Source organism: Streptomyces sp. NPDC036815 (genome assembly GCF_055609205.1).
This window is the reverse complement of sequence record NZ_JBVJPW010000027.1, coordinates 1-54,792: the sequence shown is the minus strand read 5'-3', so window position 1 is coordinate 54,792 and position 54,792 is coordinate 1. Positions and strand designations below refer to the sequence as shown.

Annotated in this window: 60 protein-coding genes and 5 pseudogenes (1 of these 65 only partly in view); 34 read left to right on the top strand and 31 right to left on the bottom strand. The window is 68.1% G+C overall.

The features are described from left to right. The 3 genes in view from ACZ69I_RS35125 to ACZ69I_RS35115 are tightly spaced (at most 56 nt apart) and all read right to left on the bottom strand, a layout consistent with a single transcriptional unit that may run on beyond the window. Positions 1–86: the 5' portion of an oxygenase MpaB family protein gene (locus tag ACZ69I_RS35125; protein ID WP_470836560.1), read on the bottom strand. It extends 1,072 nt beyond the left edge of the window; the window shows 86 of its 1,158 coding nt (coding positions 1–86); its start codon is at positions 84–86; its stop codon lies off the left edge, out of view. Between the two features lie 56 nt (positions 87–142). Then, positions 143–1,198 (bottom strand): polyprenyl synthetase family protein, encoded by a 1,056-nt coding sequence (locus ACZ69I_RS35120; RefSeq protein ID WP_467682463.1) that lies wholly within the window; start codon positions 1,196–1,198, stop codon positions 143–145. Further along, positions 1,188–1,472, bottom strand: a complete 285-nt coding sequence (locus ACZ69I_RS35115; RefSeq protein ID WP_467682464.1) for a polyprenyl synthetase — start codon at positions 1,470–1,472, stop codon at positions 1,188–1,190. Before ACZ69I_RS35115 ends, ACZ69I_RS35120 begins: the two co-directional genes overlap by 11 nt. A 410-nt stretch (positions 1,473–1,882) precedes the next feature. Between ACZ69I_RS35115 and ACZ69I_RS35110 the strand changes: the two genes are divergently transcribed. The 7 genes from ACZ69I_RS35110 (at position 1,883) to ACZ69I_RS35080 (ending at position 7,579) form a co-directional block, all read left to right on the top strand. Continuing rightward, the gene (locus ACZ69I_RS35110; RefSeq protein ID WP_467682465.1) at positions 1,883–2,650 is read left to right on the top strand and encodes a hypothetical protein; all 768 of its coding nucleotides are present in this window, start codon (positions 1,883–1,885) and stop codon (positions 2,648–2,650) included. Positions 2,651–2,683: 33 nt separating this feature from the next. Then, positions 2,684–3,184, top strand: coding sequence for a hypothetical protein (locus ACZ69I_RS35105; protein WP_467682466.1), 501 nt, complete (start codon positions 2,684–2,686; stop codon positions 3,182–3,184). Continuing rightward, positions 3,181–3,909: a hypothetical protein gene (locus ACZ69I_RS35100; RefSeq protein WP_467682467.1), complete on the top strand. Its 729-nt coding sequence runs from the start codon at positions 3,181–3,183 to the stop codon at positions 3,907–3,909. Before ACZ69I_RS35105 ends, ACZ69I_RS35100 begins: the two co-directional genes overlap by 4 nt. Next, positions 3,906–5,024 carry a C40 family peptidase gene (locus tag ACZ69I_RS35095; RefSeq protein WP_467682468.1) on the top strand — a complete coding sequence of 373 codons (1,119 nt, stop codon included), beginning with the start codon at positions 3,906–3,908 and terminating at the stop codon, positions 5,022–5,024. The genes ACZ69I_RS35100 and ACZ69I_RS35095 overlap by 4 nt, the downstream gene beginning before the upstream one ends. A gap of 246 nt (positions 5,025–5,270) precedes the next feature. Further along, positions 5,271–6,080, top strand: a complete 810-nt coding sequence (locus ACZ69I_RS35090; RefSeq protein ID WP_470836559.1) for an ABC transporter ATP-binding protein — start codon at positions 5,271–5,273, stop codon at positions 6,078–6,080. Continuing rightward, complete coding sequence (locus ACZ69I_RS35085; protein WP_470836557.1) at positions 6,077–6,838, top strand: ABC transporter permease; 762 nt, start codon at positions 6,077–6,079, stop codon at positions 6,836–6,838. The genes ACZ69I_RS35090 and ACZ69I_RS35085 overlap by 4 nt, the downstream gene beginning before the upstream one ends. A gap of 15 nt (positions 6,839–6,853) precedes the next feature. Beyond that, positions 6,854–7,579, top strand: coding sequence for a MerR family transcriptional regulator (locus tag ACZ69I_RS35080; RefSeq protein WP_467682470.1), 726 nt, complete (start codon positions 6,854–6,856; stop codon positions 7,577–7,579). Positions 7,580–8,087: 508 nt separating this feature from the next. Here ACZ69I_RS35080 and ACZ69I_RS35075 read toward each other — a convergent pair. Continuing rightward, positions 8,088–8,495 carry an ATP-dependent DNA ligase gene (locus ACZ69I_RS35075; protein ID WP_470836590.1) on the bottom strand — a complete coding sequence of 136 codons (408 nt, stop codon included), beginning with the start codon at positions 8,493–8,495 and terminating at the stop codon, positions 8,088–8,090. Between the two features lie 182 nt (positions 8,496–8,677). On the opposite strand from ACZ69I_RS35075, the gene ACZ69I_RS35070 reads away from it, so the two are divergent. Next, positions 8,678–9,724 carry a pentapeptide repeat-containing protein gene (locus tag ACZ69I_RS35070; RefSeq protein WP_467682471.1) on the top strand — a complete coding sequence of 349 codons (1,047 nt, stop codon included), beginning with the start codon at positions 8,678–8,680 and terminating at the stop codon, positions 9,722–9,724. Positions 9,725–9,812: 88 nt separating this feature from the next. On the opposite strand, the gene ACZ69I_RS35065 is transcribed toward ACZ69I_RS35070, so the two are convergent. Further along, complete coding sequence (locus ACZ69I_RS35065; RefSeq protein WP_470836592.1) at positions 9,813–10,319, bottom strand: hypothetical protein; 507 nt, start codon at positions 10,317–10,319, stop codon at positions 9,813–9,815. Here ACZ69I_RS35065 and ACZ69I_RS35060 point away from each other — a divergent pair. Both ACZ69I_RS35060 and ACZ69I_RS35055 read left to right on the top strand, forming a co-directional pair. After that, positions 10,288–10,518 (top strand): annotated as a pseudogene (locus ACZ69I_RS35060) (transposase); the annotation flags it as partial. The gene ACZ69I_RS35065 and the pseudogene ACZ69I_RS35060 overlap by 32 nt on opposite strands. After that, positions 10,431–11,075 (top strand): IS5 family transposase, encoded by a 645-nt coding sequence (locus ACZ69I_RS35055; protein WP_470836588.1) that lies wholly within the window; start codon positions 10,431–10,433, stop codon positions 11,073–11,075. The pseudogene ACZ69I_RS35060 and the gene ACZ69I_RS35055, both read left to right, overlap by 88 nt. A gap of 27 nt (positions 11,076–11,102) precedes the next feature. Here ACZ69I_RS35055 and ACZ69I_RS35050 read toward each other — a convergent pair whose 3' ends face one another. The 3 genes from ACZ69I_RS35050 to ACZ69I_RS35040 form a co-directional block, all read right to left on the bottom strand. Further along, positions 11,103–11,822, bottom strand: a complete 720-nt coding sequence (locus ACZ69I_RS35050; RefSeq protein ID WP_467682473.1) for a DUF4386 domain-containing protein — start codon at positions 11,820–11,822, stop codon at positions 11,103–11,105. Further along, positions 11,819–12,454, bottom strand: coding sequence for a DUF4386 domain-containing protein (locus ACZ69I_RS35045; RefSeq protein WP_467682474.1), 636 nt, complete (start codon positions 12,452–12,454; stop codon positions 11,819–11,821). Before ACZ69I_RS35045 ends, ACZ69I_RS35050 begins: the two co-directional genes overlap by 4 nt. Before the next feature lie 176 nt (positions 12,455–12,630). Continuing rightward, positions 12,631–13,101 carry a transposase gene (locus ACZ69I_RS35040; protein WP_470836555.1) on the bottom strand — a complete coding sequence of 157 codons (471 nt, stop codon included), beginning with the start codon at positions 13,099–13,101 and terminating at the stop codon, positions 12,631–12,633. Positions 13,102–14,178: 1,077 nt separating this feature from the next. On the opposite strand from ACZ69I_RS35040, the gene ACZ69I_RS35035 reads away from it, so the two are divergent. Next, positions 14,179–14,352, top strand: coding sequence for a hypothetical protein (locus ACZ69I_RS35035; RefSeq protein WP_467682476.1), 174 nt, complete (start codon positions 14,179–14,181; stop codon positions 14,350–14,352). Between the two features lie 18 nt (positions 14,353–14,370). Here the strand turns inward: ACZ69I_RS35035 and ACZ69I_RS35030 are convergent, their stop codons facing one another. The 6 genes from ACZ69I_RS35030 to ACZ69I_RS35005 all read right to left on the bottom strand — a co-directional run bounded on the left by ACZ69I_RS35030 (position 14,371) and on the right by ACZ69I_RS35005 (position 18,339). Beyond that, a complete protein-coding gene (locus ACZ69I_RS35030) occupies positions 14,371–14,898 on the bottom strand; it encodes a P-loop NTPase family protein (protein WP_467682477.1) in 528 nt (175 codons plus the stop codon). Next, positions 14,895–16,133: a hypothetical protein gene (locus ACZ69I_RS35025; RefSeq protein WP_467682478.1), complete on the bottom strand. Its 1,239-nt coding sequence runs from the start codon at positions 16,131–16,133 to the stop codon at positions 14,895–14,897. Before ACZ69I_RS35025 ends, ACZ69I_RS35030 begins: the two co-directional genes overlap by 4 nt. A 177-nt stretch (positions 16,134–16,310) precedes the next feature. Beyond that, positions 16,311–16,667, bottom strand: a complete 357-nt coding sequence (locus ACZ69I_RS35020; RefSeq protein ID WP_467682479.1) for a hypothetical protein — start codon at positions 16,665–16,667, stop codon at positions 16,311–16,313. A gap of 149 nt (positions 16,668–16,816) precedes the next feature. Further along, a complete protein-coding gene (locus ACZ69I_RS35015) occupies positions 16,817–17,194 on the bottom strand; it encodes an ATP-binding protein (protein ID WP_467682480.1) in 378 nt (125 codons plus the stop codon). A 238-nt stretch (positions 17,195–17,432) separates the two neighbouring features. Further along, positions 17,433–17,801 (bottom strand): hypothetical protein, encoded by a 369-nt coding sequence (locus tag ACZ69I_RS35010; protein WP_467682481.1) that lies wholly within the window; start codon positions 17,799–17,801, stop codon positions 17,433–17,435. 61 nt (positions 17,802–17,862) lie between these two features. Further along, positions 17,863–18,339 (bottom strand): ATP-binding protein, encoded by a 477-nt coding sequence (locus ACZ69I_RS35005; RefSeq protein ID WP_467682482.1) that lies wholly within the window; start codon positions 18,337–18,339, stop codon positions 17,863–17,865. A gap of 200 nt (positions 18,340–18,539) precedes the next feature. Between ACZ69I_RS35005 and ACZ69I_RS35000 the strand changes: the two genes are divergently transcribed. Together ACZ69I_RS35000 and ACZ69I_RS34995 are read left to right on the top strand one after the other, a co-directional pair. Further along, on the top strand, positions 18,540–19,412 hold the full coding sequence (locus ACZ69I_RS35000) for a helix-turn-helix domain-containing protein (RefSeq protein ID WP_470836552.1): 873 nt from the start codon (positions 18,540–18,542) through the stop codon (positions 19,410–19,412). 4 nt (positions 19,413–19,416) lie between these two features. Next, positions 19,417–19,632 (top strand): DUF397 domain-containing protein, encoded by a 216-nt coding sequence (locus ACZ69I_RS34995; RefSeq protein WP_467682484.1) that lies wholly within the window; start codon positions 19,417–19,419, stop codon positions 19,630–19,632. 248 nt (positions 19,633–19,880) lie between these two features. On the opposite strand, the gene ACZ69I_RS34990 is transcribed toward ACZ69I_RS34995, so the two are convergent. Then, positions 19,881–20,126, bottom strand: a complete 246-nt coding sequence (locus ACZ69I_RS34990; protein WP_467682485.1) for a hypothetical protein — start codon at positions 20,124–20,126, stop codon at positions 19,881–19,883. A 140-nt stretch (positions 20,127–20,266) separates the two neighbouring features. On the opposite strand from ACZ69I_RS34990, the gene ACZ69I_RS34985 reads away from it, so the two are divergent. Beyond that, positions 20,267–20,926 carry an SAVMC3_10250 family protein gene (locus tag ACZ69I_RS34985; RefSeq protein ID WP_467682486.1) on the top strand — a complete coding sequence of 220 codons (660 nt, stop codon included), beginning with the start codon at positions 20,267–20,269 and terminating at the stop codon, positions 20,924–20,926. A gap of 162 nt (positions 20,927–21,088) precedes the next feature. Further along, positions 21,089–21,814, top strand: coding sequence for a class I SAM-dependent methyltransferase (locus ACZ69I_RS34980; RefSeq protein ID WP_467682487.1), 726 nt, complete (start codon positions 21,089–21,091; stop codon positions 21,812–21,814). Between the two features lie 404 nt (positions 21,815–22,218). Here ACZ69I_RS34980 and ACZ69I_RS34975 read toward each other — a convergent pair whose 3' ends face one another. Both ACZ69I_RS34975 and ACZ69I_RS34970 read right to left on the bottom strand, forming a co-directional pair. Further along, positions 22,219–23,091, bottom strand: a complete 873-nt coding sequence (locus ACZ69I_RS34975; RefSeq protein ID WP_467682488.1) for an RNA polymerase sigma-70 factor — start codon at positions 23,089–23,091, stop codon at positions 22,219–22,221. Positions 23,092–23,101: 10 nt separating this feature from the next. Continuing rightward, the gene (locus tag ACZ69I_RS34970; RefSeq protein ID WP_467682489.1) at positions 23,102–23,662 is read right to left on the bottom strand and encodes a carboxymuconolactone decarboxylase family protein; all 561 of its coding nucleotides are present in this window, start codon (positions 23,660–23,662) and stop codon (positions 23,102–23,104) included. Positions 23,663–24,313: 651 nt separating this feature from the next. Here ACZ69I_RS34970 and ACZ69I_RS34965 point away from each other — a divergent pair. From ACZ69I_RS34965 to ACZ69I_RS34955, 3 genes are all read left to right on the top strand, one after another. After that, on the top strand, positions 24,314–24,463 hold the full coding sequence (locus tag ACZ69I_RS34965; protein WP_467682490.1) for a hypothetical protein: 150 nt from the start codon (positions 24,314–24,316) through the stop codon (positions 24,461–24,463). A gap of 648 nt (positions 24,464–25,111) precedes the next feature. Next, positions 25,112–25,501 carry a hypothetical protein gene (locus ACZ69I_RS34960; protein WP_470836548.1) on the top strand — a complete coding sequence of 130 codons (390 nt, stop codon included), beginning with the start codon at positions 25,112–25,114 and terminating at the stop codon, positions 25,499–25,501. A gap of 93 nt (positions 25,502–25,594) precedes the next feature. Then, positions 25,595–25,786, top strand: a complete 192-nt coding sequence (locus ACZ69I_RS34955; RefSeq protein ID WP_470836546.1) for a WD40 repeat domain-containing protein — start codon at positions 25,595–25,597, stop codon at positions 25,784–25,786. Positions 25,787–26,046: 260 nt separating this feature from the next. Here ACZ69I_RS34955 and ACZ69I_RS34950 read toward each other — a convergent pair whose 3' ends face one another. The 3 genes from ACZ69I_RS34950 to ACZ69I_RS34940 form a co-directional block, all read right to left on the bottom strand. Further along, positions 26,047–26,565, bottom strand: a complete 519-nt coding sequence (locus ACZ69I_RS34950) for a hypothetical protein (RefSeq protein ID WP_467682578.1) — start codon at positions 26,563–26,565, stop codon at positions 26,047–26,049. A gap of 1,008 nt (positions 26,566–27,573) precedes the next feature. After that, positions 27,574–27,882, bottom strand: a complete 309-nt coding sequence (locus ACZ69I_RS34945; protein ID WP_467682577.1) for a hypothetical protein — start codon at positions 27,880–27,882, stop codon at positions 27,574–27,576. Beyond that, positions 27,879–28,076, bottom strand: coding sequence for a toxin-antitoxin system HicB family antitoxin (locus tag ACZ69I_RS34940; RefSeq protein ID WP_467682576.1), 198 nt, complete (start codon positions 28,074–28,076; stop codon positions 27,879–27,881). Before ACZ69I_RS34940 ends, ACZ69I_RS34945 begins: the two co-directional genes overlap by 4 nt. Before the next feature lie 301 nt (positions 28,077–28,377). On the opposite strand from ACZ69I_RS34940, the gene ACZ69I_RS34935 reads away from it, so the two are divergent. From ACZ69I_RS34935 to ACZ69I_RS34925, 3 genes are all read left to right on the top strand, one after another. Then, entirely contained in the window at positions 28,378–28,653 is a 276-nt protein-coding gene (locus ACZ69I_RS34935; protein ID WP_467682575.1) for a hypothetical protein, read from the top strand. A gap of 127 nt (positions 28,654–28,780) precedes the next feature. Then, positions 28,781–29,482 carry a restriction endonuclease gene (locus tag ACZ69I_RS34930; protein ID WP_470836545.1) on the top strand — a complete coding sequence of 234 codons (702 nt, stop codon included), beginning with the start codon at positions 28,781–28,783 and terminating at the stop codon, positions 29,480–29,482. A 25-nt stretch (positions 29,483–29,507) separates the two neighbouring features. Further along, positions 29,508–29,774 carry a hypothetical protein gene (locus ACZ69I_RS34925; protein WP_467682573.1) on the top strand — a complete coding sequence of 89 codons (267 nt, stop codon included), beginning with the start codon at positions 29,508–29,510 and terminating at the stop codon, positions 29,772–29,774. Between the two features lie 24 nt (positions 29,775–29,798). Here ACZ69I_RS34925 and ACZ69I_RS34920 read toward each other — a convergent pair whose 3' ends face one another. From ACZ69I_RS34920 to ACZ69I_RS34895, 6 genes and pseudogenes are all read right to left on the bottom strand, one after another. Beyond that, positions 29,799–30,020 (bottom strand): hypothetical protein, encoded by a 222-nt coding sequence (locus ACZ69I_RS34920; protein ID WP_467682572.1) that lies wholly within the window; start codon positions 30,018–30,020, stop codon positions 29,799–29,801. Positions 30,021–30,270: 250 nt separating this feature from the next. After that, entirely contained in the window at positions 30,271–30,435 is a 165-nt protein-coding gene (locus ACZ69I_RS34915) for a hypothetical protein (RefSeq protein ID WP_467682571.1), read from the bottom strand. A gap of 246 nt (positions 30,436–30,681) precedes the next feature. Further along, positions 30,682–30,825 (bottom strand): annotated as a pseudogene (locus ACZ69I_RS34910) (NF041680 family putative transposase); the annotation flags it as partial. Then, positions 30,801–30,941, bottom strand: a pseudogene (locus ACZ69I_RS34905) (hypothetical protein); the annotation flags it as partial. The pseudogenes ACZ69I_RS34905 and ACZ69I_RS34910, both read right to left, overlap by 25 nt. A gap of 68 nt (positions 30,942–31,009) precedes the next feature. Beyond that, positions 31,010–32,599 (bottom strand): trypsin-like serine protease, encoded by a 1,590-nt coding sequence (locus tag ACZ69I_RS34900; RefSeq protein ID WP_467682570.1) that lies wholly within the window; start codon positions 32,597–32,599, stop codon positions 31,010–31,012. A 95-nt stretch (positions 32,600–32,694) separates the two neighbouring features. Further along, positions 32,695–33,207 carry a hypothetical protein gene (locus ACZ69I_RS34895; protein WP_467682569.1) on the bottom strand — a complete coding sequence of 171 codons (513 nt, stop codon included), beginning with the start codon at positions 33,205–33,207 and terminating at the stop codon, positions 32,695–32,697. 503 nt (positions 33,208–33,710) lie between these two features. Between ACZ69I_RS34895 and ACZ69I_RS34890 the strand changes: the two genes are divergently transcribed. Together ACZ69I_RS34890 and ACZ69I_RS34885 are read left to right on the top strand one after the other, a co-directional pair. Continuing rightward, positions 33,711–37,061, top strand: a complete 3,351-nt coding sequence (locus ACZ69I_RS34890; RefSeq protein ID WP_467682568.1) for an ALF repeat-containing protein — start codon at positions 33,711–33,713, stop codon at positions 37,059–37,061. 322 nt (positions 37,062–37,383) lie between these two features. After that, the gene (locus tag ACZ69I_RS34885) at positions 37,384–37,881 is read left to right on the top strand and encodes a hypothetical protein (RefSeq protein WP_467682567.1); all 498 of its coding nucleotides are present in this window, start codon (positions 37,384–37,386) and stop codon (positions 37,879–37,881) included. A 187-nt stretch (positions 37,882–38,068) separates the two neighbouring features. Here ACZ69I_RS34885 and ACZ69I_RS34880 read toward each other — a convergent pair whose 3' ends face one another. Continuing rightward, complete coding sequence (locus ACZ69I_RS34880; RefSeq protein WP_467682566.1) at positions 38,069–38,509, bottom strand: hypothetical protein; 441 nt, start codon at positions 38,507–38,509, stop codon at positions 38,069–38,071. Between the two features lie 1,875 nt (positions 38,510–40,384). On the opposite strand from ACZ69I_RS34880, the gene ACZ69I_RS34875 reads away from it, so the two are divergent. From ACZ69I_RS34875 to ACZ69I_RS34855, 5 genes are all read left to right on the top strand, one after another. Beyond that, a complete protein-coding gene (locus tag ACZ69I_RS34875) occupies positions 40,385–41,116 on the top strand; it encodes a hypothetical protein (protein ID WP_467682564.1) in 732 nt (243 codons plus the stop codon). 30 nt (positions 41,117–41,146) lie between these two features. After that, positions 41,147–42,229 (top strand): hypothetical protein, encoded by a 1,083-nt coding sequence (locus ACZ69I_RS34870; protein ID WP_470836543.1) that lies wholly within the window; start codon positions 41,147–41,149, stop codon positions 42,227–42,229. A gap of 263 nt (positions 42,230–42,492) precedes the next feature. After that, positions 42,493–42,969, top strand: coding sequence for a hypothetical protein (locus ACZ69I_RS34865; protein ID WP_467682562.1), 477 nt, complete (start codon positions 42,493–42,495; stop codon positions 42,967–42,969). Positions 42,970–43,061: 92 nt separating this feature from the next. Then, positions 43,062–43,376: a hypothetical protein gene (locus ACZ69I_RS34860; RefSeq protein WP_467682561.1), complete on the top strand. Its 315-nt coding sequence runs from the start codon at positions 43,062–43,064 to the stop codon at positions 43,374–43,376. A gap of 295 nt (positions 43,377–43,671) precedes the next feature. Beyond that, the gene (locus tag ACZ69I_RS34855) at positions 43,672–44,118 is read left to right on the top strand and encodes a hypothetical protein (protein WP_467682560.1); all 447 of its coding nucleotides are present in this window, start codon (positions 43,672–43,674) and stop codon (positions 44,116–44,118) included. 9 nt (positions 44,119–44,127) lie between these two features. On the opposite strand, the gene ACZ69I_RS34850 is transcribed toward ACZ69I_RS34855, so the two are convergent. Together ACZ69I_RS34850 and ACZ69I_RS34845 are read right to left on the bottom strand one after the other, a co-directional pair. Further along, positions 44,128–44,439 (bottom strand): hypothetical protein, encoded by a 312-nt coding sequence (locus ACZ69I_RS34850; protein WP_467682559.1) that lies wholly within the window; start codon positions 44,437–44,439, stop codon positions 44,128–44,130. Positions 44,440–45,117: 678 nt separating this feature from the next. Further along, entirely contained in the window at positions 45,118–46,260 is a 1,143-nt protein-coding gene (locus tag ACZ69I_RS34845; protein ID WP_467682558.1) for an FAD-dependent monooxygenase, read from the bottom strand. Between the two features lie 173 nt (positions 46,261–46,433). Here ACZ69I_RS34845 and ACZ69I_RS34840 point away from each other — a divergent pair, with 173 nt between their 5' ends. Then, positions 46,434–46,769: an ArsR/SmtB family transcription factor gene (locus tag ACZ69I_RS34840; RefSeq protein ID WP_361389005.1), complete on the top strand. Its 336-nt coding sequence runs from the start codon at positions 46,434–46,436 to the stop codon at positions 46,767–46,769. Between the two features lie 309 nt (positions 46,770–47,078). Continuing rightward, a pseudogene (locus ACZ69I_RS34835) lies at positions 47,079–47,557 on the top strand (transposase family protein); the annotation flags it as partial. 515 nt (positions 47,558–48,072) lie between these two features. On the opposite strand, the gene ACZ69I_RS34830 reads toward ACZ69I_RS34835, so the two are convergent. Continuing rightward, the gene (locus tag ACZ69I_RS34830) at positions 48,073–48,588 is read right to left on the bottom strand and encodes an Lrp/AsnC family transcriptional regulator (RefSeq protein ID WP_467682557.1); all 516 of its coding nucleotides are present in this window, start codon (positions 48,586–48,588) and stop codon (positions 48,073–48,075) included. Between the two features lie 105 nt (positions 48,589–48,693). Here ACZ69I_RS34830 and ACZ69I_RS34825 point away from each other — a divergent pair, with 105 nt between their 5' ends. The 4 genes from ACZ69I_RS34825 (at position 48,694) to ACZ69I_RS34810 (ending at position 54,102) form a co-directional block, all read left to right on the top strand. Beyond that, positions 48,694–49,665, top strand: coding sequence for a threonine ammonia-lyase (locus tag ACZ69I_RS34825; protein WP_467682556.1), 972 nt, complete (start codon positions 48,694–48,696; stop codon positions 49,663–49,665). 49 nt (positions 49,666–49,714) lie between these two features. After that, positions 49,715–50,677 carry an alpha/beta hydrolase gene (locus ACZ69I_RS34820; protein ID WP_467682555.1) on the top strand — a complete coding sequence of 321 codons (963 nt, stop codon included), beginning with the start codon at positions 49,715–49,717 and terminating at the stop codon, positions 50,675–50,677. A gap of 439 nt (positions 50,678–51,116) precedes the next feature. After that, the gene (locus tag ACZ69I_RS34815; protein WP_467682554.1) at positions 51,117–51,527 is read left to right on the top strand and encodes a hypothetical protein; all 411 of its coding nucleotides are present in this window, start codon (positions 51,117–51,119) and stop codon (positions 51,525–51,527) included. An 808-nt stretch (positions 51,528–52,335) separates the two neighbouring features. Continuing rightward, a complete protein-coding gene (locus ACZ69I_RS34810; RefSeq protein WP_467682553.1) occupies positions 52,336–54,102 on the top strand; it encodes a hypothetical protein in 1,767 nt (588 codons plus the stop codon). 362 nt (positions 54,103–54,464) lie between these two features. Here the strand turns inward: ACZ69I_RS34810 and ACZ69I_RS34805 are convergent. Next, positions 54,465–54,674 (bottom strand): annotated as a pseudogene (locus ACZ69I_RS34805) (transposase); the annotation flags it as partial. Positions 54,675–54,792 lie beyond the last annotated feature (118 nt).

Below are 54,792 nucleotides of genomic sequence, written 5' to 3'. Positions count from 1 at the left end.
CGTTCGAAGAGCGCGGCGACGGTGGCGTCGGCGAGCTCGTCACCGGCCTGTCGCAGGGTGTTCATCGATGCCTCGGTGCAGGTCATGGCAGGTTCCTCGGCTTCCGTGGAGCGGCGGGGTCAGGGGAGACGGGGCGGCCGTCTCAGGAGAGGCGGAGCGCCGCCGAACCGGCCAACGCGGTGAGGGCTGCGGTGGCGTGCGACGGCACGTCCCACTCGTGCAGGGCGTCGAGCGCTTCCGCGACGCGTGCGCTGATCATGTCTTCGATGCGGGCGGGCGCCCCGAGCCCGAGCATGAGCTCGCGCACCGCCCGCAGCCCCTCACCGCTCCGGTCGCGTCGGCCGAGGAGAGCACGGAGCCGCTCCCGCTCGTCGTCACCGGCCAGGCGCCAGGTCTCCGCCAGCAGGGCCGTCGGCCGGTGGCCGTGCACGTCGTCGGCGTTGGCCTTGCCCGTCACGTCCGGGTCACCGAACAGACCGAGCAGATCGTCCCGCAGCTGGAACGCCTCCCCCAGCGGCAGCCCGTACGCGCGATACCCCTCGCGCAGCCGCGCCCCCGCCCCGGCCAGGGTCCCGCCGATGAGCAGGGGCTGCTCGACGGTGTACTTCGCCGTCTTGTAGCGGATCACCTTCAGCGACGCCGTGGTGTCCGGTTCGGCGCCGGTACGGAGGATCTCCAGGCACTCGCCCGCGATCAGCTCACGGGCCATCACCGACCACAGCGGGCGGGCCCGGGCCAGATACGCGGCGGGCAGACCGCTGGTGGCGAAGAGCTGTCCGGCCAGCGCCATCAGCAGGTCTCCCACCAGCATCGCCAGTGACCTGGCCGCGGCGTCGGCGCGCGGGCGTCCGCGTACGGCGGCGCGCAGCGCCCTGTGGGCGGTGGGCCGCCCGTGCCGCAGCGGACTGTCGTCGATGAGGTCGTCGTGCACGACCGCGGCAGCGTGGACGAGCTCCATGGAGGCCGCGGCCCGTACGAGCGCGTCGCTGTCCGGCTGCCCCACCGCGCGCCAGCCCCAGTAGCAGAACGCCGACCGCAGCCGTTTCCCGTCCGCGACCGCCGCCTCCAACTGCCCGGCCACCGGGCCCAGGAGCGGGTCGACCTCCGCAAGCCGGTCCGCCTCTTCGGCGACGAAGCGGTGCAGTACGTCGTCGACGCGGGTCTTCAGCGCGTCCGGCCCCCACCGGTCACTCGTCATCGGCGGCCTGTCGGGCGAGGGCGCGCCGGGCGAGGATCTCCAGATGGGCCGGGGGCGCGGCCGCGTACCGGTCCAGCGCCAGCCGCCCGCGCGCCAGGAGGTCGCGCTCGGCATCCGCCGCCAGCTCGGCGGCGTCGGAGCGGTGCAGTGCTCCCCGCACCGCACCCAGGGCCGAACCCACCGTGCTCACCGCCAGATCGGCCAGTCCGGCCACCAGCAGTACGGCTCGCCCGTCCAGGCCCGGATCCCGCTGTTCCTCAGGTTCTTGTGGCATGCCATGTCCCCCACCCTGTGCGCGCTCACGCGACGCCGTTCACCGCCGACCCTTTGAGCATCGCGTCCATCCCCGCCCAGGAGCGGAAGAACTCACGATCGGGCGATCACATCGCTCGGCCGTACGGATCACGGTTCCGCGAGCGGACCCGGTCGAGGACCACGCGCCGAGGCCCACCAGCACGGCAGCCCCGGCCGCGTAGACCGGCAGCCATAGGGGTGTGGTCGCGGCCAGGCAGTCGAGGTCGGCGGCGTGGCTGCGGGCGTGCTGCGCATGGACCAGAGCGACCTCGCCGCGCCCCGCCAGGTTCCCGAGTTCGGCCTCCGCCCGGATGCTGTCGTACGTGCCGAGCGCGGGGCACCTGCCCCTCGGCCCGCTGGGACCTCAAGAACCAGGCGTTTCTCGTCGAGATGCTGTTCCTGGGCACCAAGTGGCTGGTGTCCTTTGCCTGTTTCCTCATCGCCTGGTCGTTGTCGTTCAAGCTCGCCGGGCTTCTCCTCAAACCGGCACTGATCGTCTCCGACGCCCTGTACGCGATCGTGATGGTGCAGGTCGGCGTGCCAGGGGTGACCTATGCCGGGTTCATCGCCGGATGGCACCTGATGTTCGGTCAGCGGGCCCGCGGCTGGGGTGAGGCCGGTGCCGCGCTGGTCATCTCCGCGCTCGCGGTGACCACGCTGGCCGCCCCGCCGCCGCAGATGCTGCTGTCCGAACAGGACGGGGTGGTGGCCACCACCCGTGCCCTGGCCGTCGAGGTGGCCGCCCTGGTCCTGGACAACCAGGATTTGAAGAACGACAAGCCGACCACGCTGGCCAACTCCGGCAAGGGCGGCGGTGGCTGGGAATCGAAGGAATCGCACCAGCTGTCCCGGCCCCTCACCGACGCGCTCGCCGACGCCTTCGTCGTGCGGCCGACGATGCTCCTCTCCTACGGGCAGACTTTCGAGGGCGCATGCGCCAAGAAGTTCCAGGAGTCGCGGATCGAGCAGGCCGTCGTCGACCAGTACGTCGATGAGCTGCTGGATCTGCCCGAGGACAAGGTGCGGGAGAAGGTCCCCTGGGTCGGCGGCGTCATGGGCGACATGATGGAGAGCTTCACCACCCTGCCCGACGAGGTCGTTAAGGAGAAGCTGCAGGCCAAGGGCCCGGTCGCGAAGTTCGAGAAAGCCTGCGTGTAGGGCGAGGCCACCGCGTCGCTGAAGAAGGCGTCGATGGACAAGGTCGGCGGCGCGTTCTTCATGCTCCTGGCCGCATTCCTCACCTGCCTGTTCATCACCGTCCTGGACGGCAGCTTCCTGTACGCGCAGTTCTGCATCGCCAAGGAAGCGATGATCGCCAAGGTCGCCCTCGTGGTCGGGGTGGTGCCCGGGCCGGGACGCTCCTGGCTGGGCTCCCGCGTCACGTCCATCCTGCGCTCACTGGCGCTGATGGTCGTCGCCGTCGTGGCCCTGGCCGTGCTGATCGTCGTCATCACCGCGATCATCAACGCCCCCGAGAAGGACCTGCCCGGCGGCGTCACCGTCCGCTTCATCGTCATCGACATCATCTGCATCAGCGCGTTCATCTACCGCAAGCGCCTGGTGCGAGCCACCGAGAACGCCACCGTGCGCGCGCTCCCGCCTCCAGCATCTTCGGCGCCAGCCAGAGCGCAGAGCCCCTCCAGCAGGCACCGCAGCGCGGTGTCGGGCGCAAGCTGCTGGTCGGCTCGATGATGCTCGGCGCGCTGGCCGCCAGCGGCGGCGCGGCCGGGGCCGCCTTTGGCCAGGCGCGGGGCTCCACCGCGCTGGCCGCCCGGCTGACGCGCGGTACCGGACGGCTGATCGGCGGGTCCGCCAAGGCCACCGGCGCCGTGGCGCGGGGCGCGGCCCGCGGCGGTGTCGCAGCGACCAAGGCAGGGCTCAAGTCCACGCTCGGCCTGCCGGTCTACGGGCCCCGGGCGGCGCGCCGCACCGCTGCGGCTGCGGCTGCGGTTCCCGGCCAGGTCTCCGGCGGCGTCCAGCATTTGGGCCAGCGCCTGGCGCAGGTGCAGCAGCAGTACGTGCCGCCCGTGCAGAACTTCGGCGCCGAGTACTGGCACAACCTGCGCTCCGTGGGCCGCATCGCCACCGGCCGTCGGCCGCTGGGCCGCTACGCCCCGCCCCGCACTCCTGCACCTGCCGGCGGTGGTGCGGGTCCGGGCAGGCGTCGGCCTGCCCCGCCCGCTCGTCCGGCGCGACCGCCGCGTCCCGTGCCGGTGGCGGTCCGGCCAGCCGCCCCCACCCCGGCTCCGGCTCCGGCGGCGCCACAGCGGCGTCCCGCGCCGCCGCGTATCGTGCAGCCCCCGCTCAGTCCTGCCCGGGCCGCGCTCCAGCGGCGCCTGCACCGCATCCAGCAGGGCTCCCTGCGGCCTCGTCCGGCCACGCCGCCCGCGCCGCCCCGGCCTCGGAGGCATCCGTGACCGGGGCGAAAGAGGCCATCCTCGCCTCGGGCCTGCTGCTCAGCCCGTTCGCGTTCCTGCTCGGCCTGTGCATCTTGTTCGTCGCCGCGGTCGCTGGCGGCGCCGCCGAGCACGAGGACGAGACCGGCGGGGCCCCGGGCCCGGGGCAAGGTGTCCCGACCAGGGTGGCCGGGGTGAACCCGGTGATGCTCGCCGCCTACGGCATCGCAGCCGAGCGCATCCGCACGTTGCGCCCCAAGTGCCGAGGGATGCGCTGGCCGGTGATCGCCGGGATCGGGAAGGTCGAATCCAACCACGCGGGCGGCAGGCAGATCGCGCCCGACGGAAACATCACCCCGCGCATCCTGGGCCCGCGCCTGGACGGCAGCGGCGTCGGAGGCAACACCACCCCTTTCCGCGACACCGACGGCGGCCGCTGGGACGGCGATGCCGACTCCGAACGCGCCGTGGGACCCATGCAGTTCCTTCCCTCCACCTGGAAGGGCGCCTCCGGCCAGGACAGCAACAACGACGGCATCAAGGATCCGCACAACGCCTTCGACGCCGCGCTCGGCACCGCCGCATACCTCTGCGGGTTCGGCAGCAACGACCTCAGCAACGACGCCCAGCTGCGTCGGGCGATCCTGCGCTACAACCACTCTGCCACTTACGCCGACGACGTCACCGGCTTCATTCGCCAGTACGACCAGCTCGCCCCCGCCACCGGCGACAACCAGGCGGTCGGCGGACGCGTCGGCGACGTCGTCCAGAGCGCGCACGCCCAGCAGGGCACCCCCTACGTGTGGGGCGGCGGCAATCCCCGCGACGGCTTCGACTGCTCGGGCCTGCTCATCTACGCCTTCTACAAGGGGGCGCACATCACCCTGCCGCGCACCTCCCAGGCAATGCGCGGCCTGCCCGGATCCGTCTCACGCTCCGGCCTGAAGCCCGGCGACATCGGCGTCATCAACAACGACGGCAACTGGGGCCATGTCGGCCTCTACGTCGGCGGCGGCAATATGGACACGCACCGCGCCCCGGCAAGACCGTCGAAACCGTGCCCCTCACCAAGGGGTATTGGACCCATTTCGGCTGGGCCGTCCGCCGCGTCCTGTGAACTTGTAGGGCCACTTTAGAACTGTCGGATTCTCAGCGATCTGTCGTCAACTTGTCGTCTGCGACAGATCGCTGAGAATCGCTCCGTAGAGTGACTCTCGGCCACTCACAGCATGAGGTGCCGCCATCTTGAAGCGGCAGGCCAGGAACCCGCCGGGATGCTGTAGTCGAACTGGCTTGACCTTGACGCTGGGTCAACCCTCCATCCTTCCGGCAGGAGCTTCCTCACAGCCGACTGGAGAGCTCCGCGAAGGAGGCAGATGACCATGGTGACCCAATCAATCGCCGGTCCGGCGATTCGCGTGCAGGGTCTGGAGAAGTCGTACGGGAAGCTCGAAGTGCTGCGCGGCGTGGACTTCGACGTGGCGCGGGGCAGCATCTTCGCCCTGCTCGGCTCCAACGGGGCGGGTAAGACCACGACCGTGAGGATCCTCGCCACGCTCCTGAAGCCCGAGGCGGGGACAGCCACCGTCCATGGCTTCGACGTCGCCATGCAACCGGCGAATGTGCGGGAGTCCATCAGCCTCACCGGACAGTTCGCGGCCGTCGACGAGATCCTCAGCGGTCGGGAGAACCTCGTACTCGTCGCCAGGCTGCGCCACCTCAAGGACCCGGGCGCCATCGCGGATGACCTGCTGAAGCGTTTCTCCCTGACCGACGCCGGCACTCGGAAGGTGTCCACGTATTCGGGTGGGATGCGCCGTCGGTTGGACATCGCGATGAGCCTCATCGGGAGTCCGTCGGTGATCTTCCTGGACGAGCCGACGGCCGGCCTCGATCCCGAGGCGCGCATTGAGGTGTGGGACGCGATCAAGGAGCTCGCCGACCATGGAACGACCGTGCTGCTCACCACGCAGTATCTGGACGAGGCCGAGCAGCTGGCCGACCGGATCGCGATCCTCCACCAGGGACGGATCATCGTGAACGGCACCCTCGCCGAGCTCAAACAGCTCTTCCCGCCGGCCAAGGTCGAGTACGTCGAGAAGCAACCGACGCTGGAGGAGATCTTCCTCGCCGTCACCGGCGGCGGCGACAAGAGCGACGCCACCGGCACGACAACTGGGGGACAACGATGACCGCATACTTCTTCAGCGACACCGCCGCCCTCACGGGGCGGACCCTGCGCCACGTCACACGCAGTATGGACACCATCATCACGACCGCCATCACACCGGTCGCCATGATGCTGATGTTCGTCTACGTGTTCGGCGGCGCCATTGATACCGGGTCGGTTTCGTACGTGAACTACATGCTGCCCGGCATCCTTCTCATGACCATCGCATCGGGCATCTCCTACACGGCATACCGGCTGTTCACCGATGTGAAGAGCGGGATCTTCGAGCGATTTCAGTCCATGCCGATCGCGCGGTCGGGTGTGCTGTGGGCCCATGTCGTCACCTCGCTGGTTGCCAACCTGATCGCGCTCGTGCTCGTCGTGGGCGTCGCTCTGCTCATGGGCTTCCGATCGGGGACAGGAGTGTCGGCTTGGCTCGCTGTCGCCGGCATCCTGCTCTTGTTCACCCTGGCGCTGACCTGGCTCGCTGTGATCCCCGGGCTCTCCGCGTCGTCGGTCGAGGGAGCGGGCGCGTTCGCCTACCCGCTCATCTTCCTCCCCTTCGTCAGCTCGGCGTTCGTGCCCACAAAGACGATGCCCGGCCCGGTGCGCTGGTTCGCCGAGAACCAGCCGGTGACGTCGATCGTCAACACGATCCGCAGCCTGTTCGCCCAGCGGCCGGTCGGCGACGACATCTGGACCGCGCTCGCGTGGTGTGTGGGCATCCTCGTCGTGGCGTACGTCTTCGCGATGGCCGCCTATCGCCGGAAGATCGCCTGAGGCAGTCTGAGACCTATGCTCACCATCAGCCAGCTTGCGGCCTACGCCGGGGTGACGGTGCGGGCGGTACGCCATTACCACAAGGTTGGGCTGCTGCCCGAGCCCGAGCGCGACCGGTCCGGGTACCGGAACTACGATGCCGCCGCGGTCGTGCGACTGATCCGGATCCGCACCGTGGCTGATGCAGGCGTGCCGCTGGCCCGGGTGCAGGAACTCCTCGACGCCGGCCCGGAGGAGTTCGCCGGCGGCGTCCAAGAGATCGACAAGGATCTGCGCGCCGAGATCCGGCGGCTGCAGAACACCCGCAGCCGACTCGCCCGGCTCGCCGCCGGAGAACACCTGGCGCTTCCGCAGAGCGTCGTGGGCTACCTCGACCGGCTGCGCGGTCTCGGCGTCGGGGAGCGGTACATCGAGCTGGAGCGGGATGCCTGGATCATGATCGCCGCGCAGGTTCCCGACCTGATCGACTCCGTGATTGCCAAGAAGCACGAGGAGCTGGACGACCCCGACATGGTGAGGCTCTACAACTTCTTCACCGGGGAGCCCGACTGGCTGGCCGGCGATCCACGGATCATCGAGGTCGCCGACATCCTGGAGCGCCTGATGATTCGCGCCGTGGAGGCTGGCGAGGTGGGTGCCGACGGCTTCGACGACCAGTTCGTCGCCCTGATGGACTCAACCCTGCTTGAGTCCGCACCGGGCGCCGAACTGGTGCTGGCGATTCTGAAGGAGCGTGGCTGAAGTGGCTGGACCCGCATCGAGCGAGTGCCCACCGGCAGGCTCAACACCGCCAGGGACCGGACACGGTAATGAGAAACCCGCGTGGACAGATCAATGAGAAGTGAGGACGAACGCCCAGCTCACGAGTGCCCGACCCGACAAGAGCGCTGAGAACCTGATATGTAGACCGTTTTGTCAAGTGGGCAGGGGCCGTTGGACTCGCTTGCGCGGGCCTGGGGGTGGTGCTGTGGGACCGGCGGGAGGCCGGTGTGCGTGTCGTGCGTCGACGCGCGGTCAGCCTGATATCCGCGGGTTGGTTACCGCATGACCGGATGTTCGTCGGGGACGGAGCCGCCGGTCTACAACCGAGCGTGGCCCACCAGGGGCTGCTCCTAGGGTCCTCGGGCATCGTCCCTCGCGCTGGCACGTCCGGCCTCGCGCTGGCACGTCCGGCCTCCCGCCGGCCGTTCTGTGGACCCCGCAGGGTCAGTCCGGCATTATCGCCAGGCTCCAGCACCAGCCCGCCAGTTCACGGGCCACCGCCACGCAGGCGACGTTCGTGTTCTTCTTGCGGGCCAGGAAGTTCTCCCCGCGTCGGAGAAGGCGGCAGCAGTGCACCCAGGCGTTCCATCCGTCCCTGCAGGGCGCGCAGGCGCAAGTCCTGGCCCGCCGTCGCCAACAGATCGAAGACCATGAAGACCACGGACGCCCAGCCCCGTCGGTCGCGGCCGCGCCGGGAGGCGAGGGCGGCGAATTCCATCCGTCCCTCCATCACCGCGCAGAGCTCACCGTCCAGCACCGTGCCCACTGGGCAGTGGCGCAGCGCCTCCAAGATTTCTGGAAAGTACGGCGCCAAGTCGGTGCTCTGCCGGGAGAGGAGCACCGGGCGGTGCTCCTCGAGGACGGCACCGATGGCCCGCCATCCGTCGTTCTCCAGACTTCGGCATGTCTCATGAGACAGCGCTGCTGGTCTGGCTTGCGGCTGGGGAGCCGGAGGCGGGCTTGCCGACGTGTGGTGAGGAGCCGGGCAGACTGGACTGCAACCGCTGACTTCCCAGCCTGGTCTTCAGCTTCATGACAGCCAACCGGAAGCCCCGGTCTGCCCAGAATGATCGGGAGTTGCGGCTGTGGAGGGTCGGCTGGGCGCTGGGCCTTGCCTTCGCCGCTGCGGTCCTGGTCACGGGCGGCATCTTCTACGGTCTGGTGGTGCTGCTCGACTTCGAGGAGATCGACAGCACAGCGAAGCTCGACGCTAAGACGCTCTTCGACCTGGTGAAGCTCTCCTTCGGGGTGGTCGCCGGGGCAGGCGCGCTCGTCGCCCTGGTCGTCTCCTACCGGCGCCAGCGCGTCGACGAAGCCGGCGCCCACCGCGAAGCCACCCGCCTCCACACCGAACGCTTCTCCCAGGCCGTCGACAAACTCGGCTCCGACTCCCCAGCCGTCCGCCTCGGCGGCGTCCACGCCCTCGCAGGCCTCGCCGACGACGCCCCCGACGACAGCCTGCGCCAGACCTGCATCGACGTCCTATGCGCCTACCTCCGTCTGCCCTTCCCCCTCGACCCGGGTGACCCTCCCGGCGGCACCTCCTCCGAAGAACAGCGCGAGGCCCACCAGGGGAAGAACGACCGGTATCGCGCACTACGCGAGGTCCGGCATACGATCCTGCGACTTATCGGAGACCACTACCGCGTTCCCCAGGGCGCTCACCGTTCGTGGCAAGGCTGCTCGCTTGATCTCACCGAGGTCGCCATCGACGGCGATCTGGACTTCGGCGGCGCGACGTTCTCCAGCAGCCACGTGTACTTCGAGAACGCGACGTTCTCCGGCAGCCACGTGTCCTTTTACCAGGTGACATTCTCCGGAGGTGTGGTGTCCTTCGACAACGCGACGTTCTCCGGCGGCAAGGTGTCCTTCAGTGGTACGACGTTCTCCGGCAGCGTGGTGCCTTTCGACAACGCGACGTTCTCCGGCGGCAAGGTGTACTTCCGCGGCGCGACGTTCTCCGGCGGCAAGGCGTACTTCCGCAGTGCGGAATTCTCTGGCAGTCATGTGTACTTCGACAATGCGACGTTCTCCGGCGGAGTGGCGTCCTTCGACGGTGCGACGATCTCCGGCGGCCTCGTGTCATTCAATGGCGCGTCGGGGGCGGTTCCTTCTATCCAATGACCCAGGGAGGCGTAATCGGTCCGCCGCTGCAGAGGGGAAGAAGCAGGCCCCCTCCGCGCGGGTGGAGCTGAGTGCTGGCCCGGCTGGTTCAGTCCTCGTCGTTTCGGATGATGCCGCCTGGCACGTGCGGGTCGAATCGGCCGACGCGCATGGCCTCGATGCACTGCAGGACATGGGCGAAGGACACCAGCCCGTACGTGATGTATCGCGTAGGCGCGTCCCCGGAGGAGACACTTTCACGCTCGATGGGAACGCCGCCCATTATTGCCCGGTACGTGTCAGGCACCTCGTGCTCGGGGTGAGCCGCTATCCACGCCTTCTCGACGTCCGACGCGAACTCATGGGCGCACGTGCAGGTGTACTGGTTCCATCCCTCGACGGGCTGGGTCGGGTCGAACGCGGCGATCGTGCGTACCTGCTCAATGCAGCGCTCGTAGATGCGGGACAGCTCGGCGTCCAGACGTTGGCTCATCAGCTTTCTCCCCTTCTCGCGCCGGACCGGTCCGGCGACCGGTGAACCCTGCCCCGAAGCCGCGGGGAACAGTCGCGTCGCCTCATACGAGATCCAGTGGCCCGAGGGGGCGGAATCGGTCATCTACTCCCCCTCTGGCCGGTTCGATGGCCCGAGGGGGTCGCCGGGGCCGAAGTCGGTGGCCGACCGCTTGTGCTTGCAGGGCATCCTGTACGTCCTGCACCAGGATGTCGCCTGTCAACTCCTGCCTCTGGAGCTGGGATTCGGATCCGGACAGACCTGCTGGCGGCGCCTGGACCGCTGGCAACAGGGCCGGGTCTTCGAGCAGTTGCACCGCATCCTGCTCGCGAAGCTGAACGCGGCCGGCGAACTCGACCGGACCCGCGCGTACGTGGACGACTCCCACATCCGCGCGAAAAGGGAGGTGTCGCAACCGGTCCGTCGCCGGTCGACCGGCGGAAAACAGGCAGCAAACACCACTTGATCTGCGACGGGCGCGGCACTCCGCTGCACGTCCTCACCACCGCCGCCAACGTCAACGACATCACCCAGACCCTCAACCTCGTCGACGGCATCCCGCCCGTCACCGGACGGCCCGGCCGACCTCGACGGCGGCCCGAAGCCGTCCTGGGCGACAAGGCGTACGACTCCCGGGCCGTCCGTCATGAACTGCACAAACGCCGGATCATGCCGGTGATCTCCCGCAAGGGCGCCCCGAACATCAAGGGCCTGGGCAAGCTCCGCTACGTCGTCGAGCAGACCTTCGCCCTGCTCCACCAGTTCAAACGCCTCGCCGTCCGACGGGAACGCCGCCTCGAACTCCACGACGCCTTCATCTCGTTGGCCTGCAGCCTGATCTGCTGCAGACGCCTCAAGTAGGACCACTCATGATCCTCTTACGAGCTCTCAAGGCGCCGTCTCGGCCTGTATCGGAATCCGTGAGCCGATGTTCTTGCCTTTGGCCAGGAGCCAGATCATGAAGATGAGTTCGCCTACACCGGTGAATACGGCAGCCTCGGCCGAGTATCCGGAGGAGAGGAAGGCGCCGAGGCTGTCCACGAAATAGCCGAGTCCCGCGAGGGCCAGCAGGACGCCCAGCACCCGGGGTACGTAGCCCGACCTGAAAGCGAGGAACCCCAGCAGCAGGTGGCCGCCGAAGAAGATGAGCCCGGCGTCCCAGATGTCGTGGAAGGCATCGATGCGCATGATTGCTTCGGCGTCCAGTTGGTCCGCGCTGTACGCCCCCAGGGACTCCGCGTGCTTGACCGGAGGCAGCGCCCCGACGAGTTGGGCGACGGCGACGAGGAGCACTGCGGCGTAGGCGAGCCTGAACCAGGCCGCGAGCGTCGCGATTCCATCGTGCGCCGGTTGGAAGAAGACCCTCAGCGCCCAGGCCACCACCACATCCAGCACGGCGACCAGGAACAGGGCGACGGCGCCGAAGCGGAACAGTGCCTCGGAACCGCGGATGTCCTGGGCGGTTCGTGCCGCGTCGTTCTCGGTGACAAGGTTCTCCAGCACGCCGAAATTGGCGAAGACCGCCAACGGGGCCATGGCCAGGATTCCCGTTCCCGCCACCAGAGCGGCCTTGCGCACCGTCAGCGACGTCCCACCGGACGGGATCATCCGCAGGCCCCCTTGGGCATCGGCCGCTCGCCACGATCGTCCGCGCCGGGCGCCGGCACGACGAGGCGGAACCCCTTGAAGATCAGCAGCAGCGGAAGCACCACTTCGAACAGACCACCAGGAACGTAGAACGCCCTCCCGGCACCGGTGTTGAAATCCACGAGCCCCAACAGGTCACACGCCACTCCCGCCAACAGAACGGCGTAGCCCACGAGACCGAGTACCGAAAGCCACCGTGCGACCAGCCCCGAACGCAGCAGGAGGCAGGACAGGACCAGACCACCGGCGCCGGAGAACGCGTAGACCAGAAGTTCGTAGTCCGCCAACTCGTTCTTGCTCACGAGGAAATAGCACCCGACCGCGATGATCGCAGCGCATTCCGCGCACCTGAGAATCAGATACCCGACCGTGAGGTGCCTTCCGTGCGGCTTCAGCACGGGGAACAGCGCGACGCCGATCCCGGCGACCGCAAGACCCGTGTAACCCTCCAGCAGCACACCCGCAAGGTGCCCTCCCTCTCCTGAGTCCGCCCCGGAGAAATAGTCCCCCAGGAGCGAGCTGCCGACGGCGAAGGTGAGCGTCGAGGAGAGGAACAGCAACCCCACCAGCACAGCAGTCTTCCTGTACGGCATGCATCCGCTCCTTCCGCCCCGGCCCGCCGGGGGCCTGGAACCTGAGCCTTGCTGCGCCCAGGCCACGAGTAGGCCGCCGCCGAGCCATCGAGCGATGGCCCCCTACCCGAGGAGTGTGCTTCTGGGCCCCAACTATCCCCCCTTTGCGGGCATACGCACCGCCCGCGCGCGAGGAATCACCCCGGGCCCACAGATGGCACGCCAACGGGGCCGGCCGATGCACGGCCCCCAGCCACCTCATCCCGTGAAGTGAACGCTTTCCAACCTCGACGAGATGTTGAACGCGAGTTGGATGCTCCTGCGTAACGGCGAAGCTCCTGGTAGGCGGGTTCCCGACTAAGATCACCGTGCCCGCCAGGAGCTTCCGCCGGTCGACCGGCGACAGACCGGTCGCGGCTCCCCCTTTTTGTCGCGTGGATGTGGGAGCCGTCCATGCAGGCGCGAGTCCCGTCGAGTTCGTCGGCCGCGTGCAGTTCGACGAGCAGGAAGCGGCGTGGCTGGTCGAAGACACCGGCCAGCTGCCAGCGATCCAGACGTCGCCAGCAGGTACGCGCGGAGCCGAACCTCAGCTCCAGCGGCAGGAGTTGCCACGCGATCTCGTTGAACAGGACGTACAAGATGCCCTGCAGGCACAGCCGGTCGTCCACCGGGCCGCGGCCCCGGTGAATGCTCGGGCCAGTGAGGCGGCACCGGGTTGACACGGGCCCACAAGTCGGCGTCCACCATCCACGGCCGAGTCGTCACGCACCACGAACGGCCGAATCGTCACGTCGGTCACGCCTGGCCAGGCCCAAGAACCAAGATCCTGTTACGAGCTCTAAAGCAAGAATCACTGCTCCGCCTCAGAAAGCGGCACGAGCGCCGTTGCACGTGATGCGTCATGGCGTCGGCAATCAGGCCCGTTCGAGGCAGCTGACCGGAATCTGTCCGCCTCGTACCAGCCTCCGGTGAGTCCCGTTCTTTCCGCACTTGCGGTACGTGGGGCTGCCGCCCCGGTTGAACATGGTCATACAGGACCTCACGCGGTCGCCGCGGTGCACGTAGTGATCCACCGGGTCGCTCGTCGTCGCCGAGGACTGCCCCCTCGGCGGCCGCCTGACCGCCACCTTCTTCCCCGTAACGCGGTACACCCGACACGGCCTGACAGCCACCGCCGCGTGAGAACCCGCCGCCTGAACTGTGGTCGCGGCCACGGAGGTTGCCGATGCCTGGGGAGCAGGGCGCCGGCCACCGCGGCGGCCGCCATCGCAAAAAGCGTGATCATCTTTCGCATACCGCCTCAACCGCCCGCCCTGCCCACCCGGACACGGCCCCCGCCCACCGATCACCCCTACGCGCGATGGCCACGTCACTCTCCCCAGTGAGACCCGGCCCCCACCTCCACACCCCCCGCGACCGCGTACACCACGATGATGACCATGCCCCGCCGCCTGATCACCGCCCTCCTCGCCGTCCTGCTCAGCAGCGGCTGAACGTCCGTCACCCCCCCACCCCGCCGCATACCAATCCGACCTGCCCCCCCGCCTCCACCGCACCCAGCCCCACCCCCACCCGGCCGACCGAGCCACCCGCACGCGAAGCCCTCATCAAGATCGGCCACGAAGCCAACCACCCTGCCCGCACCACGCCCAAGAAGAAGGCCGCTCCCGCCGCGCGCAGCACCCGCCCCCAGCCGGAGGCCGGGCCCGGGACGGCCGCACCGCGCCCCGCCCCGGCCTCAGCCCGTGGTGCGGCAGCCCGCACCGCACCACGCCGCCGCACCACGGCGACCGGCCCCCGCCCGACGGCCCGCACCCGCCGCCCGCGGCTACGACATGCGCGACGTGTGCACCACCGCCGCGCACAGCGGCATTGATCCGGCCTACGCCGCCCTGTGCCGCAACGCCTACGGCCGATGAGGCGACCGTGCGGCTGCGTCAGCCCGGCCGACTGATCTGGTACTGGAGCCAGGCGCGGGTTTGCCGGGGATTTCGGAGCCGCAGGACCTGAACGCCGAGGGCAGCGGTTTCTTCGGCTTGGCGCAGGTAGCGCGGCTGGTTGGTCCGGTGTTTTCGGATGGCGTTGCGCAGGACGGATCGGCGGGCGGTGAAGGTGGAACGGAAGGTCAGGCGGTTGGGGTTGGCCTCGATCCCTGCGGCCTGGCGTGCCCAGCGCCTGAGGATCCTCCAGGCGATGACGGACAGCGGGTAGTCGAGCCAGAGAAGGGTGTCGGCCCGGTGCCAGACGACGTCGGCGAGTTTGGAGAAGTTCCCTTCAACGATCCAGGCAGGACCATCGGTGACGTGGGCGGCCGCGGCCCGGAACTCCTTCAGCGGCAGCGCCCCGCAGTCGGTGAAGAGGAGTGAATCCAGACTGGTGGCAGGGATGTGGGTGCGGGCGGCGAGGTCCTGGGCCAGGGTGGTTTTGCCGGTGCCGGGGAGTCCGAAGACGGCGATCTTCTTCACGAGCGTCCTTCGTCTGGGGGCGGGAACAGGGCGAATCCGGCGAGCGGGTGGCGGCGCAGGTGGTCGAGGTACTGGCGCTGGAATGATGCCCGGACGTCGGTCTCGTCGGGGCGCATTGTCCCGACCCCTTTTCGGATCTTGACGATGGTGCCGTCGATGACGGTCACTCCGGCGCCGCCGAGGTCGCTGAAGATGTTGGTGCGGATGTAGGCGTGCACGGCGCTGTGGTGCTCGGTGATGGTGACCGCGTAGGCGGGCCCGGCCAGAGGGTAGAGGTGGGTGAGGCGGTCACGGGGTGTTGTGGAGGGGCGCTGCGGCAGGCGGTCGGGGCGCAGTGCGGTCAGGTAGTGGGTGAGTGCCTCGCGGGAGCGGGCGGACAGGGGCAGGTGGACTTGGTCCACGTGCTCGGCGGCGAGGGCGGGCCGTTGCCACATTCCGCTGGTGCCGCTGAGGCAGGCTCGGGCGGTTTCTGTGTATATCCGGTTGATCTTGCGGTGGATGTAGATCATGTCTTCCCACAGGTGGGGAGCGGTGAGGGCGGCCCATCCGCCTTGGATGCGGTAGGCGGCGGCGCAGGTGGCAGCGGGCGTGGACAGGGCGGGGAGGGGCTGCAGGATGTGCAGGGCGTCGGCGTCGACGCAGTCCGCGGCGAGCAGGGCCCCCAGCACGGAGGCCTCCTCGACGATGCGGCGTCGCCGTGTCGTCGATAGGCGTCCGGCGGGCAGGGACTGCCGGGCCACGGCGGCGTGGTCGGCGGCGGTGCGGCCAATCAGGTGGGCGTGGAAGCGTTTCTCGCCCTGGATCGAGGGGCGGTCCAGGGTCATCGGGTCGTAGCTCCATGACACGGCCGGGGAGAGGTCGCCGGCCGTGCAGTGGGTGGCGAAGGCATCGGTGAGGACGCCCAGGGCGCGGCAGAAGGCGAAGGAGTGGTCGTGCAGACCCGGGCGGCTGGTCCGCCCTGCGGACATCATCATGAGTTCGTGCACGGCGTGCGGACTCGCCTTGTCGGTGAGCGCGTATCCCTCGTCGGGGGCGAAGCCGATGTGCGCCAGGACTCCGGCGCGCTCGTAGATGTGCTGGACAGTGCGCAGACGCCGTACCGCGCTGCTACCTTGTGGGAGGCCTTTGACCTGCAGGGAGTCGACGACGGGAACGCGGTTCCGCAGCGCCTCCAGGTCGGGCGGCAGCAGTTGGACAGGCGTGCGGCTCGCTGGGCGGGCGAGAGAGGTACTCACGGTCACCGGACTCCTCGGGGCGCTGGAAGGTGAGCGGCCCCCGAGGCACCGGCCTTGGAGGCCAGCAGCTGGAGGGCTCAGGGTCTGCTGGTCCGCGAGGGGCGCGGACCAGCAGGGGGCTTCAGGTGCGGTGTCCGCAGGCGACTCGAGGCGGCTTCGTCAGCCGCACAGGGGGTTTCAGGGCATGAGGTCCACGGGTCTCACGCTGTAGAGCGCCGGTCCGGCGGGCAGGCGGAGTGCTCCTGCGCTGGTGGGCAGACTCTGCACAGCCTCGATGAGACCGGGCTCTTCCAGGTCGCCGCGGCTGTCCAGGATCTGATGCGTGAGCGTGAGGACGCCGAGGGTGAGGCGGCTCCCGTCCAGGGCGATGATGACGGCCCGCCGGGAGCCGGGGTATTCGGTGGCTGCCCTGCAGAGCCTGCTCGCCTGGACGCCGCACTGATCGGTGTCCGGCAGGCTGACACCCCAATCGATCAGTTCCTGCCGCACGATCAGACACGCCCGCTGAGGCAGCTCGGGGGCGTCGGCGGGCATGGTCCAGATCCCCTGCTGCAAAGGGCGTACCGTGCGGAGGCGGCCGTGGGGTGGCACCCTGACCAGATCGGGCGGCCAGGGGCGCTCACAGCGGGGGTTCATCTCCTCATACATGGCGCGGGCCCGGCCATGGGTGTGCTCAGGGGGCATCACAGGTGTCCTCGCTGAGGGGGCCGGCGGGCCTGCACTGCTGTGCCGGGCAGGGTGATGGCTGCCTCGACGGTCGTGCCGCCGCCGTCGGCCTCGTGCTGCGTCCAGCGGCTCGCCAGAGCATCGACGAGCAGCAGGCCCCGGCCGTGCTCGTCCCCGGAGCCGGCCTTCCCGCGCCGGAGCTGACGGTATGAGCCCTGGTCGGTGACCCTGACGGCCGCCTCATGGTGGGTGAGGGTGAGCTCGACGGTGATCCACGGACTTTGGGTGTGTTCCACGGAGTTGGTCGTCAGCTCACTGACGATCAACTTCAGGCAGTCGCGTACCTCGTCGGCGACGCCCCAGTCCGCGAGCATGATGCCGACGTGCTCCCGCATTTCTCCAGGAGTGCGCCGTGACGTTCCGGATACATCACGCCGGTCGTACAGCGTCGGAGAGGGCTGAGTCGCGTAGGCAGCTGGGTGCGCCTTGGGGACCGGCCAGTGAGCGCTCATCGCATACCCCCCGCAGCGCCAGAGGCGCCGTGGTCGTACCGACCGGCCCGGTGGTAGACAGCGAACGGGGTGAAGGGCGCTGCTTTCGCATTGGTTGCTGTGTCCTGGCTGTGGACCATGGTCACTTCTCTCGCATGCGGTGGTGGGGCAGGGTGTGTCGGACGAGTGCCACGGTCACGACCTCGGCGAGCACATCGGGGTCTGTCGTCTCGCGACCGGTGCCCGGTGGGGTGGCCCAGGTGCGCCCGTCCATCCCGCGGCCGTTCTCGCTCGTTACGAAGGGAGCTGGGCAGCGGAGGATGGCATCGCGCGAGCAGACCGTGCCGGGCAGCGGGGGCCAGGTCTGAGCGGTGCCAGTCGGCACCAGAAACTCCACACACTGGCGGCGTATGTTCACCAGCACCGGCCCACAGCGCACGTGCCGCTTGCGCAGTTCGCCAAGCGCGTCCGCGCCGATCGTGCTGCACACGCGCAGCACGTCGACGCCCATGAGGCGTGCGGTGCCAGCATGACCTTGGCACCAGGCCATCTGCAGGAGCGGCCCTGGCTGATCACCTGGCTTCCAGACCTCGGGAACCTCCTCCACCGCGCACCCCCCGGGTAGTTGAGGGCGCCGCTATGAGCGGAAGCTCGGCGAAAACGGTTTTGCCGATGACTTCGGTGTGGCACCCCCAGCGCTGGCATAAACCGTCGACCAGGCGTAGCCCGTGACCGTGCTCCGCTGTCTCAGTGATGTCGCTGGTATCTGCCGAAGGCCGCAGTGTGGGCAGTTCGGAAGACGGGTCACGGACTTCTATCCGCAGCACGCTGTCCAGGAGCCGGAGCGTCAGCCCGACCTCGCGCCCCCGAGGCGTGGGGGCGTGCTTCACCGCGTTGGTGACGAGTTCTCCCACCACCGTGACCACGTCCGCGACGGTGTCCTCGTCGATGTCCCACTCGCGAGCGACGCGTTCCGCGCGTCTTCGGGCGTTCTTGACCTGCGCAGGGCGCGAGGGATAGCGGGAGCGATCCGTGTTCTTTTCGGCCATGTCACGTCCTCCACGGCGCGCCCTACTGGAGAAGACAGCGGCGCATAGTGATCAACCCCGCACACAGAGTTGCCGAAGTCCCCACTATCCTGCTGCAACACCCCAAGGTGCAAGTGCCCACTTTGAGTTGAGAACATCGTGGTTGTCGCGAACAGTCGCGAGCGGCAGACTGGCAGCAGCCCAAGGGGAGGACGCTCGCTGTGGCCGTGAACAGGAATCCCACCGTTCGTCAGCGGCGGCTCGGCCGTGTACTCAAGGAGTTTCGTCTCGCAGCTGGCAAGACCCTCGTGCAGGCAGCCGAGGAACTGCAGTGCGCCGAGTCCAAGATGAGCCGGATCGAGAGTGCACAGAGCGGTATCCGCCCACTCGATCTTCGCGTCCTGCTGGACTTTTACGGCGTCAGCGACCAGTCCGTACGCGCCCGTCTCCAAGAACTCGCCCGCAACGGCCGGGAGCGCGGCTGGTGGTCGCAGTACGAGGGCGGCGCCCTCAACTCCCAGTACGCCGACTACATCGCGCTGGAGTGGGACGCCTCCGACCTGTACGTCGTGGAGACCTCACTTATTCCCGGCCTGTTGCAGACCCCGGCCTATACCGAGGCCGTCATCCGTATGCAGAGCCCGCATCAGGCCGATGACGTGGACTTCGTACAGGAACAGATCAAAGTCCGCGGACAGCGGCGCCAGGTCTTCGCCCGCAGCGCCCCGTTGCGATTGTGGGTGATCATCGCGGAATCGGCCCTCCACCATCTCCTCGGCGGCCACGAAGTGATGGGCGAACAGCTCCAGGAGCTCGTCCGGCACGCGGCTGGCGAGACCAACATCCAGATCCAAGTACTACCTACCAGCGCTCCGATCAACAGCGCGCTCTATGGCCCCTTCGGCATCCTCGCCTTCCCCGAGCCCGCGGAGACCGACGTGGTCTACGCCGACAGCCTCATGAGCACCGTCTACTACGAACAACCCGACCAGGTGGAGTTCTTCACCACCCTCTTCCGCCGTCTCAACTCCGAAGCGCTCCCGGCCGAGGAGTCCCTGGCGCGCATCCGCGCCGCGATAAAGGAAATGGACTAAGCACATGACCGCCCAGCACCCGCACTCCGAAACAGGCCAGGTCGACTGGTTCAAGTCGTCCTACTCCAGCGGAAACAACAACTGCCTGGAGACGGCAACCAACGTCATCGGAACTGTCCCCGTCCGTGACAGCAAGACGCCCCAGGGGCCGATGCTGACCTTCTCCGCATCAACGTGGTCGTCCTTCGTCGACGGCCTCAAGGGCAGCGAACTTCGATAGGGCACACACGAGCTGGAGGGGGCGGCGGAACGGCCCCCCTCCAGCTCGTGCGTCGACTGCTCCTCGGCGGGGCATCCGCCCCTGTGGCCCTACTCAGAGATCATCGGGCCTGGTTGGGCCAAGCGGGAGTCCAGGGGCCGATGTGTGAGATCGCACGGCAAGTCGAGCAGGGAGATCCACCACCTCGAAAAGTGATCACTGGACTGACGTGCCTCTGCTCATGTACGTGGGGTCAATGAGGACCGCCCTCAGGAGCGGTCCTCATTGACCCCACGTACATGAGCAGAGGTTCTTGGAATCGAACAGGTTGCCCGGCGCAGGGGAACGACGACGTCCTCGCCCGTGGTCTTGGGGCTGAGACGGTAGTAGCTGATGTGGGCGAGCCGCTCGGATTCGTCGAGCCAGCCGGCCTCGACCGCCTGGCGCTGGTTGGCCGTCATGCCCGAGGTGCGGTGGAAGACGTCCAGCAGTTTCTGCTTGTCGTCGTTGTTCAAAGAGCTCGACCACACATCTTCAGAAGCTGTGTCATATCTCGGGGCTGGTGACTCGCAGTGAGGATGACGGGCGAAGAGCATGTCGAACGCCCCCGGCACTTGTGGAGGTCCTACCGCGTTTAGCGGTTATGAGAGAGCTGGTGTACCTGTCCCAGGCGAAGCTGGACGCATTCCACCTGCCACCGCGATGGTTTTCCGGGCTGAGCGGCGAGATGGAGTTCTCGGTCCCCGGCGCGCGGCTCCGTTTCGCGGGGCCGGAGGGCGCCTGCCCGACGCCGGACGCGGCCGCCAAGCTGCCGCAGGTGGCCAAGCGCCTCCGGAAGGAAGCTAAGGAATCGACTGATCCATCCCTCGCCTCCGGCGACTGGTTATTCTTCGACGAAGAACTCCTCTTCGGTACAGGCAGGGTCGGGCACGAGATCGTCGTCTTCTACCGCTACCGCCTGTTCACCGGTGGCTTGGTGCTCTGCGGCTCCGCGCACCACCTGACTGTCGAAGCCCGTGACGTCGGCTTTTGCGGATCCAGCCTTGTTTGGCTGTACCGCGCGGTTGAGGCGGAAGACCAGGACGGTCAACCAGGCGGCGGTCATCTGCCTGTTGATCCCGACAAGATCAGTCGAGGGCTTGAGAGCGCAGTAGAGGAAATCGTCCCTACGGTGGCGCCCATGAGGCTCAGCGGCCTGGCCAGGGTCCTGTGCATGTGCCCACCGCAGGTGGAATGGCGGAATCGATACCCGGACAGGACAGTGCTTGCCACGCCCCTCTACGTCGAGAACGGCCCCTGGAACCCCAAGTGGTAGAAGGCCAGCGTCAGAAGCTGTGTAGTAGCCGGGGGCTGGGGACGCGCTGTGAATCGGTCAGCCGCTTGAAGCTCTACATCACCCTCGCCCGAGAACCCGAGCCGAGCGAAGCCGGTGAAACTCAGTGGCTCTGCGGCTCCAACTCTGCATACGTTCGGCCGCATGGCTGACGACTGCTTCGGGCATCCACGACTCGCCGCAATCTACGATCCGCTCGACCCCGACCGCAGCGATCTCGATGCCTACCTCCGGATGGCGGAAGAGTTCGGGGCGCGCCGAGTTCTGGACATCGGCTGCGGCACCGGGGTGTTCGCACTTCTCCTGGCTGACCGCGGGATCGACGTCGTCGGCATCGATCCCGCCCAGGCATCCGTCGACGTCGCCCGGGCCAAGCCGGGCAGTGAGCGAGTGCACTGGATCTGCGGTGACGCCACAGCCCTCCCGTCACTGCAGGTCGACCTCGCGACGATGACAGCGAACGTCGCCCAGGCCATCGTTGATCCGGACACCTGGCAGAAGACTCTGCAGGGAGCCTACGAGGCCCTACGGCCCGGCGGGCACCTGGTCTTCGAGACCCGTGATCCGGCCAGACGCGCCTGGGAAGAGTGGACCCGCGAGAACTCCTACCGCGTGACGGAGATCCCGGGCGTCGGCTCCGTCGAGAGCTGGGTCGACCTGATCGAGGTGAGCTGGCCTCTGGTGACGTTCCGCTGGACCTACGTCTTCGCAGCGGACGGACAGGTGCTGACCTCGGATTCGACGCTGCGCTTCCGAGAGCGCAACGAGGTCGAGACGGACCTGGTCGCCCATGGCTACATGGTGCAAGACGTGCGCGACGCGCCTGACCGGCCGGGCAGAGAGTTCGTCTTCCTCGCACGACGTCCCTGATCCACAGTGATCCACGCCACTAAGACTTCGATGGCACACGCTCAAACTTCGATGGCACAGGACACCTGGTTCACAGCTCACAGGCTCCGCGTGCTGTCCCGTCTCAGGAGACGTGGTCCCAGTCTCAAATGATCTGGTCTGGTTCGCCGGGCGTCTCAGATGATCTGGCCCGTCAGGACACCTGTGCCCCGCTTCACTTAGCCTGGCCGCTGCAACGCGTCTTAGGCGGTGGTCGGGACTCTCGGGGGCGAGACGTCGACGTCGGACTGTGCGCTTGTCCCGCGTCCGTCCTGGATCGTCAGGTCCCGGCCGCCGTGGGCTTCTGGTCCGGCGTGCGCTCGTGAGTGTTCCGGGCGGTTCTTGCCGCCCGGAACACTCACGACGCCAGAGCAGCGGCAACTGGCTTACCTGGCGAGTTCGATCGGTTTGTTCAGCCGTGTCAGCTTCTGCGGGTTTCTCACCAGGTAAACCCGGGTGACCTGCCCGTTCTCCACCACGAGGCTCAGTGCCGTGGCCGACTCGCCGTCGATTTTGATCTGGCCCGCAGGCGCGCCGTTGAGCCACACGGCCGTCGCTTCGAGCGCGGCCGCTTCCACCCGGTTCGCGCGCGCGAGCACCTTCGCCACCAGTTCGACCCCGTGGACCGGAGCCAGAGCGGCGGCCGCAAACCCGCCGCCATCGGCGATCAGGACCACGTCCGGCGCCATGACCTCCACCAACTCCTGCAACTGCCCGGTTCGCAACGCGGCCAGGAACCGCTCCACCACGGCCTGCTGCTCCGACCTGCTCACCTGCACTCGCGGCCGCCGAGCCGCCACATGCTCGCGTGCCCGCCGCGCGATCTGCCGCACCGTGGCCGCGGACTTCCCGACGGCCTCGGCGATCTCGCCGTACGGCATCTCGAAGACCTCGCGGAGCACGAACACCGCCCGCTCCGTCGGCCCGAGCGTTTCCAGCAGGGTGAGCATCGCGATCGAGACGCTCTCCGCGAGTTCGACATCCTCGGCGACATCAGGGCTGGTCAGCAGCGGTTCCGGCAGCCACTCGCCAACGTATTCCTCGCGACTGCGCGACAACGATCGCAGGCGGTTGAGCGCTTGCCGTGTGACGACCCGGACAAGGTATGCCCGCGGGTCACGTACCTGCGAGTGGTCGACGTCGGCCCACCGCAGCCAGGACTCCTGCACCACGTCCTCCGCATCGGCCGCCGACCCGAGCATCTCGTAGGCGATCGTGAACAGCAGGCTGCGATGGGCGACGAAGGCGCTCTCGGCCATGCCGGCGACACTACGCAAGACGTGAATGCGTGGCCAGCGGAATCTCGCACGCACCGGAGAAGCCCTGCGAGCTGACCCCGTTCGCGTTGTTGTTCCTGGTCGCCATGTTGACGAAGGCGATGTACGCGGTGATCTCGACCATCGCCGCCGGGCCGAGCCGGTCGAGCAGGCACGCGTACAGCTCGTCGGTGACGGTCGGCGGCGTGTTCGTCATAGCCTCGGCGTACTCGAGGACGTCACGCTCCAGCGGGGTGAACACCTCCGACTCCCGCCACCTCGGCACCTGGCTCGCCTTGGCCAGGTCCAGTTTCTGGTTCTGCGCCTGGAAGTAGCCGACGTCGAGGCACCAGCTGCAACCGACCTGAGCCGCGACCGCCATGTGCGCGAACGACTTGAGGCTCGCGTCGGCCTCGTCCCACTCGGCCAGCTTGGCCGAGAACTCCAGGTTGGACGTGGCGACCTTGGGGCTGTGCCACACCACCTCGACGGGCTCGGCCACAGCACCGAGCTGCTTGATCATGTTTTCGCTGAGTCCGGTGGGGAGCTCCGCCTTCGGAACGCGCAGTGCCATGGTGTCCTCCTTGGACGTTCACCTGTCTGGCATGAAGACACCGCCGGGCCCACGATCGTGACAACCACCGTCGCCACCACGCACGGAGATCGTCAGCGCGCACATGCCCGCGCCCGCTCTCGGACGACAGCGGCCGGAAGGTCGCTCGCCGCAGGGCGCGTCCGGGTCAGCGGCAGCCTCGCCCCCTGGAAGCGGTCAAACCCAACGGCGGAGCCGGACCAGATCAACTGAGACAACACCCGCCACCCCTCCTCCCGGGAGCAGGCCACCCGAGATTCCCGGCAACCCGGCGTCTCAACTGATCTGGTCGCGGCAGGTCACAGCACCGTCAACGGACCAGATCATTTGAGACGGGACACGTGCGACGCGTTCACCTGGGGAACCGCGGTGTGAGGCTCATAGAAGGCAGACTGTGTCGTCTGCTACTGGATGTCAGTGGTTCTGCCACGAGGTGTGTCAGTAGGTGCTGACGTCGTCGGCGTCGGTGAGGCGGAGGCTGTACCGAACGTCGTTGTCCCGTCTCGCGAGACCTTGCCTCCGTCCGCCTCGGTCCCGCTGAGGGCTTCGTCCGTTCCGACCTGGTTCCCATGGCTGTTCACCCCCAGGCAGAGCGCCGCCTACAGTTCCGCGCACGGTGATGCGGACGTCTTCGTGCTGGCCTTCGGCTGGGGCGCCTTCTTCTACGCCGGGGTGGTCGTCCTGTACCTTCTCGCCCGCGCCTTGTGGTCTACCGATGACGAGAACAACGAGGCCGTGCTCAGCGAGAGGATCGCGTTGCGCGAGGCGAAGGCCAGCGCTTGAGCTATGCCTAGTCCGCGGCTCGACGATCGTCGTCCAGGTGCCTCATGGCGTCGCGCTCCTCCGGATGTCGGGCCAGGCGAGCCATTACCCACGCGGTCCGAGCGTCCATCCCCTCGCCGAAGTCGGCAGCCAGACGCCGGGCCTGCCATGTTGTACGCGGGGCGAGGACCCACCACACGAGCGAGAAACGGACGCAGCCGGTGCCGACTACCGCCCGCTCTGCCCCGTCGGGAAGCCCCTCGCAAGCTGCCACGGAATGCCCGTAGATCACGCGGCATTTCCCCCGAACGCTCGTGCTACACGGGATGGAACTAGCCCCTCCCCTTAGGAGTGGAAATGGTGCCGAAAACCGCATACTCCGTTCACTTCGCGCTGCCGTTGCACTACGTGCACCCGGAGACATCCACAAGGTGACCGGATAGTTGTGGTCCGATCCCCGGGTCCCTGCGCCGGACGCCAACTCGTCGACGGCGCGTCCGCTTCCCGATCGCCCCAGCAGTATCCCGTTTCCTGATAACCGCACGCTTGGCTGCAGAACGCTCGCACGTTGGCTGGGCGTGTGCCCGATCTCGCCCTGCCAGGGAGTCGAAATCCGGAGTCGGATGGTCGCCTGTGAGCTTGTCGTATGTGGGGTGCGACGATTGTGCGGTGAAGGGTCCTGATGCGTCGTTCCGCCGACGCCTGCTGATGCAGGCGCTGACCGTGCTGGCAGCTGATGCCGAGACCCAGGTGGCCTGGATAGTCAGGCATGCGGTGATGACGGATGAGATTGCCCTGGACTTCGATCACGCCTTCCGCGCGGCCGCCGAGGCTCTGGTGGCCGAAGGACAGCTCGCCCGCGGAGTCATGGCTGACCTGCAGGAAATCGATGTGCTTCTCAGCGGGATGAGCGGCGGTGAGAACGCTGATCGTTGGACCAACGGTGCGCTGTTCACTGATGAGGGATGGGCTCTGGCCCGGCGGCTTGCCCGCCGGGTTCTCGTTGCGGAAGTGGGTGAGTGGCGGCATCCCCTTCCTGGCATCTCTGTCATCCGGTGAAGGCCTCCGCTTCCCATGCTGGCCAGGCCGTGACTGTCCGCCTTGCTGCCCGGGCCACCCGGTGGTGCTGACCCGGGGGCTGGGGGACCTGCCGTGGCCTTCAGCCCCGACAGCCGCACGCCGGCCACTGCCGACGCCGCTGCCTCTGTCCACCTGTGGCACGTCTGCGACCGCCACCTGCTGGCCGTGCTGTCCGGTCACAACCGACAAGTACGGACCCTGGCCTTCAGCCCTGATGGCCGGACCCTGGCCATCGGTGGTGGGGACGGCACGGTGCTGCTGTGAAACACGAACGCCGCGCACGGCCCGTCAGCTGTCCAGGGCGGTCGCACGCGACCTCACCCGCCGGGAATGGTCCAACTTGCCCCGCCCCGACACTGCGTACCGCCGGATGTGCTCCTTGCTGCCGGCCCGCACGGCGTCCTCACCAGCGCCCAGCAGTGCTGGGACGGATCGCACGATGGTGTGGTGAGGACGCAGTGCTGGACAGGAGTCAGGACACGCACCCGCGGTTCACCAGGTGCGCAAAGCCCCGGTCGCTGGCATCACCAGGACCACGCAGAGCACAGGAGCGGGTTAGTCCACCCCGTCATGTCACCGACGCAGGTCCGGAACGTCAAATTTCTCGTCGGGTAGTTCGACCGATAGTAGGGCGAGACGTCCTGGTCTTCGTCCGGGCTGCAGTCGATGGCAGGGGCGCGCGATGCACCTTTCCAGGTACCGTTGATCTTGACGTCGTAGGCGATCACCGTGACCGCACACTGGCCCTGGCCGCCCGCCAGCAACTTGGCCCCCGCGTGGACTTCGACCGTGTCCCCGTCCCAGTCGACCCGCCCCCAGCCCTCCACCCGCCGGTCGCGGTCATACATGTAGCCAGTCGCCTGATGGTAGGGCAGGCCCGTGCGGTCGGGGATCTGGTGCCAGTCGTCGGAAGCTATCCGGGCGTCCGGTCGGGCAGAAGCTTCCGGTGTATGCGCGTGCGCTGCCGGAGTCAGCGCTAAGGCACCCATCGCGAGAAATGCTGACAGCACGGTCGAGACGGTTCGCTTGCGCAATGTTTCCATACGGTTCTCCTCTGAGATCTGACCGGATCACCCAACGGTTACGGGTGAAGTCGCTGTGGGGCGTGGTGACAGCTGACACCCACTTGGGGTGCCTACGGCGCAGCTCGGGCTTGTCAGCATCCGCAGCCCGCTGACCACAGATTTCACCCAAGCACCGTTGTTCAGCAGCTCATTCACGGGGACTAAACAATCCCTCTCCGGGCGAATGCGTGCGCTGGCCTGGCCCGCGAGCGCGAGGCCGACCGAGATGAGCGTGGATCGCAGCCGTTCCGCCCGCGGGCAGAACCGGCGTGGGAGCCCCCCGCGCCCGCTCGGCGAAGGTCCTGCGCGGACAGGGACCCGCCTTCGCAGACGCAGCGACGCACACGCACGACGAACTTGCCAATCAGCGACCGGTTCCGCGGGGAAATCGCAGCCGCGTGCGTCGCGCTCACTCCAGCTAATCGAAGTCCTGGATGAACGACGTCCTCGCCTGCCACCCCTGATGCCTCGAGCTCTCCCCTCCTCACACGGTCCTGCCCAGCGATACCTACGCGGTCGGCGCCGCCGCCCCGGCCTCCCTCGCCGCGCCCCGCACGGGCCCAGCTCAGGGCCATGGCGTGAGAGCCTGTCTTTAAACCCCCTGCCTACGCCCTGACGCACGCTTGCCGCGCCCCGGCCGTTACTGCTCCCGCGCTCCTGCGAGCGACGAGGGTTCAAGTACAGGCTCTTTAGCGCGCCGGTGGGAGCCATGCGGGGGGGCAGCTCCAACCCCGGTGGCAACGGCTCTCCGGGAGGAGGGACCAGACCATGCGGCGCGGCACCAGTCGCCCCGAGGAAGTCGGCCGCGCCGCCTCAACGGCCTTGTCCAGGCAGCCACAGCGGTGGTTGCGTGCGCAGCGCGGCAGACAGATGACGCAGCCGCGCAAGCATCGGCATGCTCTGGTCGGCAGCCAGCACGCCGCTGGTAGATCCGGACCGTCCCGCGGGCCGGAGCGGGCTGAGCCGTGCCGCTGTGGACGCGGCGGATCAGAGGTCGAGGACGGCGCGGAGTGCCTGGTCGACGCGGGACATTACGGACGGGTCGACGTCGCCGCGCCGGGTGGCGTCGGTGAAGCGCGTGGTGCGCAGCTGCTGCAGGTTCACCGCGACGGCCGTGCAGGCGAGCGGGGTGTCCATGACGACGGACATCGCGGTGTCGGGGTAGCGGCCGGGCGGGTGCAGCACGATCGCGAGGACGGCGCCGTACGCCTCGTCGAGGCCGGTGAGGGAGACGACCAGGACGTCGCGCCCGTCGGGCAGTGACCAGATCTCCCCGCGCTTGATCTCCGAGGTCACAGAGTGTCGCCCTCGCCCGCGAGGTCCTGGCCCAGGCCGAGTGCAGCGAGCTGCTGTGCGGCGTCCAGGGTCGCGGCGCGGCGGGCGGCACGGACGACGTACGCGTTCACGCTCAGCCCGGCGGCCTTCGCGGCCTGCTTGATCGAGGGGGCCAGTTCTTCGGGGACACGGAGCGTCATCGTGGTAATCGACATGACACCAGAATAGACACCGAAATGTGGTGGCGTCAGGTGGTGGCGGAATGGCCGCCGGGTATCAGGCATCGCCGCACCCCGCCCCGACTGCGCTCCTCCAGATCTTGGTTCGGCTGGTTCCTCGTCGTCGCGGCACAGGAATCGCCTGGTCGCCGTCCCGCGTCGTCGGCGTAGGGCAGTGGTCGGTGTCTGGAATTGCTCTGCTGTCGGCCGTCTCATCGTGACGGCTTGCCAGTGGCGAGTGGTGTTCTCACCTCAACGCGCCGTCGGCGCGCCTGAGTTGAGACAATGGAGCTGGCCAATGCCCTGGGTGGAAGAGCACGAGCGTGGCGGCACGAAAGGGCGCCGGTACTGCCGGTGGGCGCCGGGAGCGAAGCGGGATCTGTCGATTCTGGTCGTGCTGGGGCTCGCAGCCGTGGGTTACGGCGGGACGGCCGGATCGGCCGGCGGTGACGGTTCGGGCTCTGCGCCCCGGCCGACGTCGACGGCCACGTACCCGGTGCACTTCGAGGAGTGGGACGACCCGACGCCGGCGCCGCGGCCGACGGTCTCCTACCCAATCCGGTTCGATCACTGATGAGTGCGACAGCGTCCCGGAGGGGGGCGGCGAGGCCCTCTTGCCGGGGCCGGTCAGGGCTTTCACACTGCGGATCACGGGAGCGGGGAGCGGGGGAGTGATGGCTGCACGACGACGGCGCCGGCGGATGAGGAAGCGCACGCGCAGGCAGTTACAGGGCTGGGGCGCTGTGGCGGCGATGGCCGCCGCGGTGTGGACGGCGGGCAACTGGGCGATCGTGTGGCCCATCCTGGTGACCATGCTCGCCGCCGCCGTGCTGGGCACTGCCGGATGGGCCCTGGCGCGCGCGCACCGCCGCGCGGTCGACGGCGACCGCACCTGGCGGGCGCAGGAGGAGGCGAAGGCGCGGGAGCTGTCGATGGCCGAGGTCGACGCGCTCTCGTGGCAGGACTTCGAGAAGTACGTCGCCGACCTGTGCCGGCGCGACGGCTGCACCAGGGTCGTCGTCAGCGGCAAGAGCGGCGATCTGGGCGCCGACGTCGTCGGCTACCTCGCCGACGGCCGCAAACTCGTGATCCAAGCAAAGAAGTACGCTCCCGAGCGCAGCGTCTCCTCCCCGGACATGCAGAAGTTCGTCGGCACCGCCCGCCCCGAACACGGCGCGGACGTCGCCCTCTACGTCACCACCTGCCGCGCCTTCACCCGGGCCGCCCTCGACTTGGCGGTCCGCCAGAACATCGTGGCCCTCCACCGCGACCTGCTGGGGTCCTGGGTCAAGGGCGCCCACCTGGAGACCCTGATTCCGCTGAACGGAAGCGGCGGCGGCGCGCCGCCCGCCCGCCTGACCGGCGGCTGCCCCGTGAGTCTCGCAAGGCGTTTTCGCAGGTAGAAGGGGCGCGGTGAGCGTGTGAGCTGTGAGGTTCTGGCAGGGTGAGCGCGGCGGGCCCGAGGACCGGGGACCGCCGCACTCGGTGCCGGCGTGCTGTCCGGCGGCCGCGGCCACCACGGCCCGCACCGCCCTGACCTGGATCACCGGCTTAACCCTGCTCGCCACGTTCGTCGCCGTGCCGGTGCTCGCGGCGACCGGGAACAGCGGATACCTCGCGCCCGTCATCGCCATCGGCACCGGCGCCATCGCCGCCGGAGGCACCGTGCACGTCCGGAATCACATCCGGCGCTGATCGCGGCGATCTCGTCTTGCTCCGTCATGGCTGCCTGCCTTCCGCGAGCGGGTCGGCGTGCCCGGCGGGCGGCTTGGGGCGTTCGGGAAAGTGGGTGTCGGCTCTGCCGACGTACCACTCGATGTAGCGGCGCAGTTCGGCGGAGCGGTCGGTGTTCTTGCGTGCGGTGGCGGTCTCGAAGTCCTCCCACAGCTGGTCGTCGATGCCGCGTATGCCGCGCAGTTTCTCCTTGTGCTGATTGGCCATGAGGGAATCTTTCACGGGTGGTTGACCACCCGTCAAGGATGGGTCACATTGAAGGGTGGTCAACCACCCAGGATCAGGGAGGACTGATGGCGCAGCAGTGGTGGACCGAGGGTAAGCAGTACATGAACGAGGTTGCCGGGAAGAACGGCCGCACCCTCACCTGGAAGCGGCTGCCGCGCGAGTCGAAGGACCGCGCCCTCATCTTCGAGGGAACCTGCGCCGACTGCGGTGCGACGGTCTGCATCGACCGCTACGCCTCCAGCGCCACCGGCATCCGCGACGCCCGCAACGAGGCCTGCTCCGGGCCCGGCACCGCCGTCCTCACCGACATCGAGCAGGAGCGCGCCAGCGAACTGTTCGCCGACGCCGTCGGCGAGTACGCCCAGGCCCTCGCCGACGCCGGCGTCACCTTCACCCGCCCGAAGGCGCCGTTCCGCAACCCGCTCGCCCCGGCGGGCGAGTGCGGCCTGATGAGCCGGGACGGCTACACCTGCAACCGCCGCCTCAACAAGGGCTGTACCCACAACCTCAACGAGTGGAGCGGTCCCGGCCACGTCGGCACCCACCCCGACGATGACTTCACGATGCCGTTCAGCGACGACGGACCTGCTGCTGGCCTGACCCCGCCCGGCCCTCCGGGGCCGGGCCCTGCAGCACACCTCGCTCCGTGCCCACAGCGGTGCTCGGGCAGCAGCGTCAGGTCCACCGGGGACTTCACCGCACCGTCCGCACACAGCACCGAGTCCCCCAGCTCGAACAACTCGTCGCGCCGGGCGGTCGGACACTCGTAGAACGCGCTCCGCATGCGTGATGCTTTCGCGAACGTTCACTCCGGACAGCATCAGGCAGCACGGCCTTCGTCGTGGTCACGTGCACCTTGGTCGGAGCACATGATCGCCCGCCGGGTCCGTCGAGGCGGATGACGGCATGGAGGTGGATGGCGCCGCGCTTTTGGAATTCGCGACCTTGGTTTGGGCACTTGGACCCGATCAGATCCAGTCGTCGCCCGGGGCGATGGCGAAGTACGTGCCGGTGTTGATACGGGCTGCGATCTGTCCGTCAGCGCCATGGACGACCAGGTCAGCCTTCTTGTCGCCGTTGATGTCGGCGAAGTAGAGGCGGCCCTTGCCAGGCTGGCCGAGGTAATTGCCCCAGCCCGCACTCCATTCGGTGCCGCCGTCGAAGTACGTCCCCTTGTTCAGGCGCGCTGCGATCTTCCCGTCGGTTCCGTGGACGATCAAGTCGGCTCTGTTGTCGCCGTTGATGTCGGCAAAGTAGAGGCGGCCCTTGCCAGGCTGGCCGAGGTAATTGCCCCAGCCCGCACTCCATTCGGTGCCGCCGTCGAAGTACGTCCCCTTGTTCAGGCGCGCTGCGATCTTCCCGTCGGTTCCGTGGACGATCAAGTCGGCTCTGTTGTCGCCGTTGATGTCGGCAAAGTAGAGGCGGCCCTCGCCGGGCTGGCCGAGGTAATTGCCCCAGCCCGCACTCCATTCGGTGCCGCCGTCGAAGTACGTCCCCTTGTTCAGGCGCGCTGCGATCTTCCCGTCGGTTCCGTGGACGATCAGGTCAGCTCTGTTGTCGCCGTTGATGTCGGCAAAGTAGAGGCGGCCCTTGCCAGGCTGGCCGAGGTAGTTGCCCCAGCCCGCACTCCAGTGGACCGCAGGAGTGAAGCGGTGGGCGGGCTTGCCCGGCTGTGGCGAGAAGTTCTTGACGGCGGTCCGCACCGTGATGTTGCCGTCTACCCCCAGGATGATCAGGTCGTCCGCGCCGTCACCGTTGACGTCGGCCATGGCCACAACCTCACGCAACCGCTCCTGCGCTTCCTTGGCCCAGTCCTGGACGGCGGCGTCGTCGACGAGGGACGACAGGGCGCCGGTACGAGTTTCGGCCGGGTCCTGGCCGAAGCAGCCTCCTTGCCAGGAACGGCTGTTGATGCCCACCAGCTCAACTGTGCCGTCATTCTCCCGTACCAGGGGCCCGCCGGTATCGCCCGCGCACACGGCGACACCGTCCTGTCCGGTGATGGCCACCTGGCCGTCCCCGGCAGAATCCACGGAGAAGGTCCCCGCGTGCACGGCAAGGGGAGACCACTCGGTGCGGGTGCGGCCGTATCCGGTGACCTTGAGGGACTCGCCGGCGGCGGGCACGGTGGTGGCGAAGGAGATCGGGGAGATCCCTGCGATGCCGGTGGTCGGTTGCTCCAGGCGGGCCAGGACCAGATCCCGGCCCTGGTACGGAACCAGTTCCACGACTGTAGTGACCAGGCCCGTGCTGGTGGTCAGGTCACCGCGGCCGATGGTGACGAGGGTCTTCTTCGCCGGGGCGCCGGCCGGGGGCGTGGCACCGGGGGCGGGGTTGTCGACAAAGCAGGACGCGGCGGTGAGCACCCAGCGCGCGTCCACGAGGGCGCCGGAGCAGGCGCGTTCGCCATCGCCGATGGCGAGGTGCGCGGTGTAGGAGGAGGCGGCGGGCGTGTGAGCACCGGACACAGCAGGGGCGGGCACGGTGGCCAGCGCGAGCGGGACGGCGCTGAGAGCTGCCGCGGCGGCGGTGCCGCGCCATTGTCTGATGGAGGGCATGGCCAAGGTTCCCTTGGTGAGAAGTCCGCGTTCAGTGGTCACCGGAATGAGGTGGTCCTGGACGCGGCACGGCTGGTGATGGGTGCTGGACGGGGCTATTTCTTGGTTCTGATCTCCACGAGCATGTGTTCGCGCCCCTGCTCGTCCGCGCTCTCGCCGACCGCGGTCCAGGTGTTCTTGTTGATGTCGAACGTCTTCTCCTCGGCGCCAACGGTCATGCCGACCCGGGCCGCGTAGTCGTTGCCCTTGACGGCGAAGACCGAGGGGATCTCCATGGCCAGGTAGCCACTGTTGCCGGTGGATCGGAAGCAGACCTTGTCGTTCTTGCGCGTCCAGACTTCGAGCAGATCGGTCGCGCTCGCGCACTCAGCGAGGATGACATGACCGTCCCCGCGCTTGAGGGTGATCTTCTTCTCCTCGAGGATCTTGTCGGCCCCCGGGTAGTTGAAGTCCTCGATGGCGTAACCGGGGGCCTCTTCCGCGACGGCCTCGACGTGGGCGTCGCGGCCGGGCGGACCCGGGTGACCGCCCGTCGCTATGAGCCATGCCAGTGCGGTTGCGGCCGTGGCGGCACCCAGAATGGGCGCTAGTGACCTGCGTACCTTCATCACTGTCCTAGTCGTCGCTTTCGAAGGAAATCTGAACCAACGGGAAACGCGGCAACCGACGAGTTCGGTATGCGACGCCAGGAATCCCCGGGCGCCACTCGCCAAGGCCGTTGCCTTCACCAGGGAATGGGAAGGCAGTGGAAACAGCGAGGGCATCTACCCGCACTCTCTCACCTCGTATCCAAACCCCCGCCCCGTCTCGCGTCCATCACCAAAATGCCTCACTCCCGGACAACTCGGCGGGCCGGGGGGTGAGTTGCATCACGTCCGTGAAAGGTTGTACGGGCCGCCGTAAAGAATCGACACGAAATTGATCTTGGAGTGATATCGCATCGCTTCTCAGGTGGCTCGATATTCGGCCACCCGCCACTGTTTTCCGTCGCTTTCGCTCCCGCACGGGCCCGCGAGACGTTTTTGTTTGCATAGTTCGCCAGACACGACATTCCGTCTGGCGATGTGCCGCACTCGCACGCCCCGCCGGGCGCCGACCCCGAAGGACCACTGTGGAGACCACTCTCTGGAGCAGACGTCGCGTTCTGGCGGCCGTCGCGGCCACCACGGTCGTCGCGGCCACCTCGAGCCTCGTTCTGACCCCCACGGCGGCCAGAGCCGACACCCCGCCGGACGACAGTGACGACGGTGACCCGTTCCAACTGCCCGACACCGACCGGGCAAAAGTCATTAAGGCGTGGCTGCTGGGCGGCAAGGCCGCCCGCGCCGCTGCGGAAGCCGCACTGACCGGCACCGACGCCGACATCCAGACCTTCCTGACCGCCGAACTCCCCCAAGCCACGGCGGAGGACAACCGGGTCGCCGTCATCACCGCCCTGGCCGCGGGCGGTAAGGGCACCCGGCGCGAGGCAACCGCAGCGATCGAGGGCGGCGACGCAGCCATCACCGACTTCCTCGGTGGCGGCTTCAAGGCGGCCATCGTGGAGGACCTGCGCGTGGCCACCACGACCGTGATGGCCAATGGCGACAAGGCCGTGAACCGGGACGGTAACGCCGCTTTGGACGCGGGTACCCAAGCCGCGTTGGAGACGTTCCTGACAGAAGGCCAGTACACCGCTCGAGCCGAGGACATGCGGTTTCAGGCGTCCAAACTCATGGTGGACGCGGGACCGGAGGTGCAGAAGTACGCCTCCCGGGCGCTGTCCGGCAGTGCCGAGGACGTTGAGTGGTTCCTCGACACCGGCCAGCACATCGCCCGCGCCCGCGATCAGGAATCGGCGAAGATCGAGGAACTCGTCGCGGTCGTCGAACGCGAGGGCAAGAAGGCCGACGCGAAGACGAAGCAGGCCGAGGAAGCCGCCGCCCGCGCCGTGGCGGCTGCCTCGAAGGCCAGGGAAGCGGCGGAGAAGGCCGCGGCCGAGGCCCAGGCGGCCCAGGACGATGTGCTCAAGTCCGGAAGGGCGGCCCGCAAGGCGGCCGAGTCCGCGAAAGGCGCGGCCAATGCGGCCCGCGTCGCCATCCGCGCCTCCCACGCCGCCATCCAGGCTTCCCGCCGCGCCGCCTACGCCGCGACCGCCGCGAGCCAGGCCGCGGCCACCGCCGGCTCGGCCGCGGCCAAGGCGTACGGTGCCGCCATAGCCGCCTCCAAGGACGCCTCCAAGGCATCCATCGCCAAGGACGCCGCCATCGCCGCCCGCAACGCCGCGGCCAGAGCCCGCACCGCGGCAAAGGCCGCCGGCTTCGCGGCCGCGGCCTCGGCCCAGGCATCCAGCGCCGGAAGCTCCGCCGCCTCGGCGGCCCGTAACGCCGCCGCTGCCGCGAACGCCTCCGCCACGGCCGCTTCCGCCGCGGGCAAGGCGCAGGCCGAGGCGGCGGAGGCCCGGCGGCAGGCGCAAATAGCCAGCGCCAACGCCTCGCTCGCCACCAACGCCGCCGGCTCGGCACAGGCGCTGGCGGACACCTCGGCGAAGGCGGCCCGTACCGCGCGTGATGCGGCGAACAGCGCGGCCGACCACGCCGAGAAATCCGCCGAGGCTGCCGAGTGGGCCGCCAAGTACGCGGGCCAGGCCGTCGAGTACGCAAAGAAGTCCACCGAGTTCGCCAACGAGGCCACCAAGGCCGCGAACCTCGCCACCGACGCCGTCAACCAGGCGGTCGAGGTGGAGAAGCAGGCGCGGGAAGCTGAATGGCAGCGCCTGGACGAGGACATGAAGCAGGCGATCGAGGAGTGTCGGCTGCTCGCGCAGATCGAGGACCAGGAGCGCGCGGAGATCGCCGAGAAGCGCACCCAGGTCCAGCAGGCCCAGCAGGCCACCAAGGATCTCATCGCGCAGGCCGAGTCGGCGCTCAAGGCAGGGGACAAGGATGGCGCCGCCGCCGTGGGGCGCAAGGCGGCCATCGCCCTGATGAACTCTCACGGCACCTGGTCGCGTGAGGCCGCCAGGTTTGCCCTGTGCGGCGCGGACGCCGACATACACACCTGGATCGACACCGACCGGCAGCTCGCGCAGAACCAGGACGACCGGGAGACCACTCTCTACCTGGCCCGGATCTCGGCCCCAGACGTCGCCGATGCGGCGACCAAGGCGTTGGAGAGCGACACCCCGGGTGCCGCCGCGGCGTTCCTCGGCGTCGGCGCCATCGAGGCCGCGGCCACCGACAACCGTGTCGTGCTCTCGCGCATCCTGGCCGACAACCCCACCGGCAGCGCGGTGTCGAAGGCCGCGAACGAGGCGATGAACGCCGGAACCGCCCAGGCCCTGCACCAATTCCTGAGCGTCACGTACGAGACGGCGCAGCGGGAGGACGACGCGGTCGCCACGGCCGCCGTCATCGCCAAGATGGGCCCATACACCAAGGCCCACGCCCAGGCGGCGATGGAGGGCCCGGCGTGGATACGCCGCAACTTCCTCGCCTCCGTGCAATACAAGACGGCGCAGCTCGACTACGACTCGGCCACCCACATCGCCGCCGTACAGGGTGCCATCGCCGCCACCGGGAAGATCGCGCACAAGGCTCAAGAGGACGCCGCGCGTGCGCAGGAGGCGGCGGCGAAGGCCCGCAACGCCGCGGCGGAGGCTCTGCAATGGGCGGACAAGGCGAGGAAGTCGGCAGAGAAGGCCGCCAGCTACGCGAGGCAGGCGGATGCGAACGCGGACGCCGCAGAGAAATCAGCGAAGGACGCGCAGGCCTCGGCCGACCAGGCCAAGAAGGCGGCCGCCACCGCCCGCACGGCCGCCCGCTCGGCGAACTATTCCGCCAACCGCGCTATGGAGTCCGCCGCCCGCGCGGTGGCCTCCGCCAACTCGGCTCAGGCGTCGGCTGCTTCGGCCCGGGCCTCGGCCGTCCAGGCGGGCAAGGACGCGAAGACGGCGGCAGCGGCAGCGAGCCAAGCACACCAGATCGCCACAGCCAAGCGGCAGGCCGAGATCGCAGAGGCCGCCAGGCGGGCAGCCGAGGAGGCACGCAGAGCGCGGGAGAGCGGAAAGAACCCGGCTGACACACCCGACAACGATGACTTCCGCGACCTCATCCCCCAGTGGAAGCTTGAGGCGCGACGGCTGGCGGACGCCACGAATACGCTCAGCGTCATCGCCGGTTTCGCTTCCGCCGGTTGCGGTCTTCTCAGCTTGTCGCCCCTCGCGCCGGTCACGGTGCCGCTCGCGGGAGGCTTCGCGATCGCCTCCCTCATCTTCACGGGGTTCAACGTCCTCTTCAGCGGGATCGGCTACGGATGGACGAGCGGCGAGCTCTTTTCGTCCCTCGCGAGCGCCGGTCTGTCCGTGCTCACCTACGGTCAGTCCAAGTGGATCGGTGCTCTGGGCGGAGGCAAGTACGCTACGAAGCTCTCACAGTTCGGGCACGACCTCGTCTCCCCGATCGGCGGCCTTCTCGGGTTCTAAGCGATCTCACCCCCTGGCGGCCTTGATCCCCATGCGGGTCTTGTGAAACGCGCGCTCTGGACAGCACGCAGGATCACGCCAAGGCCGCCCCCACGTCCGCCGAACTCTCTCCTGAGCGTTCAAGTTCGGGACGCAATTCAAGCCCGGAAGAAAAAGATCAAGCTGAGAGACGTCTGCCTGGCGGCGGCGCTCGGTGCGGGCCTGCTCGATCGGGGCCGGCTGTTCGCCGGCCACCTGCTCCGGTTGAGCCGATCCACCGCCTCCGTGATCGACGGGTCGACGCGGCTCGGGGCACAACGGCCTGGCGCGCGGCGAGCGCCTCATGGAAGTCGGCCGATCCCATCTCGCGCGGCTTCACCCGCACCTGCGTACGGACACCGGCGAGTCGTTCGACTCACGCGGCCTGAAGAAGCGCGCCCGCAAGGCCACTCGTCCCGTGCCTATCCCGCCCGTCCTGGTCGGCATAGTCCGCGAGCACATCAAGGAGTTCGGCGTCTCCGAAGACGGCCGCCTGTTCCGGGCGGTCCGGGGCGGACACCTCCTGTCCAAGGAGTACGGAGAGCTCTGGAAAACAGCTCGGCTCGCTGTGCTGTCGGAGTCCGAAGCAGCCTCGCCCCTGGTAGGGGTGCCCTACTCGCTGCGGCATGCGGGCGTCTCACTCTGGCTGGAGTCGGGCGTCTCCCCGGCAGAGGTCGCCCGTCGCGCGGGCCGCAGCATCGCCGTCCTCTTCCGCTTCTACGCGAAGGCCATCCACCGCAGTCAGGAACGGTCGAATCGCCAGATCGAGCGGGCTCTGGAGGCAGCAGAGAAAGAAGACTGACGCCGGTCCCACGCCCTCCGGTAGGCGCCGTCCTTCGCCCACCTTGGGCAGGGCGGCGCTTATGCGTCGTTGGCCAGTTTCCCTGTACCAGCGGAACTTGGCCCATTGCCATCAATATCTGACCCGCTGGGGCCCTACCAAGTGAGCCGTAACCCATCGGGGCACAGTCATAGCTGCTAGAGAGTCGCTACCTTGCGGTGGGCCGGTTCAGCTCCCACTGTTGAAAGCCATTACGCACCGCGCCGGTGAAGGCGTCGCCCCACTCTGGATCGCCATGGATGCGCCAGAGGTCAGAGTCCCGTTGCAAGCGGTGCAAGAGCAGCTTTGCGTCATCTGCCGCATGGAACAACCGCTTCTTTTGGGCAGCCACTGGGAGGACCTGAGTCACGGTGTCGAAGGGGATGACGGTGGGTCCGGCTGCCGTGAAGAAGACGAGACGGTTGAACGTCAGCACCAGCACGCCGTGTACCCATCCCCTACCCGACGCGTGCGCGATGCAGATGATGTACTCGTCGGCCGGTAGCTGCTGCTCGACTTGGCCGACAAGTTGGGCGTAGGGCTCCTGCCGTAGCTCCTGGGCATCTTGGGCAGGCATCTGCGCCAGAAGCTCTTCGAGGTCTTTTCTCACGTTTCCCCCTCGTGCGACAGCTGGTGCACACCTCCACCTCATCGTGGCAGGAAGCACGCGATACGCCTCCTTTGAGACATGCGTAAATCTCCTGGTCGCAACCAGCTCGCCCAGCGCCTGCGCAGCCATGAGCCTTGTCAGCGGGACGCCTCTCTCACTGAAGTGGTGAAATCCGTGCGGCAGCCGATCGCGCATCCCCCGGGCTCCGCCAGCACTCCGGGGGGTGGGTCGCCCTCAGCATGGGGCCTCTCTCACATTGGCCGCTACCTGGATGTGCTCCTCACCCCCAATGAGCGTGGCGGCATCGCGTGAAAGCTCATGTCTCAGAGAGCCCCTCGTACGCGGAAAGGGGTTGTCGGCATACTGGCCGGTGGCCCACCACTGGCCCAAAGTCCCAGGTGAAACGCCCCGTTCAGGCTCCATCGCGGTCCACGCCTGGTCCACACACACTGATCAACGGCGTGACAGACCCGGATCAGGGTGAGACACACCGCCACGAAAAAGGGTGCCCCTCAACGAGAGACACCCTTTTGACCAGCCCATACGCTGACCTGCTGCGGTGGGTGTGGGATTTGAACCCACGGTGACATCGCTGCCTCGACGGTTTACGGCAACGTTCCCGATCACGGTCACGGCGGATCACCATCCACCGGCGGGACGAAGGTGCGGCACCTCGCCGACGACACGGACTCCGTCCCGCCACTACCAGCACGGTCCGCCCCACCCAGCCCAGATCACCAGCAAAGACCGGCGTGCATCGATCCGAACGCATGATCTGCCCACTGCCCAGAGAGAACGGTCCGTACCCGAGCCTCCAATGACCGAAACAGAACGCCCTCTCAACTTCCGTCACTCACGGTAGATGTGACACGGCTTCTCACGCGGGCGGGAGGCGTCCTGATTCTGGACCTGTTGAGGATTCCGCATGCTTGTGTGTCACATTCCGCTGATCGCGGTTCCCCTTCCCTGAGTGCAGGCGGCATCCGGCCGCCACACAACAAAGGGAGACATCCACATGATCAACGATGTAGTGCCGCAAGGGCTGGATGCGGGAGCGGGCTTCGGGTTCGTGATGGACGCAGCGGCCACGCATGCCGGGTGGATCGCTTCAACCGGCGCGGTGGCGCTGTTGTGCTGGATGTGTTCTGTCGCCTGGTGGCGAGGGCGTTCGGTGCGCGAGCTTGCCCGCCGGCGGCGGTTTGTCATGGTGCCGGCGGCGACGTTCGATCCGCAGCTCGCCGACGTCGGCCAGGCCGCGGCGCGGCTGAGTGAGGCACGAGCTGCTGCAGGCCCGGTCCCCGAGCGGGCGGCAGCGACCCGGATCTGGGTGACGGCTGAGCCGGAGCGACAGCTGGGCTACAGCTGGGCTACAGCTGGGAGGGCCCAGAGCGTGCGGCGAGCGTACTGCGGCTTCCCGGGTTTCAGCAGGTCGAAGTGCTGGACGCCGGCGCTACCCAGGACCGGTCCATGCGGGTCCGGCTCGAGGGCATTGCCCCGCTCGCACAGGACGGTGGCCAGTGAGCCTGTCCACCCTCACCAAGAGCGTGCCGAGTCCGCCGCCCGATGCCGGCAAGGAACCTGGGGCGAAGCCGTATGTGGCGCGGGCCGAGCTGGTGCTGGCCCGCGCCGACCACCGGCCGCTGGGCAAGGCGTTCTTGGATCCCGATCCACTGGAACAGCTCGCGGCCGCGTGCGCCGAGGTAGGCACCGATGACGGTGAGGAAGCAGCTCTGGCCATGGACCTGTTGCCGGTGCCCGGGCGCGCTGTAGCCCGGCACCGGCGGCGCCTGGTGGCACGCGCGGCGCGGCCGCACGGCGTTCGGGAAGCAGCTGGACTCCGGCGGCCGGCGCGGCGGCTGGGCAGAGGTCTGGGGCGTGCTCAATGGCACGGATCTGCAGTCGGGAGCGAGGCCGCGGACGCCCCGGCAGTCCGATCTTGCCGAAGGCGTCGGGAAGTTCGTGCCGGGCGCCGAGGTGTATGCGCTGCAGGTGCTGGTGCGGTGTTCAGCTCGGCACCCCGCCAGGGCACGGGCGCGTCTGCATCAGGTGATGGCCGCGCTGCAGGCGCTGCAGGGAGAGAACCACTTCGTTGCTGTGGGGCCGAGGGTGGGGTGGTGGCAGCCGTACTCCAACGCGTGGTGGCTGCTGCGCGGGTTCGACCGCAGATTCACCCGCGGTGACTTCGCCCCATCGAGGCGCAGTTGGGTGGCCTGGCAGGAGATCGCCGGGCTGCTGAAGCCGCCGTCGGTGCACTGCACCGCGCAGGACGTGCTCCGCACCGGCGGGGTGGTGGCTCCCGCCCCTGCCACGCTACCGACCTGGACCGGGCAGCCGGACGTGCTGCCGCTGGGTGTCGTCACGGGTGCGGACGGCGCCCGGCGGATGGCAGGTGCGTGGACGGCGGAGGTGCTCTTCGGCGCCTCGTTCGGCAAGTCCGGCTACGGCAAGACCGAGCTGGCGCTCGTGCAGTGCGCCGCGCGCGCCTATGCCGGGGACGGTGTCTGGTTCCTGGATCCGCACCGCCTGGCAGCGCATCAAGCCCTACCTCGCGCATCCCGCGCTCGCCGGCCGGGTGTGGGAGATCGATCTGTCCCGCTCCCGGGATGAGGACCTGATGGCGTCCTGGACCTGCTGTCCATGGAAGGGCGGCGCCCCGATGAAATGCAGGAGGTCGTCGGCGCAGTGGTGGGGGCGGTCGCCTCCGCGCTCAGCTGGGGTGAGCGCGCCACCCGGGCCCGCACCATTCTCTCGAACGCGGTGCATACCCTCGCCGAGCTCTCGCACCTGATGGTGACCGAGGGCCACCCCGAACTGCAGCCGACCATTTTCCAGGTCTCCACGCTGCTGGAGGACGGGGACTGGCGCGAGCAGGTTCTGGCCCATCTCCCCGCCTCGTCCGGGAAGTACTGGCGGCGCTCGTTTCCCCATGTGGAACCGGCGGCGCTGAACGTGGTCACCAATCTGCTGTACCGGCTGGGCACTTCGCGGCCCCTGAAGGCCTTCCTCGGCTCGCCACGCTCGGGCTATGACCTGCGCGGGGCGATGGCCACCTCGGCGATTGTGGGCGTGTGCCCCGGGGAGACGGGTGAGAGCGACGAGCTGATCTGCGCGCTGCTGCAGTTCGACCTGTTCCGCGAGGGCATGGCCCGTGCCAAACTCGCCGCCGACCAGCGACCCGTCTGCTGGGCGTTCGTGGACGAACTCACCGCGGTCGACGGCTCCTCCCACGGCTACATCGCCAAGATCCTGGAGCAGCTGCGCAAGTACGGCGTGAAGTTCATGGGGATGACACAGATGGCCATGCGGCTGTCCGACACCACCCGCCAGGCGCTGCTGCAGAACCAGTCCTGGCTCTCAGTGACCGGCGCCGACTTCGACGAGGCGGCCTTCCTCGCCAAACGGATGCCGGGCCTGGACAGCCAGACCGTCCAGAAGGTTCCGCGCTACCACTACATCCAGTGGCTCGCCATCGGACAGCAGCTGGCCCAGCTTCGCGAGCGCCTTGGCCTCCCGCCCGGCGAGCAGGCCGCCGGCCCGGACGACGAGTACCAGGAGCAGCCCGTGGTGCCGACGACGCCGCGCCCAGCGCGGGGTTCAGCGCGACCGGCCGCGCGCCGATACCCGGAGGGGATGGACGTGACCCAGGTGCTGCGCATGGGCCCTATGGCGGGTCTGTCCCTGCCGCACACAGCCTGGTGCGCAATGTCGGGTTCGAGATGAGAGCCCGTCTCGGAATGCTCTCAGATGGCTCTAGGGCGGTCTCTCAGGAACGGCTAGAAGCCCCCTGAGTTCCATTTTGCAGCTGTATGGCTGAAGGGGAACCCTATCGCGTTGAAGGTAATTCCGATGCTGAATTGTGAGCTGCTTCACGGTGCGTCCGCCGGGCCCGTGATCAAGTAACTCTGAAGAGCGTGAAAGCGGCGAATTTCTGTCAAAAGTTGCGGCCGCTCCACGTTGCGCGAAAAGACGTAAGGAGAAGTTACGTGAAGCGTAATATCCTGCGAGTAAGTGCGGCCACCGCGATGGCCGCAGTCGCCTTTGGTGTCGCGGCGCCGGCCGCTTCGGCTGTTGAACATCACCGCACTGGGAACCTCGTCGCCGCCGCGGAGGCCGGGGCTGAGTTCGGAGCCGCCGAAGCCCGAACCCTGCTGAATGAGCCCAAGCTCCGCGCCGAACTCACCCCCGAAGCCGAGACCGCCCTGCATGCCGTGGCCGACGGCAGCGCTACGCAGGAAGAGCGTATCGCCGCCCGTGCGTCCGCCGTCAGCACGTTCTGGAATCTGCTCAAGAAGGCTGGCCCGTCCGTCGTCAAGGCGGCAAAGAAGGCAGCCGGCAAGTTCGCCACCTTCCGGAACTGGGTCAACGGCCTGTCCTGGTACAACCCGATTAAGCTGGCCTGGCAGGCTGCGGGTGCTGAAACTCAGTACCAGATATGGAAGTACGTCCACGACCACATCTGACGCATAAGCCGTAGGGGCCGAATACGCTCCCGAATTCGGCCCCTCGGTTGCTCATCTGTTCATCGCCGCCGGCTGCGGAAAGGACTCGACCTATGAAATCCTCGCGCCCTTCTCATTCCGATATTGCGGTCGGTTCGTCGCCCGGAAACCGCACTGAGACCGTGATCGGCACCCTTCTGCTCATGGCTTTCGTCGGCTTCCTATGCCTGTTCGTCGAGGACGTCCGGCACAATGACGCTCTTGCCGCTACCGGCCGTGTCCTGCACTGGGCGGCGGGAGCGGGCATCATCGTCACCATCATCATCACCCGTACCGTGTTGCGGCGCTGGAAGTCGGGGTTCGACTGGCTTTTTGCCGCGATGTGGGCCCTCCTCACGATCCTGACCTGGATGAACGGGGGCCTTTGATCCAGCAGAGCCGATTTCACTGAGCGCTCGCCCTGTGAGGTGTGTTTGGTCCGGGGGTCAGGTGCCGTGCCGGTTCGGGGTGGCTTGGCCGGTGATGCGACGGGGGCACCACAACTCATCCCCTGTCAGGCTGGAGCACGGCGTCCGCAGCCGTGAAGAGGAACCCCGACCCGCCCGGTACCGGCAGAATCCGCCCGCCAACCCGCCCCGCAAAGGCGTACCGACACGGTGCGCGGAGCACCCGAAAGCTCTCCGTAAGACCCGCTGCCGGGCTGCTGCGAACGGAGAGCTCTGTGTGTATCGAGCCCTCCCCCGTGGCGCGTGTACGAGATCAACAGGGGTTCAAAGATGGCCTCTGAGCCTCTACGCCTACACGCTGCCGAACGGCGGGCCGGGCCGGCCCTTCGTCCGGCTCGCGGAGGACGACACCGAGGGCGACACCTTCGACACCCACCAGCTGCCGGAGCTGGAGGCCTACCGGGACGCGCTCATCACGTCCCTGGCCGGGCTGACGGACTTCCTGCAGAAGATCCACGCCTGGGACTGGAAGGCGACTGTTACCGCTCGGACTTGGGACGAACAAGCCCGGCGGCTCCGGTCCTGCCAATCCAGGGCGGGCCGGGAGGATCAGTGCGCCGTATGTGATCCTGCTGCAGACACGACGGCCGAGCGCTGGTTTATCGAGCTGCTGAACTCCGTGGAGCCGTCAGGGCGCACGGGCCGGCGCTTTTCAGACGCCTGAAGGCGGAAGCTAGTGCTCACGCAGGCGTACGAACCGCATGGTCCGGTGCCGGGTCGTCCCCACCACGACCGCGGCGATCACCTCGGTGGTCACGCTGTGTCGGCCGCCCGGCAGCGGCTCTCCCAACGAGCCGGCGAGGGCTCGGCCCACCGAAGGGCGCTGGGTGGCGGGGAGTTGGCTGGTCTCGGCCTTCGTGCCATCCGCCAGTCGGACCGTGACGTGCGTGGGCCGGGCCGCGGGGCCCGCGATGGCGACCACTGCGGCGTCGACGGTCTCGGTGTGATGCGACTTGGCCCACCCAGCCCGACCACCTGCTGACACGTATAGAGTGCCCAGCCCTTTCGCGACGAGACCCTCAACGCCATTGGGCCGGAGCGCCTCGTACCAGGACAGGGCCTCATGCCGGCCGGTCGTGGCCAGGACGGGCTGCAGAGGCGTCGGAGAAGGCGGCGGCAGTGCACCCAGGCGTTCCATCCGTCCCTCCACCACCGCACAGCGCTCACCGTCCAAGACCGTGCCCACTGGGCAGTGCGTCTTTTCCAACCTCAGGTTGAGGCGTGACGAAGGGCGGGGATGGTCTTCACGGTGGCGCTGACTCGGTTGGTGCTGCAGCGGAGTTCCCGGGGGTGGCACCAGCCCTTCAGGGCGGCCATGGCTTGCTCGCCGAGGCAGCTGATCCTGGCGTGGGTCTGTTATGCCGACGTTGCTGCAGCTTGAGATGCAGGCTGCGGAAGGGCCCCGGGGTGATGCTGTCGCCGCCTTGATACGCCTTGTCCGCCCAGCACTTCACCTCCGCGTCGCGGGGGCTTGGTCGTCGGCAGTCTCCATGTCGTGGCGAGCGAGCGCCGGGAACGGTGGGTGAGGCCCACAGCAGTCGACCTGCCGCATCGGCGATCACCTGCCACTCGAGCCGGGCTCGTCGGACATGGCGGTGCCGACCGGGCTGAGAGCTACCGCGGAGTTGCGCACCGACCGGTGATCGGTCGGTGCGGACCCGGTCTACCGGTTCGCGGTTTCGCGAGAGGCGATCGGGTTCGTGCGACCGACCGCGCGGCCCACCGCGTTGCGCACCGCGAGGCCCGGCCGGGTGCGGGGCACCATGAGCCTGGAGAGCAGACCGACGCGTCGCTGCCGCGGGCCTACCTCACGACGGAGCCGCGACTCGTAGGCGGCGAAGGCGCGGGCGTGATCACCGGGGTGGGCGGCGAGCTCTTCTGCGAGGGCGTACGCGCCCGCCATCGCCATGCTGGACCCATCACCCAGCAGGGCCGTCGCCGCCGCCGCGTCCCCGAGCAGTACGACCCGTCCGCGGGACCACGAGGGCACCCTGACGGTGGTCAAGGGGTCGAAGAACGGAGCCGGGTGGTCGAGGAACGCCGCCACGAGTTCCGGTGCCCGCCACCGCACGTCGGCGTAGGCGTCGGCCACGGTCTGCTTGTGAAGGGCGATGTTCTTGCGGTCGTGGGGCGTCGGCCGTGCGGCCCGGAAGGTGAAGATCGCGAGCGGGGTGGTCCGCGAGGGATGGACAACCAGCATCCGGTTCGGCACGGTCAGCATCGTCATCTCGGTCGGGTCCTCGACGGCGTCGGGTTCCAGGGGGACGGTCGCGCCGTACAGGCCCAGGTCGCTGGCGAACTGCCGCTCGGGCCCGAATACCAGGCGCCGTACGGTGGAGTGCATCCCGTCGGCACCGACAACCAAGTCGAAGCGCCGCGGCGCGGACCGCCGGAAGGTGACGTCCACCCCGCCTTCATCCTGGTCGAGAGCGGTGACCGTGTCGTCGAACAAGAACTCGGCCTCGGTCTGCGCCGATCGGTGGAGCACCTCGGACAGGTCGGCTCGGGTCACCTCGACCGTCGGCGCCTTGTCCGAGGTGAGCGGGAGTTGCAGGATTCGCTTGCCGTCGGGGTCGAGCAGGGTCAGCGACCGATTGCGGGTGGCGAGTTCGCGGAGCTGCGGGAGGATGCCCATGCGCTCGGCGACCGGGATCGCGGGCCCCTTCACGACGATCGCGCTGCCACCGGAGCGCAGCTGCCGGGCGTGTTCGACGACCGTCGGCCGGTAGCCGTTCCGGGAGAGCCAGTACGCGAGTGCGGGCCCTGCGATTCCGGCACCGACTATCAGCACCTCGGGCTTCTTCATGACGATGACCTCTCGGAGTGTCGATGACCAGGTCCCCGGCGAGTGCCGGGCCGGGTCTGGGGGCGCGGCGGCACGGGGCGGTGCAACCGGATCCAGGTACGAATAATTTCGTACCTCATCAGGGAAGCACGCTCTTCAGGTACGATGCAAGTCGTACCTGAAGGAGGTGCCGCATGGCCGGGAGGAACCTGGACGGCCCGGAGGCCGATGCGCTCGATCTGGGTGCGGTCTTCCGTGCCCTCGCCGACGAGCACCGTCGTTCGGTGATGACGGAGTTGGCCACCGACCGCAGCGACAGCGAGCGGGGCTGCAACTCGTTCGATCTTCCGATCTCGAAGCAGACCCAGACCCACCACTTCCGGGTCCTGCGCGAGGCAGGTCTCATTGACGAGATCGACTACGGCAACCGAAAGGGTGTCCGACTACGACGCGCGGACATCGAGAAGAGATTCCCCGGGCTCCTCGCGCTCCTGGGAGCAGGGCCCCCGGCCGATACCGCTCCTCGCTGAGCACACCCGAGGGGCGTCCGATTCGGCCCTGAGCCGCGAGTTCGACCGAGTCCAGCTCGTGCCCGGCTCGCAGGGAGCCGGGCACGACGCGGCCACGAAGGGGATCGGTGTCGCTTCGATCACCGTCCCGCGCTCGTGATCGGCGCCTAACACTCCCGCGCGCGCTCCCTCACGCCACCACCCACTGAGGTTTCCTCAACCTGCGTGCGGAGCGGGGCCACTGGGGATGAAGGCGGGGGTCCGGGCGTAGAGAAGCTCCTGGTAGATGGGTGCGTGTCGAGTCCACGCCATCCTGCCGGGAGCTTCCGCATGCTCATCTACCCAGCCGGGGTCGATCTGTCCACCTCCGCTCTGCGCTTCCTCGCTCGTGAACTGACCGCACGTCGTCTTGCGCAAGGGACACGATCGCGCCGGCTGGCCGCCGGACGGCAGGCGCTGCTCGTGCTGGCCCATCTAAGACGCGGCCATACCTACGCCCAGCTCGCAGCCGGATTCGGCGTGGGCACCACCATCGCCTACCGTTACATCGCCGAGCCGTCGACATCCGGGCCGCTGTGGCTCCAACCCTCGCCGAGGCGGTGGGGGCAGCCTCCGGTAAGGCGTTCCTGATCCTGGACGGTACGTTGCTGCCGATCGACCGGATCGCCGCCGACCGACCCTTCTACTCCGGGAAACACACGAAGCACGGCATGAACGTGCAGGTGATCGCGGACCCGGCGGGACGGTTGCTGTGCGCCTCGCCCGCGCTGCCCGGATCTGTCCACGACATCAAGGCCGCGCGAGAGAACCGGGCGGTACTCCTCGATGACGGCGCCGATGGCCCGCCATCCGTCCGCCTTGATATATGCGTTGTTGAGCTGTCCACGGACTATCGTCCAGCGTCACATCAATCAGGGGTTGGCGGGTGTACTTCACCCGTGGGGACCCGGTGTGGCCGGGGATAGCGACACCGTTCATACGGGAATTCAGCGCCCTGTTCTCCGGTCTCGACCAGCGGTTGGACGACCTGGGTTGGCCCTGATGGGCAGCCGTTTCTGATCAGTCCGGCAGGCCAGTACGCGTGGCGCTGAACCGCTACTTCCCGGTGTGGTTGGCATCATCTCCGTGGAACACCCAGGCCACCCATGCCCGTGACCTGAGACCGGCCCCGTTGATCTGGACATGAGAGCCGAGGTGGTCGTCAGCTCCGACGACGATCCGCAGGGAACCGCAGGTCGGCGACCAGGCGGACTCCGCGGTGGAGGGTCTCGATGCTGGACATCGGCGTTGCAGAAGTTTCCCCCTGGACACCTGAGTCTTCTCGCTAAGGCCGGCGGTCTTGAGGTCGGGGTGCTTGTGGAGACGGTAGCGGGATAGCCAGGCCGGTCTTGATGGTGTCGAAGGCCACCAGGGTCTCGTAACGCCTGATGTTGTCATCGGCCTTGAACAGGCGGTCGCCGAGGCGGCCACAGTCGCGCATGCTGCGCGCTGCCAGGACGATCACGTAGTCCCATGGCCCCGCGACGCGATAGCACTGCTGGACCTGTGGTTCGGCGCGCATCCGGTCGGCGAACACGCGGTGGTGTTCGAACGATTCCTGGTTCAGGGTCACCAGGACCGTCGCCAGGACGGTGGGGCCGAAGCGGTGCGGGTCGAGGACGGCGACCTGCCCGGCGATGAGGCCGTCCTTGCGGTAGCGGGCGATCCTCCGCTGGACGGCGCTCGGTGAGAGCCCGACCCGTTCGCCGAGCTCGTGCAACGTGCGTCCGGCGTCGTACTGGAGCAGGTCTAGCAGCACGGCGTCTATCTCGTCCAGGCGTGGTGGCGGCGATTCAGGCATGCAAAATTATTGCGTCTCGACGCGATAATTCTCAATCGCTTCGATCAAGCGTTCGGTTAGCGTCGGTCACGTCCGCAGGCTCCACGGAAGCCGAAGGGGAGGCGCATGGACCTGGATGTGGCGCGCATCGAGAACGCCGTGCAGGTGATCGATCCGGTATTCCTCAATACCCCGCAGTACCTCGACGAGCAGCTGTGCAGGGCGTTGGGCGACCGCGCGGTGACGGTGAAGGTGGAAACGGCCAATCCGGTGCGCAGTTTCAAGGGCCGGGGCGCCGATCTGATGCTGAGCACACTGGCTCCCGGAACGCCGGTGGTGTGCGCGAGTTCGGGCAATTTCGGGCAGGCCGTCGCCTACGCGGGACGCGCCCGCGCGATGCCGGTCGTGGTGTTCGTGCCAGAGACGGTCAATCCTGCCAAGCGCGAGCGGATGGAGACCTTCGGCGCCCGCGTCATCGCGGCGGGGGCGGACGGCCTGTCGGCGCGCAGCGCCGCGGCCGTCCACGCCGAACGTCATCCTGACCACCTCTATTTGCAGGATGGCCTTCAGGCGGCCATCGCTGAGGGCGCCGGGACGATCGGGGTCGAGCTGACCCGTGGTGCGCCGGGCCGCCCTGGCTTCGACGCCGTCGTGCTCCCGGTCGGCGATGGCGCGCTGATCAACGGAGTGGCGTGCTGGCTGAAGAAGCACGCACCCGGCACCCGGATCGTGGGGGTGAACGCGGAAGGCGCCCCCTCGATGCGTGAAAGCCTGCGCACTGGTCGCGCGGTCCGCCTCGAACACGTCCGCACATTCGCCGACGGCATCGCGGTGCGCACCCCGCTGGAGGCCTCGGTGCGGCGGGCCCGCGCGCTGGTGGACGAGATCGTCCTGGTGTCCGACCACGCCATCGCCGCCGCCATGGAGCTGGCGGCGCGCACGCTGGGGATCGTCCTGGAACCGGCAGGGGCGGCGGGCCTGGCGGCGATCGCCGAGGGCGCGGTCGCCGGCGGCCGGTTGGCGACGGTGCTGACCGGTGCCAACCCACGCCCCGAACAGCTCCGCGAACTGGCCGCCCGGCTCACCGGCCCCGCATAGGCGCCGAGTTGCGCTGACGCACGACCTTCTTGAGAACAAGGGAGAAGACATGGATGAGACCACTGCTGCCAAGCGGCCACCGCAGCCGGATTTCTCGGCGATCACGACGGAAGAACTGATCGCCTTCCGTGCTGCGGAGAACGGCTGGCGGGCGTCCGGCGCGGCACGGGCGCTCCTTGGCTCACCCGATCCCGGCGCCGCGATCGAGTGGCAGGACGTCGCGCTGCCGGGCCGCTCCCTGCCGGTCCGGGTGTACCGGCCGCTGCCGACGGGCGACGGTGAGGCCGCCACCCACCGCGACCTGCCTCTCGTGATCCATGTCCACGGAGGCGGATGTGTGGGCACGGCGGCGCAATGCGACTGGACCAATAGCCGGCTCGCGGCCAGGCTGCCCGCGCTCGTGGTCTCGGTCGAACACCGCCTGCTCGCCCCGGGAACTCCGCTGTCGGCAGCGGCCGACGACGGCTGGGACGTGCTCCGGCATGTGCTGCGGCACGCCGCACAGTGGGGTATCGACCCGACCCGCACGGCTGTCTTCGGGGAGAGCTGCGGCGCACTGATCAGCGCGCTGACGGCCATCCGGGCCCGGGCCGCCGGCCTGGAACTCACGGCGCAGGTGCTGGTCAACCCCGTGGTCGACGTGACCGCGACGATGTTCGACCATCCCTCGATCGCCGAGTACGCATTCAGCCCGACTCCTGCCCTGCCGCTACTGCGGCTTTTTCAGCAGCTCGCCGTCCCGCCGGGCCACGACGCCGACGCGGTCTCGCCGCTGTCCGCGGACGACCTGAGCGGGCTCGCCCCGGCGCTCGTGATCGTGCCCACCCGGGACGCGGTCGCCGACCACGGCCGCCGCTATGCCGAGCGGCTGGGCGAGGCAGAGACCTCCGTACAGCTCTCCGAATACCCGGAAGCACAGCACGCGTTCCTCACATTGCCCGGCGTGGAGCCGCAGGCCGAGGCCGCCCGGGCAGAGATCCTCGCGTTCCTCCGCGCAGCCCTGGCAAGGTGACGGAGGAACGACGCGCCCCGCCCTCGGGCCCGACTGCCCGGTGGACTCCCGACTCGGCCTCAGCTGTATGAACAGGCCCGGAACCTACGGTCCTTCCGACCCGCACGAGGCCGCGGCCACTGTGCTGGAGCCCCTCGATTCGGGCGTCACCGTGTTCGGCACCGGCGACATCTGCAGCGACGGAGCAGACGAGGAACTTCTCGTGCCCAGCCTCGCACCGCGACCCCACCGCGCCGGCCACCAGGGCCGGAGACCACCGCATCGCCTGGGGCCTGATCCCAGCCGGTTCGCCCAACGATCTGCGGCGTGCCCGCGAAGCGTCGTTGCGCCAGCTGCGCATCGACCACATCGACCTGTACTACCTCGCCCGCTTCCACCCGGTGAAGAGAGAAGGATCCTGATGACGAAACCAGCCCATACCCGAGGAGTGCTCGGAGCGATGTCCGCGGGCCTTGCGCTCACTGTCCTCGTGACGACCGCCTCGTACGTAGACCGCGACACCACCCATCTGCTGGCCGACCACATCCACGCCGGCTATCCCAGCTACTCCCGGGCACGGATCGACTCGGCCGTCACCGATTACCTGGTCGTCCTGTCCGTCATCGGAGCACTCGGCGTCCTCGCCTGGCTCACGGCGGCCTGGGCCGTCAGAACAGGCAAACGGTGGTCCCGCCCCGCCGCGACCGTCCTGTTCATGCTCGGTGCCGGCACCGGACTGGCCGGGCTGCTGACGAAGGACACCTCCGGCGCGACCGGACTGCCGCCGGAGCTGGGTTGGGCCGGGATGATTCCCAGCCTGGCGGGCGTCGTCGCGGTCATATTGCTGTGGAGAAGATCGCGACCGACGTGACGTCGGCTTCGTTCGAGTCCGCACGTGAGGAGCCGACGGCAATCATCACGACGGTACGGATCCGCATCAGCACAGGTCACGACTACCGAGCGCCGTGGAGGAAGGCCGCTACACCATTCGGCGGGACGCCATCCTTACCCGTGCTGTGCTTCCCGAGCGTCATGGGAAGGGTTCGGCTCTTCCTGAGTGAGATCGCGGTCAGGCCATGAAACTGTATTGGTTGCTGGTCAGCTGAATAGAGACGCTGATGTTCGGCGGCGAGACGCTGCTCCCGGTAAGCGTTCGGCGGAGACCTTTGAATTTACAGACGGACGTATTCAGGTATCGCCAAGTTAAGAGTGCATGTACAGAACATCCATCGATGCATGTGGAGCAATGAGCACTCCTCCCCTCCACGCGTCTGGTCGTCCTTAGGGAATTTTTGTCGTGAATTGTGGTGAAGAGTGAAGCCGGCGCGGGTACTGCGGGACCTGACGCTGTTCGATGGGGAACGTGTAGCCGGCAGTCACGCGGGCTGCGCCGACATAGACACCTGGATCGCCCAGAACGGCTCGACGATCACTGCGGGCGTCGGAGTAGACGCGGCGCTGAGCCACGGCTAGGGCACGCTGGTCCGTGCGGACAGGCTGATGGCGGAGGAACGACTACCCGGCCGCGCCCGCATCGCTCAGGAGGCCAGCACCCGGCTTCATACGCGCCGCTGTGATGCCGAAATCAGCCATTGCGTCAACGAAGTCGAGAACGAGTACAGGGCGACACTAAAAGAGATCAAGGGTCTGGTCTCAGGTGCCGCTCCTATGCGTAGGATGTGCGCGTCGCATTCCCCTGTCCCGGAAAAGGAATTCTTGTGACGTTTCCTCGACACGCAATATCGGCGGCTTCGCCGCGAGGCCCCTTAGCCGGTCGTGTTCTGCGCACGATCGGTTCGGCCGTCGCCCTGACCGCGGCTCTCGTCTCCGTGACGTTCGGCGCATCACCGGCCGTGGCCGCCTCGAACGCGGCACCGGGAGCTCCCACCGGCGCGACCGGCACGGTGCTGAGCAGCAAGGGCAGCGATGGCCACTGGTATGCGAGCCAGACGCCGACCCTGCGCGCGGCCGTTCCCGACGCCGACAGCGCCACGTTGCGGCTGGACTTCGAGCTGTCGAAGCGCTCCGACTTCGAGGGCGGGGGTGTGGTGTGGACCGGCTCGCTCACTGATATTGCCGCCGGACAGAGCGCGAACATCATCGTTCCCGCCGGAACGCTCCAGGACAACGGTCGCTATCGCTGGCGCGTACGCGGTTTCGACGGCACGTCCTACGGCGCCTGGTCGATCGGCTACGAGCTGACCATCGACGGGAGCGCTCCCGCCGCGCCGAGCGTGAGCTGCCCCGGCTACCCGACGAACGTGTGGACCCCCCGTATCAGCGGCGGAACACCGTGCACCTTCGACACGGTCTCAGGTGACGGCGTCGGGTATTTCTGGGGACTGGACGACCCCGACCCCACCAAACTGGTCAAGGACCAAGCGGGCGAGGGCGGCAACCCGCTCAGCGCCACCATCGTCCCTAACTACGGCCGACACACCCTCTTCGTGGCGGCGGTCGACCGGGGCGGGAACATCTCCGCCGTTACGGAATATCCCTTCAACGTCGGGTACGGAAGCCTGAACAGCCCGGCGGACGGTGACTCCATCGTCAAGCCGGTCGACAGCGACACCACCACCCGCGCGGTCACCCTCGCAAGCGAGGCGCCGTCGGACAAGTACGGCGTCACCTACCGCTACAAGGCGATCGACACCGACGCCTGGACGGCCGTACCCGTCAGTGATGTCACCACGAGCACCGGCGGCAATCTCGCAGCCTGGCCGCTGAAGCGGACGGACCCGAGCGTTTCATTCGTTTCGCTCGACTGGAACGCGAACAAGACCATTAAGGACGCGGGCCTCACCTCGACCGCGTTCCAGGTCGTCGCCTGCTTCACCGACAAGGTCGCCGGGAATGAGCAGTGCTCCGGCATGTCAACCATCACCGTGAAGGACCCGAGCCTGCCTGAGGACAGCGACTGGTCACCGCTGCCTGCCGAGACCTGCCAGGAACTCGCGGCGTCGGGCGCCGGTGACTTCGACGAGGACTGCGGCGTCGGCTCCGATATCAGCATGGGCTCGGAACTGGACGCCTCCCAGGCTGTCCCGGACGGGCGCGTAGCGGCTGCGGCGGCTCCTCGTTGGAAGTACCGCGACGTATCCGCCTACGTATGCGCCTTCAAGTCGAAAGCGAAGTGGGGCAAACCGTCGGGCACCAGGTGTGCCACGGCCAACGCGCAGTTGAAGGGCACGTTCAAGTACAACGGCTCACGCGTGTACGCGCACTGGTACGGCTGCGCCGACAATGACACCAAGGGATTCAAAGTCAACATCAGCTGGTGCGGTACCTGGAACAACGGAGCCAGCTCGCGCGCGGACTCGCGCAGCAACTTCATGAACATCGGCATGAACGGCACGTACACGCTGGGCGGCATCAAGAAGGTGAACTTCTGGGTCCGGATCGACGCCTGGCCGGGTGGCGGGGTCAGCCTGCGGAACGGTCGTTGATCCAGAAAACGTCAGCGCACAGGCGACAGCCTGCCCCCATCGCCCGGTCGGCTCCGGTGACCGGGCGATGCGGCTACGTCCTCTCCTGGCACCCCTCGGCCGTCCAAAGGTGGCCAATGCGTGTTGTGATCCCCGGCGTTGTGTACCGAGTCCGGAGCCGTGCTTGGTGTCACGTCGGCGATCAGTGACTGCATGCCCAGGTCCCGCGACCGGTCGGCTGACCCAGACCGCGCAGGGCGGTCTGTACGTCGGACCGGCGACACCCGCGTCGACACGTACCGCCTCCTCGCCGCCCAGGACCAGGACCCGCGCGACACCGACACCGACATCGACCCCGCCAAGTGCGCGGCCTACTACGAGCATTCGTCGTGTATCTCGTTGAGCACAGCGGTCGTCAGTCGCAGCAGGGCGTCCGGGTTCGGGAAGACCTGCACCACGTCGGTGCGGCGCTTGAGCTCGCGGTTGCTCCGTTCCAGCGGGTTCGTCGACTGGATCTTCTTCCAGTGCTGAGCAGGGAAGACAGCGAATGCTGTGAGGCCGTCCTTCGCCTCCAGGTGCATCTCTTTGGCCTTGGAAAACAACAGGCCGAAACGACCTCTGAGAGGTCGTTTTCACCTGGGGTATGCGGATATCTAGCTGTTTGCGGAGGGCGATGGTCTGGTGTCGATGGGGCTGACAGGCCGACTGCGA

Bases quoted from the DNA above. Each gene is read 5' to 3' on its own strand.
- ACZ69I_RS35080 (WP_467682470.1), top strand. From the start codon at position 6,854: ATGCTCACCATCAGCCAGCTTGCGGCCTACGCCGGGGTGACGGTGCGG.
- ACZ69I_RS34995 (WP_467682484.1), top strand. From the start codon at position 19,417: ATGACCGCCCAGCACCCGCACTCCGAAACAGGCCAGGTCGACTGGTTC.
- ACZ69I_RS34815 (WP_467682554.1), top strand. From the start codon at position 51,117: ATGTCCGCGGGCCTTGCGCTCACTGTCCTCGTGACGACCGCCTCGTAC.
- ACZ69I_RS34895 (WP_467682569.1), bottom strand. From the start codon at position 33,207: ATGAAGGTACGCAGGTCACTAGCGCCCATTCTGGGTGCCGCCACGGCC.
- ACZ69I_RS35010 (WP_467682481.1), bottom strand. From the start codon at position 17,801: ATGGGCGTCGACGTGCTGCGCGTGTGCAGCACGATCGGCGCGGACGCG.
- ACZ69I_RS34950 (WP_467682578.1), bottom strand. From the start codon at position 26,565: ATGGAAACATTGCGCAAGCGAACCGTCTCGACCGTGCTGTCAGCATTT.
- ACZ69I_RS34885 (WP_467682567.1), top strand. From the start codon at position 37,384: ATGGAAGTCGGCCGATCCCATCTCGCGCGGCTTCACCCGCACCTGCGT.
- ACZ69I_RS34845 (WP_467682558.1), bottom strand. From the start codon at position 46,260: ATGAAGAAGCCCGAGGTGCTGATAGTCGGTGCCGGAATCGCAGGGCCC.
- ACZ69I_RS34820 (WP_467682555.1), top strand. From the start codon at position 49,715: ATGGATGAGACCACTGCTGCCAAGCGGCCACCGCAGCCGGATTTCTCG.
- ACZ69I_RS35050 (WP_467682473.1), bottom strand. From the start codon at position 11,822: ATGATCCCGTCCGGTGGGACGTCGCTGACGGTGCGCAAGGCCGCTCTG.
- ACZ69I_RS35020 (WP_467682479.1), bottom strand. From the start codon at position 16,667: ATGCCCGCCGACGCCCCCGAGCTGCCTCAGCGGGCGTGTCTGATCGTG.
- ACZ69I_RS35100 (WP_467682467.1), top strand. From the start codon at position 3,181: ATGATGCTCGGCGCGCTGGCCGCCAGCGGCGGCGCGGCCGGGGCCGCC.
- ACZ69I_RS34870 (WP_470836543.1), top strand. From the start codon at position 41,147: ATGGAAGGGCGGCGCCCCGATGAAATGCAGGAGGTCGTCGGCGCAGTG.
- ACZ69I_RS35115 (WP_467682464.1), bottom strand. From the start codon at position 1,472: ATGCCACAAGAACCTGAGGAACAGCGGGATCCGGGCCTGGACGGGCGA.
- ACZ69I_RS34920 (WP_467682572.1), bottom strand. From the start codon at position 30,020: ATGGCCAATCAGCACAAGGAGAAACTGCGCGGCATACGCGGCATCGAC.
- ACZ69I_RS34935 (WP_467682575.1), top strand. From the start codon at position 28,378: ATGCCCTGGGTGGAAGAGCACGAGCGTGGCGGCACGAAAGGGCGCCGG.
- ACZ69I_RS34975 (WP_467682488.1), bottom strand. From the start codon at position 23,091: ATGGCCGAGAGCGCCTTCGTCGCCCATCGCAGCCTGCTGTTCACGATC.
- ACZ69I_RS35015 (WP_467682480.1), bottom strand. From the start codon at position 17,194: ATGCGGGAGCACGTCGGCATCATGCTCGCGGACTGGGGCGTCGCCGAC.
- ACZ69I_RS34840 (WP_361389005.1), top strand. From the start codon at position 46,434: ATGGCCGGGAGGAACCTGGACGGCCCGGAGGCCGATGCGCTCGATCTG.
- ACZ69I_RS34970 (WP_467682489.1), bottom strand. From the start codon at position 23,662: ATGGCACTGCGCGTTCCGAAGGCGGAGCTCCCCACCGGACTCAGCGAA.
- ACZ69I_RS35045 (WP_467682474.1), bottom strand. From the start codon at position 12,454: ATGCCGTACAGGAAGACTGCTGTGCTGGTGGGGTTGCTGTTCCTCTCC.
- ACZ69I_RS34930 (WP_470836545.1), top strand. From the start codon at position 28,781: ATGAGGAAGCGCACGCGCAGGCAGTTACAGGGCTGGGGCGCTGTGGCG.
- ACZ69I_RS34825 (WP_467682556.1), top strand. From the start codon at position 48,694: ATGGACCTGGATGTGGCGCGCATCGAGAACGCCGTGCAGGTGATCGAT.
- ACZ69I_RS35110 (WP_467682465.1), top strand. From the start codon at position 1,883: ATGCTGTTCCTGGGCACCAAGTGGCTGGTGTCCTTTGCCTGTTTCCTC.
- ACZ69I_RS34830 (WP_467682557.1), bottom strand. From the start codon at position 48,588: ATGCCTGAATCGCCGCCACCACGCCTGGACGAGATAGACGCCGTGCTG.
- ACZ69I_RS34900 (WP_467682570.1), bottom strand. From the start codon at position 32,599: ATGCCCTCCATCAGACAATGGCGCGGCACCGCCGCCGCGGCAGCTCTC.
- ACZ69I_RS34860 (WP_467682561.1), top strand. From the start codon at position 43,062: ATGAAATCCTCGCGCCCTTCTCATTCCGATATTGCGGTCGGTTCGTCG.
- ACZ69I_RS35005 (WP_467682482.1), bottom strand. From the start codon at position 18,339: ATGGCCGAAAAGAACACGGATCGCTCCCGCTATCCCTCGCGCCCTGCG.
- ACZ69I_RS35105 (WP_467682466.1), top strand. From the start codon at position 2,684: ATGGACAAGGTCGGCGGCGCGTTCTTCATGCTCCTGGCCGCATTCCTC.
- ACZ69I_RS34980 (WP_467682487.1), top strand. From the start codon at position 21,089: ATGGCTGACGACTGCTTCGGGCATCCACGACTCGCCGCAATCTACGAT.
- ACZ69I_RS35065 (WP_470836592.1), bottom strand. From the start codon at position 10,319: ATGACCGATTCCGCCCCCTCGGGCCACTGGATCTCGTATGAGGCGACG.
- ACZ69I_RS35120 (WP_467682463.1), bottom strand. From the start codon at position 1,198: ATGACGAGTGACCGGTGGGGGCCGGACGCGCTGAAGACCCGCGTCGAC.
- ACZ69I_RS35085 (WP_470836557.1), top strand. From the start codon at position 6,077: ATGACCGCATACTTCTTCAGCGACACCGCCGCCCTCACGGGGCGGACC.
- ACZ69I_RS35090 (WP_470836559.1), top strand. From the start codon at position 5,271: ATGGTGACCCAATCAATCGCCGGTCCGGCGATTCGCGTGCAGGGTCTG.
- ACZ69I_RS34940 (WP_467682576.1), bottom strand. From the start codon at position 28,076: ATGTCGATTACCACGATGACGCTCCGTGTCCCCGAAGAACTGGCCCCC.